The 57,671-nt window shown below is 36.1% G+C and carries 45 protein-coding genes and 4 pseudogenes (2 of these 49 cut by a window edge); 38 read left to right on the forward strand and 11 right to left on the reverse strand.

Annotated features, from left to right (window positions below):
* Window positions 1-280: the final stretch of a chromate transporter gene (locus AB4Y30_RS04355; protein ID WP_368654274.1), read on the forward strand. It extends 908 nt beyond the left edge of the window; 280 of the gene's 1,188 nt are visible here — the last part of the coding sequence; its start codon lies beyond the left edge, outside the window; it ends in the stop codon at window positions 278-280.
* A 146-nt stretch (window positions 281-426) separates the two neighbouring features.
* Window positions 427-1,239, forward strand: coding sequence for a DUF368 domain-containing protein (locus AB4Y30_RS04360; RefSeq protein WP_368654275.1), 813 nt, complete (start codon window positions 427-429; stop codon window positions 1,237-1,239).
* A 103-nt stretch (window positions 1,240-1,342) separates the two neighbouring features.
* On the opposite strand, the pseudogene AB4Y30_RS04365 reads toward AB4Y30_RS04360, so the two are convergent.
* Window positions 1,343-1,546: pseudogene (locus tag AB4Y30_RS04365) on the reverse strand (SDR family NAD(P)-dependent oxidoreductase); the annotation flags it as partial.
* A gap of 688 nt (window positions 1,547-2,234) precedes the next feature.
* Between AB4Y30_RS04365 and AB4Y30_RS04370 the strand changes: the two are divergent.
* The 13 genes from AB4Y30_RS04370 (at window position 2,235) to AB4Y30_RS04430 (ending at window position 13,331) form a co-directional block, all read left to right on the forward strand.
* Entirely contained in the window at window positions 2,235-2,882 is a 648-nt protein-coding gene (locus tag AB4Y30_RS04370; RefSeq protein WP_368654276.1) for a hypothetical protein, read from the forward strand.
* Window positions 2,882-3,640 (forward strand): cytochrome c biogenesis CcdA family protein, encoded by a 759-nt coding sequence (locus tag AB4Y30_RS04375; RefSeq protein WP_368654277.1) that lies wholly within the window; start codon window positions 2,882-2,884, stop codon window positions 3,638-3,640. Before AB4Y30_RS04370 ends, AB4Y30_RS04375 begins: the two co-directional genes overlap by 1 nt.
* A gap of 18 nt (window positions 3,641-3,658) precedes the next feature.
* Entirely contained in the window at window positions 3,659-4,240 is a 582-nt protein-coding gene (locus AB4Y30_RS04380) for a peroxiredoxin family protein (protein WP_368654278.1), read from the forward strand.
* A gap of 14 nt (window positions 4,241-4,254) precedes the next feature.
* Complete coding sequence (locus AB4Y30_RS04385) at window positions 4,255-4,902, forward strand: redoxin domain-containing protein (protein ID WP_368654279.1); 648 nt, start codon at window positions 4,255-4,257, stop codon at window positions 4,900-4,902.
* Between the two features lie 37 nt (window positions 4,903-4,939).
* Complete coding sequence (locus tag AB4Y30_RS04390; RefSeq protein ID WP_368654280.1) at window positions 4,940-5,623, forward strand: response regulator transcription factor; 684 nt, start codon at window positions 4,940-4,942, stop codon at window positions 5,621-5,623.
* The gene (locus AB4Y30_RS04395) at window positions 5,610-6,695 is read left to right on the forward strand and encodes a sensor histidine kinase (RefSeq protein WP_368654281.1); all 1,086 of its coding nucleotides are present in this window, start codon (window positions 5,610-5,612) and stop codon (window positions 6,693-6,695) included. Before AB4Y30_RS04390 ends, AB4Y30_RS04395 begins: the two co-directional genes overlap by 14 nt.
* Before the next feature lie 33 nt (window positions 6,696-6,728).
* Window positions 6,729-7,316: a class D sortase gene (locus tag AB4Y30_RS04400; RefSeq protein ID WP_368654282.1), complete on the forward strand. Its 588-nt coding sequence runs from the start codon at window positions 6,729-6,731 to the stop codon at window positions 7,314-7,316.
* A gap of 134 nt (window positions 7,317-7,450) precedes the next feature.
* Window positions 7,451-8,353: a LysR family transcriptional regulator gene (locus AB4Y30_RS04405; RefSeq protein ID WP_368654283.1), complete on the forward strand. Its 903-nt coding sequence runs from the start codon at window positions 7,451-7,453 to the stop codon at window positions 8,351-8,353.
* Window positions 8,354-8,965: 612 nt separating this feature from the next.
* A complete protein-coding gene (locus AB4Y30_RS04410) occupies window positions 8,966-10,165 on the forward strand; it encodes an FAD/NAD(P)-binding oxidoreductase (RefSeq protein ID WP_368654284.1) in 1,200 nt (399 codons plus the stop codon).
* A 43-nt stretch (window positions 10,166-10,208) separates the two neighbouring features.
* Window positions 10,209-10,769, forward strand: coding sequence for a hypothetical protein (locus AB4Y30_RS04415; protein ID WP_368654285.1), 561 nt, complete (start codon window positions 10,209-10,211; stop codon window positions 10,767-10,769).
* A 16-nt stretch (window positions 10,770-10,785) separates the two neighbouring features.
* Window positions 10,786-12,192 (forward strand): rhodanese-like domain-containing protein, encoded by a 1,407-nt coding sequence (locus tag AB4Y30_RS04420; RefSeq protein WP_368654286.1) that lies wholly within the window; start codon window positions 10,786-10,788, stop codon window positions 12,190-12,192.
* Between the two features lie 88 nt (window positions 12,193-12,280).
* Complete coding sequence (locus tag AB4Y30_RS04425) at window positions 12,281-13,057, forward strand: sulfite exporter TauE/SafE family protein (protein WP_368654287.1); 777 nt, start codon at window positions 12,281-12,283, stop codon at window positions 13,055-13,057.
* 37 nt (window positions 13,058-13,094) lie between these two features.
* Window positions 13,095-13,331, forward strand: a complete 237-nt coding sequence (locus AB4Y30_RS04430) for a glutaredoxin family protein (RefSeq protein WP_368654288.1) — start codon at window positions 13,095-13,097, stop codon at window positions 13,329-13,331.
* A 52-nt stretch (window positions 13,332-13,383) separates the two neighbouring features.
* On the opposite strand, the gene cstR is transcribed toward AB4Y30_RS04430, so the two are convergent.
* A complete protein-coding gene (gene cstR, locus AB4Y30_RS04435) occupies window positions 13,384-13,644 on the reverse strand; it encodes a persulfide-sensing transcriptional repressor CstR (protein WP_368654289.1) in 261 nt (86 codons plus the stop codon).
* 136 nt (window positions 13,645-13,780) lie between these two features.
* Here cstR and AB4Y30_RS04440 point away from each other — a divergent pair, with 136 nt between their 5' ends.
* From AB4Y30_RS04440 to AB4Y30_RS04460, 5 genes and pseudogenes are all read left to right on the forward strand, one after another.
* Window positions 13,781-14,848, forward strand: coding sequence for a DsrE/DsrF/DrsH-like family protein (locus AB4Y30_RS04440; RefSeq protein WP_368655168.1), 1,068 nt, complete (start codon window positions 13,781-13,783; stop codon window positions 14,846-14,848).
* Window positions 14,849-15,399: 551 nt separating this feature from the next.
* Window positions 15,400-15,723 (forward strand): ArsR/SmtB family transcription factor, encoded by a 324-nt coding sequence (locus tag AB4Y30_RS04445; protein ID WP_368654290.1) that lies wholly within the window; start codon window positions 15,400-15,402, stop codon window positions 15,721-15,723.
* 3 nt (window positions 15,724-15,726) lie between these two features.
* Window positions 15,727-16,092 (forward strand): annotated as a pseudogene (locus AB4Y30_RS04450) (SRPBCC domain-containing protein); the annotation flags it as partial.
* A gap of 6 nt (window positions 16,093-16,098) precedes the next feature.
* Window positions 16,099-16,512 carry an iron chaperone gene (locus AB4Y30_RS04455; RefSeq protein ID WP_368655169.1) on the forward strand — a complete coding sequence of 138 codons (414 nt, stop codon included), beginning with the start codon at window positions 16,099-16,101 and terminating at the stop codon, window positions 16,510-16,512.
* Window positions 16,513-16,539: 27 nt separating this feature from the next.
* Window positions 16,540-17,139 carry a class I SAM-dependent methyltransferase gene (locus AB4Y30_RS04460; RefSeq protein ID WP_368654291.1) on the forward strand — a complete coding sequence of 200 codons (600 nt, stop codon included), beginning with the start codon at window positions 16,540-16,542 and terminating at the stop codon, window positions 17,137-17,139.
* A gap of 104 nt (window positions 17,140-17,243) precedes the next feature.
* Here AB4Y30_RS04460 and AB4Y30_RS04465 read toward each other — a convergent pair whose 3' ends face one another.
* Window positions 17,244-17,957 (reverse strand): MerR family transcriptional regulator, encoded by a 714-nt coding sequence (locus tag AB4Y30_RS04465; protein ID WP_368654292.1) that lies wholly within the window; start codon window positions 17,955-17,957, stop codon window positions 17,244-17,246.
* Window positions 17,958-18,121: 164 nt separating this feature from the next.
* On the opposite strand from AB4Y30_RS04465, the gene AB4Y30_RS04470 reads away from it, so the two are divergent.
* The 5 genes from AB4Y30_RS04470 to AB4Y30_RS04490 all read left to right on the forward strand — a co-directional run bounded on the left by AB4Y30_RS04470 (window position 18,122) and on the right by AB4Y30_RS04490 (window position 29,136).
* Window positions 18,122-18,460 (forward strand): VOC family protein, encoded by a 339-nt coding sequence (locus AB4Y30_RS04470; RefSeq protein ID WP_368654293.1) that lies wholly within the window; start codon window positions 18,122-18,124, stop codon window positions 18,458-18,460.
* Between the two features lie 765 nt (window positions 18,461-19,225).
* Window positions 19,226-20,083, forward strand: coding sequence for an SDR family oxidoreductase (locus AB4Y30_RS04475; RefSeq protein ID WP_368655170.1), 858 nt, complete (start codon window positions 19,226-19,228; stop codon window positions 20,081-20,083).
* A 473-nt stretch (window positions 20,084-20,556) separates the two neighbouring features.
* Window positions 20,557-23,127 (forward strand): LuxR C-terminal-related transcriptional regulator, encoded by a 2,571-nt coding sequence (locus AB4Y30_RS04480; RefSeq protein WP_368654294.1) that lies wholly within the window; start codon window positions 20,557-20,559, stop codon window positions 23,125-23,127.
* Between the two features lie 376 nt (window positions 23,128-23,503).
* Window positions 23,504-28,261: a PQQ-binding-like beta-propeller repeat protein gene (locus AB4Y30_RS04485; protein ID WP_368654295.1), complete on the forward strand. Its 4,758-nt coding sequence runs from the start codon at window positions 23,504-23,506 to the stop codon at window positions 28,259-28,261.
* A 251-nt stretch (window positions 28,262-28,512) separates the two neighbouring features.
* On the forward strand, window positions 28,513-29,136 hold the full coding sequence (locus AB4Y30_RS04490; protein WP_368654296.1) for a TetR/AcrR family transcriptional regulator: 624 nt from the start codon (window positions 28,513-28,515) through the stop codon (window positions 29,134-29,136).
* Between the two features lie 67 nt (window positions 29,137-29,203).
* On the opposite strand, the gene AB4Y30_RS04495 is transcribed toward AB4Y30_RS04490, so the two are convergent.
* The 3 genes from AB4Y30_RS04495 to AB4Y30_RS04505 form a co-directional block, all read right to left on the reverse strand.
* Window positions 29,204-30,391, reverse strand: a complete 1,188-nt coding sequence (locus AB4Y30_RS04495; protein WP_368654297.1) for an ABC transporter permease — start codon at window positions 30,389-30,391, stop codon at window positions 29,204-29,206.
* On the reverse strand, window positions 30,369-31,091 hold the full coding sequence (locus AB4Y30_RS04500; protein WP_368654298.1) for an ABC transporter ATP-binding protein: 723 nt from the start codon (window positions 31,089-31,091) through the stop codon (window positions 30,369-30,371). Before AB4Y30_RS04500 ends, AB4Y30_RS04495 begins: the two co-directional genes overlap by 23 nt.
* A gap of 246 nt (window positions 31,092-31,337) precedes the next feature.
* The gene (locus AB4Y30_RS04505; protein ID WP_368654299.1) at window positions 31,338-32,027 is read right to left on the reverse strand and encodes an aspartate/glutamate racemase family protein; all 690 of its coding nucleotides are present in this window, start codon (window positions 32,025-32,027) and stop codon (window positions 31,338-31,340) included.
* Window positions 32,028-32,344: 317 nt separating this feature from the next.
* On the opposite strand from AB4Y30_RS04505, the gene AB4Y30_RS04510 reads away from it, so the two are divergent.
* Window positions 32,345-32,647, forward strand: a complete 303-nt coding sequence (locus AB4Y30_RS04510) for a metal-sensing transcriptional repressor (RefSeq protein ID WP_368654300.1) — start codon at window positions 32,345-32,347, stop codon at window positions 32,645-32,647.
* Window positions 32,648-32,812: 165 nt separating this feature from the next.
* Here AB4Y30_RS04510 and AB4Y30_RS04515 read toward each other — a convergent pair whose 3' ends face one another.
* The gene (locus AB4Y30_RS04515) at window positions 32,813-34,267 is read right to left on the reverse strand and encodes a DASS family sodium-coupled anion symporter (RefSeq protein WP_368654301.1); all 1,455 of its coding nucleotides are present in this window, start codon (window positions 34,265-34,267) and stop codon (window positions 32,813-32,815) included.
* Between the two features lie 225 nt (window positions 34,268-34,492).
* Here AB4Y30_RS04515 and AB4Y30_RS04520 point away from each other — a divergent pair, with 225 nt between their 5' ends.
* The 3 genes from AB4Y30_RS04520 to AB4Y30_RS04530 all read left to right on the forward strand — a co-directional run bounded on the left by AB4Y30_RS04520 (window position 34,493) and on the right by AB4Y30_RS04530 (window position 38,149).
* Entirely contained in the window at window positions 34,493-36,190 is a 1,698-nt protein-coding gene (locus tag AB4Y30_RS04520) for a metal ABC transporter solute-binding protein, Zn/Mn family (RefSeq protein ID WP_368654302.1), read from the forward strand.
* A gap of 106 nt (window positions 36,191-36,296) precedes the next feature.
* The gene (locus AB4Y30_RS04525; protein ID WP_368654303.1) at window positions 36,297-37,496 is read left to right on the forward strand and encodes a GTP-binding protein; all 1,200 of its coding nucleotides are present in this window, start codon (window positions 36,297-36,299) and stop codon (window positions 37,494-37,496) included.
* Between the two features lie 155 nt (window positions 37,497-37,651).
* A complete protein-coding gene (locus AB4Y30_RS04530) occupies window positions 37,652-38,149 on the forward strand; it encodes a DinB family protein (RefSeq protein WP_368654304.1) in 498 nt (165 codons plus the stop codon).
* Between the two features lie 55 nt (window positions 38,150-38,204).
* On the opposite strand, the gene AB4Y30_RS04535 is transcribed toward AB4Y30_RS04530, so the two are convergent.
* Genes AB4Y30_RS04535 through AB4Y30_RS04545 form a run of 3 tightly spaced genes read right to left on the reverse strand, consistent with a single transcriptional unit; the run spans window position 38,205 to window position 40,212 of the window.
* Window positions 38,205-38,972 carry a hypothetical protein gene (locus tag AB4Y30_RS04535; RefSeq protein WP_368654305.1) on the reverse strand — a complete coding sequence of 256 codons (768 nt, stop codon included), beginning with the start codon at window positions 38,970-38,972 and terminating at the stop codon, window positions 38,205-38,207.
* Window positions 38,972-39,838, reverse strand: a complete 867-nt coding sequence (locus tag AB4Y30_RS04540; protein WP_368654306.1) for an ATP-binding cassette domain-containing protein — start codon at window positions 39,836-39,838, stop codon at window positions 38,972-38,974. The genes AB4Y30_RS04535 and AB4Y30_RS04540 overlap by 1 nt, the downstream gene beginning before the upstream one ends.
* A complete protein-coding gene (locus tag AB4Y30_RS04545; protein ID WP_368654307.1) occupies window positions 39,838-40,212 on the reverse strand; it encodes a GntR family transcriptional regulator in 375 nt (124 codons plus the stop codon). Before AB4Y30_RS04545 ends, AB4Y30_RS04540 begins: the two co-directional genes overlap by 1 nt.
* Before the next feature lie 452 nt (window positions 40,213-40,664).
* Between AB4Y30_RS04545 and AB4Y30_RS04550 the strand changes: the two genes are divergently transcribed.
* The 3 genes from AB4Y30_RS04550 (at window position 40,665) to AB4Y30_RS04560 (ending at window position 49,871) form a co-directional block, all read left to right on the forward strand.
* Window positions 40,665-43,205 (forward strand): LuxR C-terminal-related transcriptional regulator, encoded by a 2,541-nt coding sequence (locus AB4Y30_RS04550; RefSeq protein ID WP_368654308.1) that lies wholly within the window; start codon window positions 40,665-40,667, stop codon window positions 43,203-43,205.
* A gap of 468 nt (window positions 43,206-43,673) precedes the next feature.
* On the forward strand, window positions 43,674-44,444 hold the full coding sequence (locus AB4Y30_RS04555) for an RCC1 domain-containing protein (RefSeq protein WP_368654309.1): 771 nt from the start codon (window positions 43,674-43,676) through the stop codon (window positions 44,442-44,444).
* Window positions 44,445-44,453: 9 nt separating this feature from the next.
* Entirely contained in the window at window positions 44,454-49,871 is a 5,418-nt protein-coding gene (locus AB4Y30_RS04560) for a MucBP domain-containing protein (RefSeq protein ID WP_368654310.1), read from the forward strand.
* Between the two features lie 148 nt (window positions 49,872-50,019).
* Here AB4Y30_RS04560 and AB4Y30_RS04565 read toward each other — a convergent pair whose 3' ends face one another.
* Complete coding sequence (locus tag AB4Y30_RS04565) at window positions 50,020-50,388, reverse strand: DUF488 domain-containing protein (protein ID WP_368654311.1); 369 nt, start codon at window positions 50,386-50,388, stop codon at window positions 50,020-50,022.
* A 225-nt stretch (window positions 50,389-50,613) separates the two neighbouring features.
* Between AB4Y30_RS04565 and AB4Y30_RS04570 the strand changes: the two genes are divergently transcribed.
* The 6 genes and pseudogenes from AB4Y30_RS04570 to AB4Y30_RS04595 all read left to right on the forward strand — a co-directional run.
* Complete coding sequence (locus AB4Y30_RS04570) at window positions 50,614-51,222, forward strand: TetR/AcrR family transcriptional regulator (protein WP_368654312.1); 609 nt, start codon at window positions 50,614-50,616, stop codon at window positions 51,220-51,222.
* A 182-nt stretch (window positions 51,223-51,404) separates the two neighbouring features.
* A complete protein-coding gene (locus AB4Y30_RS04575; RefSeq protein ID WP_368654313.1) occupies window positions 51,405-52,340 on the forward strand; it encodes an alpha/beta fold hydrolase in 936 nt (311 codons plus the stop codon).
* Window positions 52,341-52,470: 130 nt separating this feature from the next.
* Window positions 52,471-54,216, forward strand: a complete 1,746-nt coding sequence (locus AB4Y30_RS04580; protein WP_368654314.1) for a histidine kinase N-terminal 7TM domain-containing protein — start codon at window positions 52,471-52,473, stop codon at window positions 54,214-54,216.
* On the forward strand, window positions 54,206-55,315 hold the full coding sequence (locus tag AB4Y30_RS04585; RefSeq protein ID WP_368655171.1) for a response regulator: 1,110 nt from the start codon (window positions 54,206-54,208) through the stop codon (window positions 55,313-55,315). The genes AB4Y30_RS04580 and AB4Y30_RS04585 overlap by 11 nt, the downstream gene beginning before the upstream one ends.
* Before the next feature lie 400 nt (window positions 55,316-55,715).
* A pseudogene (locus AB4Y30_RS04590) lies at window positions 55,716-56,354 on the forward strand (RCC1 domain-containing protein); the annotation flags it as partial.
* A gap of 681 nt (window positions 56,355-57,035) precedes the next feature.
* Window positions 57,036-57,671: pseudogene (locus tag AB4Y30_RS04595) on the forward strand (RCC1 domain-containing protein) (its annotated part continues 183 nt past the right edge of the window); the annotation flags it as partial.

Genomic DNA, 57,671 nt, shown 5'->3' on the forward strand with positions numbered 1-57,671 from the left:
TGCAATTTTTTTGCCAGCGTTTTTATTAATTATAGGTACATTGCCATTTTGGGACCAAATAAGAAAAAATAATAAAATGAAAGCTGCTTTTATGGGAGTCAATGCAGCGGTAGTTGGAATATTAATCGCAGCTTTTTATCATCCAATATGGACCAGTGCTATTTTAGAGCCAATTGATTTTGCATTTGCTGCGATATTATTTAGTTTACTTATGTATTGGAAATTACCAATTTGGCTTATTGTAATCATAGGTGCTTTAGGAGGAATGGTGATTACTTAAGGAAGAAAAATAAGTAGATATTTCTGATTTTATTTGGAAGAAAAATATCTTTTCCACTAATCAAATTAACAATATTATTTATAAAATTTTTTTGATATGATGTAAGATAGATGCTATTTTTGGAGAACTAAGGAGACAAACGAATAATGGAATGGAAAAATACATATCGCGGACTAATAATGGGAGCAGTTGAAGTAATTCCAGGCATTAGTGGAGGTACAATTGCACTTTTATTAGGAATTTATGAAAGATTAATTGCAGCAATTAATGGTTTTTTTAGCAAGGATTGGAAAAAACAACTCGGATTTCTAATTCCACTTGGTATAGGGATGGTAGTATCTATTTTCCTATTAGCAAGGTTAATTGAATGGTTATTTAACCATTATCCTGCACCAACACAATTTTTCTTTATGGGATTAATTCTTGGCGTTTTACCGTTTTTATTACATAAAGTAGATGCAAAAAATACCTTTAAAATGAAACATATTATTTTTATGGTTGTTGGAATCATTGTAGTTACTATTTTAGGTTTTATAAGTACTGGAGAAGGAGAAATTATTTCAAATATAACTACTTCTACATACATCTTATTATTTTTCTCAGGGATGATTGCCAGTAGCGCTTTAATTATTCCGGGAATTAGTGGTTCTTTTATGTTGCTTATTTTAGGAGTGTTTCCAACAGTTATCGCTGCAATTAGTAATTTTCAGCTGAATATTATTGCTGTAACAGGACTTGGAATTGCACTTGGTTTTATTGTGATGAGTAGAATTGTTGGATATTTTTTAAAAAATCATTATACTCTAACCTTTGCAGCAACCATTGGACTAGTGGTTGGTTCTGTTTTTGTCGTTTTCCCAGGTTGGCCAGCTTCTGCAGCATTAGTAATCATTAGTATTTTTACATTTTTAACTGGATTATTCACAGCTTATTTACTTGGAAGATTAGAATATAGATAATTTACATTCAACAGACACCCTTCAGTTGTTATGACTTCAACGAAAGGTGTCTTTACTTTTATTTAGACCAATGCGCTAAGACGAAATAGGTCTAATAAGTATTTTATTTACATTTACGTAATCTGGTTGTGTTATTGCATAGACAACAGCTCGTGCAATATCTTTTGTTTCTGCCCTCATCAAACGGGCTTTTTGAACTTAGAGTGGTTTCAACCATTCCTGGAGAAATATTGGTAACACGTACACCTGTTTTTTCAAGCTCTCTCTCTAATCCTACAGAAATAGCACGGACTGCATGTTTGGTTGCACAATATACAGTAAGTCATTCTGTTACTTCATACCCTGAATCAGAAGCTATATTAACAATATGCCCATTTTGATTTGCTAGCATATCTGTTAGAACAGAGTGAATTCTATAGAGGACACCTTTGACACTTAATATCAATCATTGTGTTCAATTAGAGATATCCCCATCTTTAATTCTACTTGAACCCATTATTCTGGCATTATTCACATAAGTATCTACATATCCAAATGTTTTGCTTGTGCTGCAAGAGTGTTGATTTCTTCTTGATTGGTAATATCTGTTTTCACACATAATATTTCAAATAATTATAGAAGAATGGAACATCTTCTACGGCAGAAAGTATAACATTTTTATGTTTTAAAGTGGTATATTTTATAAAATAAGAAAGCATAAGAGTTTTGTCCAAATGAATTCTTATGCTTAAATAGCGTTGTCTAGCTCCGAGCGCCAAAATCTAAGAGATTTCGCGTCGCGTCCTACAATAAGTCAACATCGGCTCTGTTTTATAAGGAAGCCCGACTACAGCCTAACGTCGGATACCCCTAAAGGGGCATGTTTCCTTTATCTCGGTTGTGCCCCTCCAATCTCTACGTTTTTAAGCAGGAGCTCTACGCTTTTCGTTTTTTTCATCAAACTTTCACATTCGTTTCGTAAAATGATAATAAGTAGAAAAATGGAGGGACTTATCATGATCATCGTGAGTAAAGCCCTAGCAATTGGCATGATAGTTCTCAGCCTAGCTATTGGTTTGATTTTTTTCTATGTATTTAGCGATTTTTCAAAACTGGAAAAGAAAAAATATATGGAAATTTTGACATCACAATTAATTAATTTGGTTATTTTTATATGGGTTGGAAAAATACTGCTTCATCTTCCTTTATTTATTCAGGATCCACTTGCGGTATTAGCTTATCCAGGGAATTCAGGGGCATTTTACTTAGCAGTGTTATTTACGGGTGGCCTCGTTCTTTATCAATGGATAAGGAAAAAATTAGACATCCTGCTATTTGCTGAAGCATGTACACATGTATTCCTAGTGGCATTGTTTTTCTACGAGTTTATGCAATTCATGATAGAGGATAATATGTATTCACTTGGATATTTGATTTTAAGTGTGATCTTGTTGATTCTGCTTTTTTTATTACGTGAGAGAATACCAATTTTTTGGTTGTTAACTAGCATCTTAATAATTTTGTCTCTAGGCATACTGGTATTAAATCTTATCTATCCTTTTGTAGCGATTTTTGGCTATTTAATAGAAATTTGGTTCATTATTGTGTTTTTTATAGGATGTTTGTCTATCCTGATTTTAAATGAGAGGAAGCGAAAATCATAATGGGTGTTATTGAAACAGATACAGTCTTAATTATGGGAATCATTTTATCATTAGGAGCTGGTGCATTATCTTTCTTATCTCCTTGTGTATTGCCTATTTTTCCAGCTTATATGTCTTATATTACAGGTATTAGTGTTAAGGATTTACAAGGAGATCATAATGTGAAAATACGCAAGGACTTATTAAGTCATTCTTTCTTCTTTTTACTAGGAGTTTCCTTAGTATTCATTGGCTTAGGTGCTAGTGCTTCTTTTCTAGGGCAGTGGATACAAGGCTTATTAATTGGAGAGACAGGCTTATTGATTCAGCGTATTGCTGGAATCTTCATTGTGTTTATGGGGTTATTTGTTGCAGGATGGATTACCATTCCAACGCTTATGAAAGAAAGACGTTTTCAGCGAACGAAGCGGCCTGTAGGATTTTTGGGAAGCTTTTTTGTTGGTTTAGGATTTGCTGCTGGATGGACTCCTTGTATTGGACCAATTTTCGGTTCTATTTTATTTCTTGCTGCTACAAATCCAGGGCAAGGTGTATTATATACCGTCTTTTATGTAATCGGTTTTGCTTTACCATTCCTTATTTTAACATTCTTCCTCGGCTCAACAAGATGGATTGTACGTCATAGTGGAGTGATTATGAAAATCGGTGGATTATTGATGGTCATTATGGGGCTTGTTTTATTCTTTGGGTTAATGCCACGAATTTCAGCATTTTTACTTGATTTAATCCAAGACACTTGGCTATCAAGATTAGGTTAGTTATTGGAGGAGTTTCATATGAAGAAAGGAATACCCATTCTTATCATATTAGGAATGCTTGGCTGGGCTATATTTGAATTTGTTGGCTCTAAGCAAGATGAAGTTAATGAAGAAAGCACATTATCAGATAATCGGATTACTGCTATACCAACAGATGATGCGGAAGAATCAGATGAAACAGGACTGGAAAGAGGTCAATTTGCTCCTGATTTTGAGGTGATGACATTAGAGGGAGAGCAAAGAAAATTATCTGATTATCGCGGGAAACGTGTCATGCTTAATTTTTGGGCAACCTGGTGTCCACCATGCCGAGCAGAAATGCCTGATATGCAAAAGCTTCATGAGAACGAAGAGATAACGGTTTTAGCATTGAATATGACTGCAACAGAACAAAATGAAGAGGTAGTCGCTGATTTTGTAGAAGAATATGGATTAACTTTTCCAATTTTAATGGATGAAGAATCAGATGTAATGAATGCTTATAGAATTCAAGCGTATCCTACATCATATATGATTGATTCTAATGGGAGAATTCAATTTATAGCACTTGGAGCAATGAATTATGATCAAATGCTCCAACATTTCAACAGAATGGAATAAATAGGGGTGTTTTGATGAAAAAAGCTTTATTAATTGTATTATTGGTTGGGATGCTTGGTTGGACAATATATGAGTTTGTTTTGTCAGAAAATGATACAAGCAGAGATGAAGTAATGTTAGACGAGAACACTGAGGAAGAAGAACCTGAGATATTGGAAGAAGAAACTAGTGGAGTACCTGGGAAATCAGAAGAGAATGAAGATGTCCTACAAGAATCGGAGGAGCAAGAGGAGTCAGTAGTAGGTCTAAATGTTGGAGATATGGCACCAGATTTTCATTTGACCACATTAGATGGGGAAGAGGTAGCGCTATCAGATTATCGTGGTAGCAGAGTATGGATAAACTTTTGGGCCACCTGGTGTCCACCATGTCGAGCAGAAATGCCTGATATGGAAGAGTTTTATAAACAAAATGATGTAGAAATATTGGCGATTAATTTAACCGAAACTGAGCCAAGTACAAATCAAGTACAACGATTTGTAGATGAGTATGGGCTGACCTTTCCTATTTTATTAGATGAAGTTATTGAAGTAGCAACAGCATATAAGATACAGCCAATTCCAACTTCCTTTATGTTAGATTCAGAAGGTGTTATCCAGTTTAAATCTTTTGGACCATTAACATACGAGCAAATGGAAGAGGTATTTGCAGATATAGAATAGTATGTTGTGGTAGGATAGTGGGTAAGAGGTGAGCAGGATGAAGCAAGCAATACTTGTTGTAGAAGACGATAGAATGATTCGGGAATTAGTTTGTATTTATTTACAAAAGGCAGGTTATGATGTATTTACAGCGGTAGATGGAGAAGATGCAAAGGAAGTTTTCTTAACCAATCATCCTTGTCTTATTATTCTTGATTTAATGCTCCCAAAGCTAAGTGGCGAAGAGTTTTGCATGTGGGTTAGGGAGCAAGAGCGCAATGAAGTATCTATTATTATGCTGTCTGCTAAGTCTCGTACAGAAGATAAGATTCATGGCTTGAAAATTGGGGCAGATGATTATTTGGTAAAACCATTTGAACCAGAAGAGCTTCTTGCACATGTGGAGGCCGTTTTACGTCGAACCGGACAGTATTGCCAAAAAATTGCTCATAATGGTCTCTGTATTAAGCCTAGAAAAGGTGAGACTTTATTATTTGATAAACCATTAGATTTAACGAAGCATGAATTTAATCTGCTTTATTATTTTATGGAAAATCCAAATATCGTTATTTCTAGGGAGCATCTTATACAACAATTATATCCTTATGCAGATAAAATCGTATTGGATCGAACAATAGATGCACATATAAAAAAGCTACGGAAGAAAATTGAAGACAATCCAGCTTCACCAAAGCGTATTATTACCGTTCGAGGAATGGGGTATAAATTTGTTACGGAATAGATGGAAAAGGTTCTTTCTACCAAAGCAATTTTTATTTCGATTAACATTTATTAATATTTTGGTGATTGTAGCTTTTGTAATGCTGAGTAGTTGGGCGATTTATAATACAGCTTGTACACTGGCAGATGGAATGTTATCAACGAATGGACAAAAACAGAGTCAGTTTAGAACAACACTCTATCAGTATTTATGGATATTTAGCATTACAGCCGTTATTATAGGAAGTATTATCCATTATTTTTTAATGAGGAAAATTACGCAACCATTAAGAGAATTAATTGAATCTACCAAAAAGATGAAACAAGGCCAATATCCAAAGCCAATTCCAGCGAAAGAAGATGGGGAAATAGGAGAATTGATTAGACATTTCAATGATTTTTCCCAGCAATTAGAAACAAATGAGCAGCACAGAAAGAAATTGGTATCTGATTTATCTCATGAGTTTCGTACACCGCTGACCAATTTGAATGGATATTTACGTGCATTACAGAATGGAATTATTGAAGGTGACGAACGATTGTATCAAGCACTTTATGAAGAATCATCAAAGTTAACACAGCTAGTAGAACAGATGGAAAAATTAAAGGAATGGGATGATATGCAGTCCCGTACATTTGAAGATAAAGAAGCTGTGGAGCTGCAAGACTTTATTGAAAAATCAATGGAGATATTTTACTTATCATTAGAGCAAAAAAATATTAAAATAGAAATAGATGTAGAATCAGCGATTATTGATATAAATCGAACAAGTATTTCGCAAGTAATCAGTAATTTATTAGATAATGCGATACGTTATTATAGAGGCGAAGGACCGATTGTGGTTCAAGGAGAAAAATTATCTTCAGCATATAAGGTGTCCGTTACAGGGCCTGGGCAAGCTCTTTCTGAATTAGAAAGAGAAAAAATTTTTGAACGTTTTTATCGATCGGAGCCTTCACGTTCACGAGAGTTAGGTGGATCGGGGCTAGGTCTTGCTATTTCTAAAGAGATTATTGAAAGACATTGCGGAGAAATTGGAATATATTCTAAAGAAAATCTTCATACTTTTTGGTTTATTTTGCCGTATAATTAAATATAGAAGTATACATAGAGGAGGAGTAGATAAATGAGACGGATAATTAGTATCTTATTTATCGTTGTTGGACTTGGCTTTGTAGGTGTTGCTGTTTACCAATTATGGGATGGGCATCAAGCTCAAAAGCAGTCGATCGTTCAAGCAAAAGAAAAAATAGATAATGGAATAGAGCTTAAAGGTGACAAGACGCTTGAAGAAGCGATAGAAGAATACACTGCTGAATATGAAGAAGCATTTGCGACGTTAGAAATACCGAAATTAGGAAAAACATTACCTATTGTAGAAGGAACAGATCCAGATGCATTGAATAAAGGTGTTGGACACCTATCTAACTCTATGTATCCAGGGCAAAATGAACAAATTTTACTTTCTGGGCATCGTGATACGGTTTTTAGAAATTTTGGTGAGCTAGAGCTAGGTGATACATTTATTGTAGAGATGCCATACGGGGAATTCACTTATGAAATAAGGGATACGGAAATTGTTCCAGAAGATGATACAACAGTGATTAGAGAAATGGGTGAGGAAGTGCTAGTCGTAACGACTTGCTACCCATTCCACTATGTTGGAAACGCACCAGAACGATTTGTTGCTTACGCTTATCCAGTAGCAGAATAGATTATTTATTATAAGCGGCTACAGATTCTTTATTTAACAAGAATCTGTAGCGGCTTTCATGCTAAATTTGCTATGATAGTAGGAATAGCATGATGGGCGTTTGTTGATAAATCAGATAAAAGGTGGCTTTCCTTATGAATATAGAAAATTTGAAGTTATTTTGCCAAGTAGTTGAACATGGAAATATTAGTCAGGTTGCTCGTACCAGCTATATTACGCAACCAGCGGTCACTAGTAAAATCCGACAACTAGAAACCTATTATGGCGTAGCTTTATTTGATCGGCAAAGTGGTGTGCTTCGTGTTACAGAAGCGGGGGCTATTTTATATCCGTATGCAAAGGAAATTGTAGAATATTTCAATCGATCTCAAGATGTAATGGCTAATATAGCTAGTGAAAAAGAAGAGATATTACATATTGGAGCTAGTTTAACCATTGGAGAATATTTACTTCCAAAAGTGTTAGGCAAGTTACAAAAGAAAAATAAAGCCTTTCAATTTAGTTTAACAATAGGTAGTACTCCTACAATTTTGTCGAAATTGGAAAACTTGGAAATTGATATTGCGTTAGTCGAGGGAATTGTCGTACGTAAGGACTTTCAAATTGAGCGATTTGCAAAAGATGAGCTTATTTTAATCATTCCTCAAAATCATCAGTGGAAAGATCGAAAAGAAATAAGTATCGAAGCATTAGCGGAAGAACGAATTCTTTTACGAGAGAAGGATGCTGGAGCAAGGAAGATTATTGAAAGTGTCTTAGCAGAAAATCAAGTGCTGGAACGAATAAGTTCCTCTATTGAACTTGGAAGCACACAGGCAATTATTAGTGCAGTTGAGGCTGGACTAGGAATTGGAATTGTACCTAAGCTGTCAGTTACCCATGTATTGGAGCTTGGTATTGTACATCATTTACCGATTAGAAATACAAGTATTTCTAGGGATTTATGGATTGTACAAAGACCAACAAGATTTCCTAAAAACAGTATTGGTTTATTTGTACAATTTTTAAAAAAGGAGAATTTTAAGTTTACAGAATAAGATAATATGATGGCAAAGACCAAGCCTTTTGCATTTTTAATGCGAGAGGCTTGGTCTTTTATTTCAGTAATAAAGTATGAAATTTTTACACAAATTAATTTTTATTCGGAGGTTGCCATATCTAGCTCCGAGCGCCAAAACGAAGAGCTAATGCGAGCCCCTACAATAAAGAAGACTTGACGATTAGCAAGCAGTCAGGTGCAGACAGAGTCATAGTCGCAATTTCATCGGCTAAGTTCGGCCACGTCACGAGCACCAACGTTGATACTAGCTCGTCGTGTCTGTCGTGCCCCACGGGTATAAGTCAACATCGGTTTTGTTTTATAAGGAGGCCCAACTAAAACCAGGCTAAAGCTTAACGTTGGATACCCCTAAAGGAGCATGTTTCCTTTATCTCGAGGGTAAAGGAAGTTCGACTAACTTCGAAGCCCCCCAAAGAACGGGGCGCAATCTCTACGTTTTAAAGCAGGCGTTACGCCTTTCTTATTCCTTATACCCTATAACAGATCGCTATGACTCGTTGCTTCTAACCTATAGTAGAATGATATTTAAGTGAAATAGTTAAAAAATTAAACATTTTTGAGTTTCTAAATATATTTAGGAGGTAATGAAATGAGTGAATCAAAATTTTCTAAAGTTGTGATTGTAGGTGCTGGTTCGGCGGGAATTTCAATTGCTTCACGACTTATTCGCAGTGCACCGTATTTAAAAGAAAATGTAATGCTTATTGACCCTTCCGAAGATCATTATTATCAGCCATTATGGACATTGGTTGGTGGTGGACAATCTAAACTGAAAGATACTCACCGTAAGCAAGAAACACTTATTCCAGAAGGTGTTCAATGGCTTAAGGAATCGGTAACAACATTCTTTCCCGATGATAACATGCTAACTACAGATCAGAATACACAGGTTAATTATGATTATTTAGTAGTGGCAGCAGGACTTGAAATCAAATGGGATGCTGTAAAAGGCTTAAAAGAAACGATGGGTAAAAATGGAGTCTGTAGTAATTATTCATCAGAATTTGTAGAAAGCACCTGGGAAAACATTCAAAATTTCAAAGGTGGAACAGCTATATTTACACAACCGAGCACACCTATAAAATGTGGCGGAGCACCACAGAAAATTATGTATCTAGCAGATGATTATTTTAATAAGGTTGATGTTCGTTCTAAAGCAAACATCCACTTTATCTCTGGTATAGAGAGTATTTTCGCAGTGCCAACCTATGCAAGAACGTTAAACCAGGTTATTGATCGAAAAGGTATTGAAACAACTTATATGACAGACCTAGTTGAAATTGATGGAGAAAATAAATTTGCGGTTTTCGAAAATCTAGAAACCAATGAAAGAACAACGATAAATTATGACATGATTCACGTCACACCTCCAATGGGAGCTCCTAGCTTTATTGCAGCTAGTCCGCTTGCAGATGCTGCAGGCTGGGTAGATGTGGATGCTTACACCTTGCAGCACAAGACCTTTGATAATATTTTCAGTGCTGGAGATGTGTCTAATTTACCTACCTCTAAAACTGGTGCAGCTATACGCAAACAAGCACCCGTAGTAGCTGAAAATTTAATTGCTGCCATGCATGGTAGAGAATTGAAAACAAAATATGATGGTTATACTTCCTGTCCATTAGTTACAGGAGTTAATCGCTTAGTAATGGCTGAATTTGATTATGATAAAGCTCCACAAGAATCGTTTCCAATTGATCAATCGAAAGAAAGGGCAAGCATGTACTTTGTTAAAAAAGGCTTGCTCCCTATTATGTATTGGAATGGCATGTTGAAAGGAACGATGTAACTAAAACAGTGGAAACTCTATCAATGAAAAAGGAGGCTTTACATTGGATACAACCCAAAGGCATTCTACAATGGAAGATGTTTTAAAGGAATTAGAAAATGAAAAGCAATTAGATTCACTATATTATTTAGTTCAAAAACTTCCAGATTTTGTATCAAGAGTACAGGCATTGGATGATAAACTAACATTTGTTGAAAATGTGCTAGAAGACAAACAATCATTATCAGCTCTGAGTAATGAGGTAGAGAAGAAAGTAGAAAACCTGCATATCACAGAGGAACACTTTTCAGCTCTTCTTGAAATGGTACATTTAATGCCGAAAATGGTTCCTGTACTGAAAAGAGTGGATGAAATTACGCAATTTCTAAGTGATTTCTTAACAGATACAACATCTGTGGAATATGCGCTAGAAAATATAAATGATATTGTCCCATTGGATAAAGCAATGGACGTGATTAAAGAAACAAACGAACAATATAAAAATAATAAGAACACAAACAATTTATCTTTATATGGTATGTATCGCTTATTAAAGGATCCAACCATTCAAAAAGGATTTAGGTACTTAGAATCTTTCCTTGAGGTTGTCAATAAAGAAAAATAGTACTGGGGGTATATATGTGTTTTTTAGATCATTTTTTGATGAGAATTTAGCACAAATGTCGTATTTAGTTGGGTGTCAAAGAACTGGAGAAGCTATTATAGTTGATCCAGCACGTAAAATAGATCCTTATTTTGAAACAGCTAAAAAAGAAGGATTAAAAATTGTTGCAGCTACAGAAACACATATTCATGCAGATTTTCTTTCTGGAATGAGAGAGCTAGCAGAAAATCATGATGTGAAGCTCTACATTTCTGATGAGGGAGACGAAAATTGGAAGTATGAATACGTAAAGAACCTAGATTATGAGCTTCTAAAGGATGGTAGTGAATTTAAGCTTGGTATGATTGACTTTGAAGTGATGCATACACCAGGTCATACCCCTGAGAGTATTTCTATTGTTTTGACAGATAAGGGGGCTGGATCTCAAGAACCAATGGGAATTTTTACAGGAGACTTTGTTTTTGTTGGTGACATTGGTCGACCAGATTTATTAGAAAAAGCTGCAGGAATTGCTGATACAGCTGAAGCAGGAGCTAAGCAAATGTTTCATTCCTTGCAAAAATTCAAAGCATTGCCTGATTTTATGCAAGTGTGGCCAGGGCATGGAGCTGGTAGTGCTTGTGGAAAAGCACTAGGTGCTGTCCCAATGTCGACAGTTGGTTATGAAAAAGTTAATAATTGGGCATTGAGAACAGAGGATGAAGAGAAATTTGTTCAACTTCTTTTATCTGGTCAACCTGAACCACCTAAATATTTTGCAATGATGAAAAGATTAAATAAAATAGGTCCTGATCTAATTAATCATGAAAAAACAGTTCAGTTAGCAGATGCCATGGAGCTAGAAGAACACCACAAGGAAGCAGTTTTATTAGATACAAGAACTGCTGTTGAATTTGCAAAAGCACATTATCAAGGGGCAATAAATATCCCATTTAATAAATCATTTACAAATTGGGCAGGCTGGATCTTGGATTATGATCAGGATATTGTACTAGTTGCTTCTGAAAAGTATGTAGAGGACATCAAAGAGAGCCTACGCTCCATTGGATTAGATAGAGTTGTTGCAGTAATAGAGCCTTCATGTCTATTAGAAGCACAGGACAAGATAGATAATTATGACGAAGTCTCTATCGAACAGCTACAGGAATATTTAGAGGATAATCAATACCGTCTGATTGATGTTCGAAATAATTCGGAATGGGAAGCAGGAAGAATTGATGGTGCAGAGCATATCATGCTAGGTACGCTTAAGGACCAGCTTGATCAGTTGCCTAAAGATAAAACCTATTTAATGCAATGTCGCTCTGGTGCTCGTTCAGCAATCGCAACAAGTATTATGAAAGCAAATGGGTTTGAAAATGTGTTGAATGTAAAGGGTGGATATTTAGCCTGGTTAAGTGAAAAACTGCCTGTAACAAGCTGATATTGAGATGAACAGCGTTAATCACATATTTTCACAAAAAGAAGTCATCATTGTCATATTTTAGCGCAAATCGGAAACAGGTGATCAGATGGGTATAGACTATATCATTGTACTATTTTTAATCGGTTTTCTTGGTTCGTTTATCTCAGGAATGCTTGGAATTGGTGGTTCTATCATTAAATATCCATTACTATTATACATTCCTGTTATGCTAGGTGTTGGTTCGTTAACACCAGCAGAGGTTGCTGGAATATCAGCAATTCAAGTTTTCTTTGCAAGTATTGGTGGAATGTGGGCTTTTCGAAAAGATGGGTATTTGAATAAAGCGCTAATTCTGTCTATGGGACTTTCTGTTTTAATTGGTAGTTTCATAGGCGGATTTGGTTCTGACTTATTATCGGGGAATAGTATTAATTTTGTGTACGCCATTATGGCGACTATTGCAGCTATTATGATGTTTGTGCCTAAGAAAGAAGTTGATGGTCAGCTTGGTAGTAAATTAGAATTTAATCATTGGATTGCTATTACAGCTGGATTTATCGTTGGTTTAGGTGCAGGAATTGTTGGAGCGGCAGGAGCATTTTTACTTGTACCAATTATGCTTGTTGTTTTAAAAATACCAACAAGGGTTACCATTGCTTCATCTCTAGCGATTACTTTTCTATCCTCTATCGGTTCTACAGTTGGAAAAGTAGTGACAGATCAAATATTGTATGGACCAGCGCTCGTTATGATTATTGCGAGTATCATAGCAGCGCCACTTGGTGCAAATACAGGTAAAAGAATGAATACAAAAATACTTAGAGCTATTTTGGCATTTTTGATATTTGCTACTGCGGTGAAGATATGGATAGATATCATTTAAATATCTGAGTCGGCAGTCATAGGGTAGGGGGATATTCATGAAACAAATGCCAATCGTTTATACATCAAACTTTTGCTCTGTATGTGGAATGGTTAAAGGTTTTCTAGATACTTTAGAAATTCCCTATCAAGAAGTAAATATTGATCTGAATCCTATAAGGATGTTTCAATTGATTGCGAAAACAAAAAGATTATCTGTGCCGCAAACAGTTATAAATGGAAAACTAATTTCAGGTTTTAACCCTGAAAAAATCATGCAAGCGTTAAGAGAATAAAGAAAAAAAGATTTCTCCGTCTAAGGTGGGGAAATCTTTTTTATCTCATCAACTATTTACTTTTCACTAATAATTCAACAGCCTCATTAATTATTTCTTCGGAGATATCTTCATTATCTGCGGATTCTTTAATACATCTAACTAAATTTTCACTAATGATAACTCCCATTAAGCGTTGCAGGGAGCTTTTGGATGCACTAAGCTGTGTAATTACTTCCTTACAATCTTTGCCTTCTTCCATCATTTTCAGCACACCATTTAATTGACCTTGCACACGATGGATGCGATTGAACATTTTCTTATCATATTTCATATAGGGTTCCTCCCAGGTTAGTTTTGCATCATATTTTAGAGAAAACATTATTATTTGTCAAATACCCCATATAGTATTTGACAAAAGAGAGGTGTTTATATAATATACCCATATAGGTATATTGGAGAGGGAGGATATCGTGAATTATCAAACAAAGCATATTAATGATTTTTCAAAAAAGGAATTAGAAGAATTAGGGAGAAAAGGTCAATTGTTAGATGTACGTGAAGCTTCGGAATATGAGCAAGGGCATATTAATAACGCAAGAAATTTTCCATTAACAATGATCGAAGAGGAATACCCTGAAAAGGATAAAAAGTATTATGTTTATTGTAAATCTGGGATAAGAAGTCAACAGGCAAGTCTTCTTTTAGTAAATCAAGGCTTTGATATTGTGAATCTGGAGGGCGGTTATTCAGATTTTATAAAAAAGCAACACACATCACCTGATGATGAAGAGGAAATAGTCATTCAGGATGACCGTAAAATGGTTAATTATAGTGGGATGCAATGCCCTGGACCAATTGTGAGCTTAAGTATGGAAATGCAAAAGATGGATGTAGGAAAACAGATAGAGGTGAAAGTAAGTGATTTCGGGTTTTATAATGATGTAAAAAGCTGGGCTGCTCAAATAGGGCATACCATTGTTGATCGTACAAAGAATCAAAATCATGTTACGGCTATTATTCAAAAGGAATCTCAAAATAATAAAGATATTGAGATAACGGAAAAGGAAAATGGAACAACGATTGTATTATTCAGTGGAGAATTAGATAAAGCACTTGCTGCACTGATCATTGCTAATGGTGCAAAAGCTGCAGGACGAGAGGTAACTATTTTCTTTACATTTTGGGGACTCACAGCTTTAAAACGCATGGATAAACAAAAGGTGAAAAAACGAGGGATGGATAAGCTATTTAGTTTCTTTTTGCCGAGTACTCCTGTTCAGATGCCTTTGTCTAAGATGAATATGTTTGGGCTAGGTAATCGAATGATGCGTTTTATTATGAAGCAAAAAAATGTTGAGAGCTTACCCTCTTTAATCGATAAAGCAATTGATCAAGATATTAAATTAATTGCATGTACAATGAGTATGGATGTGATGGGAATCAAAAAAGAAGAATTACGACCAGAGGTCCAATTTGCAGGAGTAGGAACATATATCGGCGACACTGAAAAAGCAAAACATAATCTATTTATTTAAGTGAAGGAGATTTAATTCAGACGGGGTTTTAACTATCATTTGGAACCTTTGCCAAAGCTTATATTCAATCGGTTATTTATGCTATAATACAAGATAATAAATCGACTTCACATGAGGGGTTAAGTAGCACCTGTTAGCTTGTAAGTAGCCTTTGATAGGAGACTTCCAAGGGAGGAGGTGTTGCCTATGGACTTAGAAAACGTGTTAGCGTTAATGATATCCTTCGGGATGTTAATCGCGTTTATCGTTTCAGATAAAGACCATAAAAAATAATCCCTCATGTGCTTTGACAGGCCAGTGAGGGATTATTCCCGAGCTACCTCGCCCCTCTTGTTGGGGTTCGGTTTATTGGAGACCGCTTCATGTTACCAGCATGGGGCGGTCTTTTTATAATATACGTTTTTCTAATTCCACTATACATGAAAATATAGTAATTTTCAAATTTACTCAGAGATCATTACAAAATAAGTATGCAAATAATATTTGACACGACACTTTTAGGTGTCTTATAATAAGTGTCACCAAAAGGTGGCGTGTTAGGAGAGGATTTTTTGGTAAAAATAGAAGAAAAACGCGATGTTTTTGTTGCAATAGCAGATCCAACAAGGCGTAAAATAATCCGTTTATTAGCAGATAAGGATGAAGTAGCTTTACATGAATTAACTCCTCACTTTCAAATGGGACGTACGGCTGTATCCAAGCATTTGACGATTCTTAGAGAGGCTGATTTAGTAAAGAATCGTAGAGCTGGAAGGGAAACAAGATACCGGCTAAACCCAGTACCTTTGCAGGAAGTAAAGGATTGGCTTTCGTTCTATGAACAATTTTGGAATGACCGAGCAACAATACTTAAATCAATTTTGGAGGAGGAATAGTAAATGGTTGATTTAGCATTAGATTTTCATTTTAAAAGTCCTATTCAGAAAGTGTGGCAAGCATTAACCAATTCTGAGACACTTGCTCAATGGGTAATGGAAAATAATTTCAAACCAATTGTGGGACATAAGTGTCAGTTTTGGAATCAAGAAATTGATTTAGTAGTTGATTGCGAGGTTCTTGTGGTAGATGAACCACATACATTATCTTATACATGGCTAGGTGGACCGATAGATACGATTGTAACATGGACCTTAAAAGAAGCTGGTGAGACAACACATTTACATCTTGACCACACTGGGTTTGAAGAAAAGGGGCAAGCATACAATGGAGCTAAATATGGTTGGGCATATAAAGTAGAAGAATTGCAGAAAATGTTAGATGAAGCGGAGAATTCTAATCAAGAAGAGGTAAATAAACATGTCTTTGCTAGTTTCCTGCAAGGAATAGATAATCAAGAGCATAGGGAAAAAACAGAAACAGTTTTTAACTGGATCACTGAAAAATATCCAAAGCTAACTAATGAAATTAAATGGAAGCAACCGATGTTTATTGATCATGGCACGTTTATTATAGGATTTAGTGTTTCCAAAAAACATCTAGCAGTCGCGCCAGAAGAAGTGACAATTAAACATGTAGAAGAAGACATTCAAAAAGCAGGTTATGATTATACGAAAGGGATTATTCGCATTCCCTGGGAGAGTGAGATAAATTATGAACTATTAGAGAAAATGATTGATTTTAATATTTGGGATAAAGCAAATTGTACAACCTTTTGGAGAAAATAAATTTATTAATGATAAAGGAGCATGTTCATGGAGGATAATGTTTTTAATCAAATGGCAGCAAAATATGATACAGAAGACAGAAAAGAGTTAGCCAATGTTATTGCTAATGAAATAAATAGAATTTTAGATGGGAAGAATTATTATTCTCTATTAGATTATGGCGGGGGGACAGGTCTTGTTACTTTTCAAATTGCAAAACATTTTAACGAGATACTACTGCTTGATTCCTCGCATGAAATGATTAAAGTTGCTCAAAGTAAAATAGATCCAAAACAAGATTATAATTTCGAAGCAAGGCAGCTAAATTTAATGGAAGATAACGATCTAGGATTTAAAGCGGATGTAATTATCTTATCGTTAGTGCTGTTACATATTCCAGATATAGAAACTCTTTTGCAAAAATTGTTTAACGTATTAAATAAAGATGGCATGCTTATCCTTATTGATTTTGACAAAAATGAATCCATCTATCATCCGAAGGTACATAATGGATTTGTACAAAATGAAATCATGGAGCTATTGACCAAGATAGGCTTCCATGACATTGAAATGCATACTTTTTATCATGGGAAAAATATATTTATGAATAAGGATGCTTCTTTATTTAGTTCGATAAGTAAGAAATGAACTCCGTTTTAATGCTAATAAAATTTGATAAAATAACTCTTTAAGCTAAATAGAATGAACGTCCATATTACGATTCTTTTACCTCAGTGTTTAAATTTCATAATTTATGTTTTTCCCAAAAGTCCTGTCACCTCACCTAAGCGATATAGTTCATGAATACTATGTATTTGAGCTCTATTTCGATAATTGAGTGTTTCCAGGGCTTCTTTAGTTATTTTTTTTGCCTGTTCTATACTGTGGTGTTCAACGGCTTTAACAATCTCTTTCATCGATTCTAAAGAATATACGGTATTTCGCATAGCGCGGATTACCATAATCTGACGAAGGTGAGTTCGTGTGTAAAGACGATATCCGTTTTCAGGATGCCGTGCAGGTTCAATAAGTCCTTCGCTCTCCCAGTAACGGAGTGCTGACGGGGCAACATCAGATAGTTCTGCAATCGTTCCAATACTCATTTCATCTTTAATTTTTCCCTGGTCGATCTTTGTAAATAGATTTGGGGAATGGAGCATCTCAAAAGTTTGCTCTGCTAACTTTTTTTCTTGATAAAGCTTTGCCTGTGCCTCATTAACAAGCCATAATGCTTGGCTCATTTCTTCTTTTTGAACAAGAAAAAGCACCTTTGACACAAATTTCATATCAAAGGTTGGAAACATAGCTCGAATGCATCGGAAGTAAGCAAAGTGAACTTCTGTATATTTTCGATATCCATTTGTTTCTCGCTCTGGTTTAGGAACGATTCCCCATGATTCATAATGTCGAAGTGCACTTGTACTAATATTAAGTGCCTTGGCAATTTCCTTTGGTTTGTAATACATCTATTTAATCCTCTCCATAAGATTAAATTTAAACATTAAAGATATGTGACGAGTTTTCCTATTATATATTGTGTTGTAATAGTTTTATTATGTCAAAACCTTATCACTTGCATCAATGTCATATAATGGAGTAGAAAGATTATATTAAGGAAAGGATGTTAATTATGAAACTCAATCACCTTAATCTAACCGTTACAGATGTCCCAGCTGCTCGAGCGTTTTTAGAGAAGTACTTTGGTATGACTGGAGGTACTGAACGTGGGAATGGCTTTGATGCAGTATTTGATGATGATGGATTTGTACTCACGTTGATGAGAGGGCGTGAGGTTCTTTATCCCAAAACCTTCCATATTGGATTCCCTCAGGAAAATGAAGCACAAGTGGACAGAATTAATCAACAACTGAAATATGACGGTTTCGATGTCAGTCCTCCACAACATTCCCATGGCTATACTTTTTATGTCAAAGCCCCAGGAGGGTTTACTGTCGAAGTGATTTGTTAATCAAATGAATATTAAAAAATGGAAATGAGGGATTTGTTTGAGAAAGACCATAACCAAAACACTTCTACTAATAACGAAAAAATACTTGATGCTCGCAAAGGATAAGAATTTGAGTGCCTAATGTGAAGAAACAATCGATTTTTATCAAGGGATTGGTTTTAAAAGCATATGATTATCTCAGATGATGAAAAATTGCTCATGTGTATTTATAGTTTAGCGTTAATGAAGTAGGTATTCTTGAAGGGCCTTCCCTAATCCAGGTACAGAATGTAAAAGACAGTTTAAAAAGAAACTACAGGGATTGGTGTGAAAATTGGGCTTGTTGTTTCGGATTTAGGCTTGAAAATTGACTCACTATGATCTTTTCAGTATACTGATTTGTAATAAATTAAGGAGGGATATAGGATGTTGGTAATTATCCGTGCATTGAACTGCTAAGTGAATAGTTCAGTGGCTCTGGAAGTGACCAGAGTTAAACGGGATAAGTCTGCCCAATATATCTCTTTACGACATATGATAAGAAAGGGAAAGGTAGATTTTCTGCCTTTCTTTTTTTGTGTTTAGGAATTTTAAGCTGTGGTTAAACTGAGCCACACTAGGCTTCAAGGTGCCGTCCGTACGTCACTATACGGGCACTTGCTTCTTAGTTTTTGCATTATATGATTTCTTCCTTTTTCCTTTGGTTATTTACGGAGACACTGTTCTTATTTGAAGAAGTCGGTGATAAATAAAGTTTTAAAAGGAGGAAGCATCATTTTGACAAATATGAATAAGAAGAAACCGAGAGTATGGTTTATAACGGGAGCGAGCAGTGGTTTAGGATATGAATTTACAAGAAAAGCCTTAGAATTAGGAGATAAGGTTGTTGGTGTGGCCAGAAATACTGAAAAACTAAATGAATTTACCCACCAATATGGAGAATCCTTTCTTTCATTAAAATTAGATGTTACGGATAGGGATTCTGTATTTAAAGTAGTAGAAGAAGCAATTACGCATTTTGGTAGACTTGATATTGTCATTAACAATGCAGGGAATATGATAATGGGAATGATTGAAGAGTTCAGTGAAGAAGAAATTAGGCGACAAGTCGATACAAACTTCTACGGCGCAGTCTGGGTGACACAGGCAGTAATGCCACAATTAAGATCACAAGCATCAGGTCATATTATACAAATATCAAGTATTGGTGGGCTAATTACAGGACCTATGACTGGAATCTATAGTGCGAGTAAATTCGCCTTAGAAGGATTTAGCGAATCGTTGGCGCAAGAGGCTGTACATTTTGGTGTTAAGGTTTCCATCGTTGAACCCGGAGGCTACTGGACAAATTTGTATCTAAAGATGGGTCAGACTATACCAAAAGGGGAATACAATTCCTTACGTGAAGAATTAGCAAAACAAAATTTTGAGTCTAATGATAGTGATCCTAAATTAGCTGCAGAAGCATTAATAGAACTAGTTAATAGCAAAAATCCGCCTTTAAGATTGATCCTTGGAAGTGCTGTTTTTGACGCAGCAATAGAGAGTACAAAGAAACGCATAGCCACTTGGGAAGAATGGGAGTCTGTTAGTCGGTCCGCAGAAAACAATATTCCAGCCCCAGAAGGTTATGGAGAAAGTTAGAAAATGTTATAGGAAGATCGATCTTTCAGTTATTGAATCGTATACGCAAAAGGGGTAGCAGTCAAAAAGAACAGTTGGCTGCTGCTTTCTTGGTAGGTAAGGAAGCATAAAGATTATGTTACTGTAGCGCTTGTCAGCTGGTTAATCAGTCTGGTTCTGAAATAGAAATAATGTAAAAGAAACTGACGAAATGAAGCAGTGACTTATATAGATAATTCAAGTAAGAATTTCGATCTATGATCTGTTTTTCATATTGACATGACCGTGCCATGTTGTCTATGGGCGGTCTTTTTATGGAATCTCATCACTTCAGTTGGAATAGTTTTTTATTTATATTAATGCATAGGTATGTATTATTAAGATCTTGCTTTCTATTCAGACAGAAAAAATAATGCTAATTTGGTATAATAGTAAAAAAGTAATAGCGAAATATGGTTTTTATTTTATTTATTATAGATAGGAAGTGATTTCATGTGATTATTGTAGCGACAAAATTGCATATTCCTAGAACACGATTGGTGCTTGTAGAGCGTCCCAATCTTTTTCGTCGTTTAGATGAAGGGATGAATCATGAACTTACCTTAATAACAGCACCTGCTGGATATGGAAAAACAACATTGATTAGTGAGTGGGCTATGACACTTCAACACACTCCGGCCTGGGTTTCATTGGATCAAAGGGATAATGTACTGATCCGATTTTGGGGTCACACCATTGCTGCACTGAAGCGATCAAACTCAGATTTTAATGATCAGGCTGTACTTCGTCATGCTGCAGAGGATACAACGGGAGACTCACTCATCGCTGCACTTATTAATGAATTACATCGTCTTTCGCAGGAACAAATAATTATATGGGATGATTTTCACCTTATCACGGAACAATCTATTCTGGATAGTGTTGTGTACCTGCTCGAACGACTACCTCATCATGTGCATCTTTATATGACAAGTCGACTTCTGCCTGCACTGCCTATTTACAAATTACAAGCAAATCAAGAGTTAATTTGGTTGGAGGCAAAGGATCTACGTTTTGATTCAGATGAAACAGCAGATTTTTTTGAAAAGAGCTGTGGCATACAATTGTCTATGCAAGAAGCAGAAACTGTACAAAAGAGAACAGAAGGCTGGGCAACAGCAATGCGTTTAGCTGTCATGTCATTAGATCAACAGACAGATTCCAAAGGGCTTGTTCAGAAGATGACCGGAAGGAATCGTAGTATTTCGAATTACTTTTGGGAAGAAGCCTTTTCCCTTCAAACTGAGGTAATTCAACAATTTTTAATGCAAACATCAGTTTTAAATCGGATGACAGGAGAGCTTTGTCAGGCTGTAACTGAAATGGTTGAAAGTGAACAGTATTTACACCAATTAGATCAGAGGAGTTTATTTCTTATCCCCTTGGACGAACATCAGGAATGGTACAGGTATCATCATCTCTTCCAAACCTTTTTAATTAAACAGCTAAAAAGCCGTGAGCCACTCAAATGGCGTAAGCTTCATATTGCTGCAGGAAAATGGATGGAGGATAACGGATATCTTGATGAAGCAATCGAACATTATTTGGCAGGAGAGGCATATGAATCTGCACTAGCTTTATTAGAAGTAATGGCTCCGCAGATGATTATTAAAGAATGGGCTACACTTGGCACCTGGCTTGATACTATTCCTGATGCTTTACTGTTAGCTAAACCAATGATGCTTATGACTAAACTGGCATCGCAGTATCTATCGGGGAGAATAGAAACGGCAACACAAGGATATTGGAAGGCAATCCAAATGCTGGAGCAAAATAAGCATACACTCTCCTCTGAACAAAGACGAATATTACAAGCTGGGTTAGCGCTATTAACGGCTTTTCGCACATTTTTAGATCGAGATTTTGAATATGTTGTCGAGTATTCACAGGAATATTTGGAGAAACATCCAGAGGGAAATCTGTTTGTTGGTTTTGGAAATGATCAAGATGGCTACCATCCAGTTTGGGATATATATGTATCTGATAGCGGTCTTCAATTGGCTGAAGAAATTATTGTTCCTTTACTAGCTATTTGGTCTAAAACAGCAGATTTACATTTTACTGCACATCTTCATATTGATTTTGGTAAGTTACAGTATGAACGAAATCATTTAGATGAAGCTGAACAGCATATGAAGCAAGCATATGAAATCGGTATATCATATAAAAATAAGAGTCTAACGATTATAGCTGAGCTTTGGCTTGCTCGTATCACTGCTGTGCGAGGAAAGTGGGAAGTAGCAAATGATAAGCTTCAGTTGTTGAAGCAGCAAATTGTATCAGAAACTAGTCCACATTTGTATAAAAGAATAATATTGTTTGAGGTAATACTTGCAAGAATGCAGAGAGATGAAGTTAGGGTTAGTCAATGGGTTATAACAAGTGGAATAAGAGATACTGATGAAATTCCACCATCTATGGTAGAGGAGTATCATTTATTAGCAAATTTACTTATAGAACGAGGACAAGTTGATCGAGCTGATGCTTTAATAAATAAGATATTTCGTGTTAACAATCGAACAGATCAAAAAAGTAATAAGATTCGTCAGCTTATTTCAAAAAGCAGGATATTTTCTATTCAAGGAGAAATTGTGCAATGTATGAGAACATTAGAAGAAGCGCTTTCTCTAGCGTATCCGGAAAACTATGTCCGTACCTTAATTGAAGAAGGAGCACCACTGGGGAAATTATTAAGTCAATATATTAAGCTACGTCATAATCAACAGTTTCAGTCTGAGAAAAAAATTCCATTAGCTTACTTGAAACGACTGCATCGTCTTATTTTCCCGCTTGAGAACAGAAGAAATAAATCTAATTCCATTCATGGTTATTTTCCCTCTGTAACAGCAAAGGAACAGTCTGTTTTAAGATTAATTGGTGAAGGGTTAACGAATAAAGAAATCGCAGATGAATTGAATGTTTCTCTATCTACAATAAAAACACATATTAATAATATTTATAGCAAGTTACAGGTTAAAAACCGAGTGCAAGCTTTGGAACGTGCTAGAACATATGAATTGTTCTAGTACGTTCTTTTTTTGTTGATAGATTGGAGAACGATAAATGGAACGAGGTTCTGAGTGATATGCTCCCTTTTTTAACATTGATCTCCACCCCCCTTCTCCATCTTTTCTGTTATATGGCTCATAGGGTGGATTACAACGAGTATAAAAATCAGTATAATCAAAAAAATCAAATCTACTAGATAGGGAGGTTTACAGAAAATGAAAGACATATTTTTAGCAGGAAAATGAAGATGTTGTTTTAAACAGTGTACATATTTTCTGATTGAAGAGGTACTTTTTAGATTTGTAGCATTTAAAAATAATAATTTAGCTCTAAATACAAGTTAAAATTCTGTAATATTAACAAAATCCAAGGCAAAGGAGAGAAGCTACGGAAATGCAAAAAAAGAAGTTTCGTCCAACAATGTTATTGCTGGCAATCTGGTTTAGTTGTATGCATACATTCTCTGTTCCAGCTATAACGCTAGCTGCCAATTCACTATTTGAACAAGGAATAGGCTATGAGCAAGGAAATTATGATCTGGATGCAGAGCAACCGACTACTTTTAATTGGACAAGGCAGTCATCGTTTACGGGAAGTGTAGATCATGATGAAAAATGGTCGTTTGCAGCAGAGGATGTTATTTATTCTTCTCCTGCAATTGGGGCAGATGGGGTGCTCTATGTCGGTTCATATGATGGAAACCTGTATGCAATTGATTCGAAGACCGGTGCGTTACAATGGTCATTTGAGACAGGGTTTGCAATCGCTTCATCCCCAGTAATTGGAGCAGATGGAACAATTTATATTGGCTCTGGTGATGGTAAGCTATATGCTCTAGAGCCAAATGCCGAAAATGATGAAGAACGAGAGAAGTGGTCATTTGAAACAGATGATCGAATTTATTCTTCTCCAGCAATTGGAGCGGATGGTACGATTTATATAAGTTCGTATGATGGCTATATCTATGCGTTGAATCCTGACGCAGACAATGAAAGTGAACGAGAGAAATGGTCCTATGAAATAGGAGGAGAGACAGATTCTTCTCCTGCTATCGGAGCCGATGGAACTATCTATGTTGGTTCAGGTGAAGGATTCTTTTATGCGCTGGATCCAGCTGCGGAAAGTAATGAAGAACGAGAGAAATGGTCAATTGAGCTTAATATGGAATGGGATGGCTTATGTTGGGATGAGGAATGCCCAATCTATTCTTCTCCAGCAATTGGAGTGGATGGCACAATTTATGTTGGTTCAAGTGATGGGTATCTCTATGCCTTGGATCCAAATGCACTGGATAATGAGGAACGCATAAAATGGTTATTTGATACATGGGGATCTGTTTATTCCTCTCCAGCGATTGGAGCGGATGGCACAGTTTATGTTGGTTCAATCAGTGGTACTTTATATGCCCTGGATCCAAATGCTGACGATGAAAATCGAGAGAAATGGTCATTTGAGACAGCGACTAATATATGGACTACAATTATTTCTTCACCATTAATTGGAGCAGATGACACAATTTATATTGGTTCTAGTAATGGTAAGTTGTATGCCCTAGATCCAAACGCAGATGATGAAAATCGGGAAAAGTGGTCGTTTTCAACAGAGGGAGAAGTTCATTCTTCTCCAGTGATTGGAGTAGACGGCACATTATATATTGGCTCTTATGATGGAAATCTGTATGCGTTAGGAACAAAGATACCGCAAGTATCATATGATCCAAATGGGGTGGATGCATGGGCAAAACAACATACTACAATAGTGACAGGTTCTAACACTGATGGAATCAACTTACAGTATCAATGGTTAATAAATGATGATTCTCTTTCAGATGATAATTGGAAAGATTTTCTATCGGAAGACGAAATCATGATATCTGATGGTACGGGAGAATATTATCTTCATGTACGCGGTTTGGATGCTGATAATCAAGTTGTTTTATCGGATATGTCTGAAGCATTCAAACTAGATAATACTAGTCCAACAGAACCAACTATTCATGCTCCGACTGAGTGGATGAATGATGATCTAAGTTTATCTATTCATGCTGGAACAGATGAGGAAAGTGGAGTAGAAAAAACAGAATACCGAATAGGGAAGAATGATGAATGGACAAACTGGATTGAACTTGATGGAGATGAGAATCTCCTTATTGAAGATGAAGGAGAAACAACAATCCAGGCAAAAACGATTGATAAAGCAGGTAATGAAAGTGAAATTATCTCAGAAATAGTAAGAATTGATCGTACAGCTCCAACAGAGCCAACAATAGGGCTAAACCCAGATGGGTGGACAAATGTCGAAGAAGTCACTGTTACAATTAAGACGGGAGAAGATGAAGCAAGCGGAGTAGCTAGAGTAGAATATCGGATTGGCATGGAGGGAGAGTGGCAAGTATATGAAGGTTCTTTTTCCATTATAGAGGAAGGAGAAACAGATATTTATGCTCGCACAGTAGATCAAGCTGGTAATATTAGTGAGGAAGCAGAAGCTACCGCACAAATCAAGCGAACATCACCTTCAAATCCGGTAATTAAAGTAGAAACAAATAATTGGACAAATGCTACTAGTATGGAAGTAAAGATTACTTCTGACGGTGATAAGATAGAGTACCAGTTAAATGGTACAGATGGAGATTGGTTAACTTATGTACCAGGTTTGGAGATAACAGATGAGGGAGAAACAACAATTTACGCACAAGCCATCGATCAAGCTGGCAATAAAAGTGATATAGTAGAAGCTACCATCCGAATTGATCACACTGCACCAGAGTTAACTTTATTAGGGGATAATCCAATTTATATTAAACATAGGGAAACATTCGTTGAACCAGGATATAAGGTAGTTGATAATCTGGATGAAGCAATAGCAGACAAGATGAAAGTAAAAGGGACTGTAGACACAGAGACAGTAGGAGTTTACACCATCACATATTCTGCACAAGACCATGCAGGAAATGAAACAACGGAAACAAGGGAGATACATGTTGTAGATGAAGATCAGCCTATCATTATCTTGCAGGGTAATAACCCACTTATCTTAGAAGTTGGAACAGCCTATGAAGAACCAGGAGCGATTGCGAAGGATAATGCAGATGGTGATATTAGTGATCAAATTGAAATTACAACAAATGTTGACACCACTAAACTTGGAATCTACCAAGTAATATATAAGGTCACAGATAGCTCTAATAATTATACTGAAGTAATCCGTGCTGTAGAAGTGGTTGATACAACAATTCCTGAGATAGCATTAGAAGGGGAGTCAGAAATCACTATTGAACTCGGTGATAGTTATAAAGATCCGGGTGCAATCGCAATAGATAACTATGATGGTGAGCTGACAAATCAAATAGAAATCCATGGTAATGTTAATACGGAGCAAATAGGTACCTATGAATTAGTTTATACTGTCGAGGATAGCTCAGGAAATATCGCAAAAACAGTTCGTATAGTCAAAATAGTTGATACAACAGCACCAAATAAATTAGAGCTAGTAGCTACAGAGATAACAGCAACTAGCATTACATTGGACTTTTCCGCTTCTGATTTAGGTGGAATAAAGTCATATATTTTATTCCGTAATGGAGAAGAGATTGTAACGATTGATGGGAATACAACGACATTTACAGATAAAGTATTACAACCAAATGAAGCCTATAATTATTCACTTATAGCAGTAGATTATTCGGATAATCGATCAGAAGAAAAGTTATTGACAGTAACAACACAGAACGCGGAAAAAATAGAAGTGGAAAGGGTAGAGGAGCTTCCAGATCTGACTGTAGCATTTGGCACCGAACGAGCAGAAATTTCATTCCCAGAACAAGTAACAATTGTTTTAACAAATGGAGAATCAATGCAAGTACCAGTCCATTGGAGTCAAAGCGATGCAACCTATGATCCAAATCTAGTAGGAGTTTACACATTTATTGGCGAGATTACTTTATCAGATGAAGTGATAAATCCAGAGAATAAACAAGCAACAATCAAAGTTGTTGTTAATCCACCTGACATCGTAGAAATTATCTTAGATAAACCAGCGAAACATGTCTATCCAGGCGCACTTGTCAAAGTAAAGTATACAAACACCACCTTGCAGTTACCAGAGAACTTACCAGAGGGCACGACACTTCAAGTGAAATCAGTGAAAGATATTGAAACCCTGGGCTTAGTACAAGCAGGGGAAATGTATGACTTTATTTTCAGTTATCCTAAAGGGCAGGAAGATTATACAGGTGAGGTTGTTCTAACAATGGGAGTAGAAGATACTGAAGAGCAGGCAGCACTGTATCATTACAATGAAACAACAAATACATGGGAGTACATTGGTGGGGAACGCAAAGAAGGACAAATTGCAACAACAGTTTCACAGTTTTCTATTTATGGTGTTTTAGCAAAAGAAATAAATGAAGAGCCTCCGCCTATTCTAAGCGAGATTGTGATTCATGGGGTGGAGGAAATTACAATTCCAGCTCATGATGAATTGGTAGTCGTAGAACAATATAAGGCAGATATATTTAATGAAAATGGTGAGCTAACATTAGAAGAAAAGGTACAGTGGTCTGTTACAGGGGCAAAGGGTATCAGTATTGATGAAACAGATGGTTCATTAACAGTCACGAATCAAGCTTCCGCAGGGGAAGTTATTGTGAGAGCTACATCAGTTAGTGATGAGACTATTTTTGCAGAAATAATTATTACATTAGTCGACATGGAAGAAAAACCAACAATAAATGCTCAAGTCATCGTAAAACATGTGGATGAATACGGAAATGAACTTGCTAAGTCTGAAAAGCTCACAGGAGAAATGGGAGAAAGATATGAGAGTAAACCAGCTGATATAGATGGTTATGAATTGATTGACACACCAGCTAATGCAATTGGAGAATTCATGAAAGAAATCCAAACCGTGGAATATGTATATGCGAAAATAAATGACAAGCCATCTACTACACCTCCTACAGAATCTAATGATTCTGATAGAGAAAATGATAATAAAGCAAATGATGATAGAGGAAATGATACAGATACAAATGAAAAATTACCTAGTACAGCAACGAATACTTTTAATTGGCTGATTATAGGAATTACTTTGCTTGTTATTGGTGTAGTGACTTTTCTCATCTACCAGCGTAAATCTAAACTGGATTAAGATTCTAATTTCAAAGTATTGGAGTGGCATCTACCAAAGCAATAGGTAAAGATGCTGCTCTTTTTTGTACTTCTATAATTTTATTTTAAAAATTACTTTCTGCATTCCTCTTCAAAATAATTCTTAGCACTTATAATCTAACTTGATATGGACTTTAAAAAAGACGAAAACCCCTTTAATCATGACAAAATAAAGCCTTATCCTATATAGTATAGGTATGAGATGTTTAACGTGATAAGAGGCGAGATATGATGACAAAGAATGAACCAAAACTTACTAAAAAACAAAAGGCGATTTTAGAGGCTGCAACAGAATTATTTGCGGAACAAGGCTATGCAGGAACTTCAACAAGTGAAATTGCTAATAAAGCTGAAGTAGCAGAAGGAACAATTTTTAAGCATTATAAATCTAAAAAAGGCTTGTTATTGGCAATTGTATCTCCAATGATGGTTAAATTACTTGCACCGATGATAAAAAAAGATTTGGATAAGGTGCTTGATCAGGAGTTTGAATATTTTCAAGACTTTATTCGGGCAATGATCGTAAATCGAAAAGAGTTTATTCAAAAAAACTTACCAATGCTACGGATACTAGTACAGGAAATCCCTTTTCACCCAGATTTGAAGGAACAATTTATTGAACATGTGGGTAAAGATATTTTCGATAAGCTAGAAAGGATTGTTAAGTATTATCAAGATAAAGGTCAAATAGTTGATATGGAACCAAGTACAATTATGCGCACGGTTGCTACTTCCATATTATCGTATATTATAGCAAGATATGTGTTTCTTCCAGAAGCAAACTGGGATGATGAGGAAGTGGAAACAGAGAGGATTATTCAAATTTTGGAAAGCGGAATTATACGAAAGAAATAGAATAACATATTTTCATAAAGCAAGCTCCCTAGTTTTCATCTAGAATCTAGGGAGCTTGTTGTTTAGCTTAAACTTTTCTATATCGGCGCATACCAATGATATTTAACGTAACAAAAATAATGATAAATAGGATTAAAATTAGTAAAGGTATTATTATTTCGCTGAATGTAAATCCCTTCAGTACAACATCAATCATTGTATTTCCAGCATAATAGAGTGGCATAATTGGTGCAATCCATTGTAACCATGGCTCCATTGCATCGACCTTCAACATTCCAGAGAAAAAGATTTGTGGAATAATAACTAATGGAATAAATTGGATCATTTGAAACTCACTGTTAACAAAGGTGGATAGAAGTAATCCAAGCCCTAAAGCAACAAAGCTTAATAAAATATTAATGATAAACATATTTGCCATAGATCCGACGATTTCCATATCTAAAATATATACTGAATATAAAATAATCACTGCGGTTTGTATAACTGCAAAAATTCCATAACCAAATAAATAACCGAATACTATTTCGGACTTTCTAATCGGGGTAGATAGTAATTTTTCTAATGTGCCACTGCTCCTTTCCTTCAGCATGGACATCCCAGCAATTAAAAAGACAAAAAAGAATACAAAAAAGCTTACTAGAATTGGGTTTAAAATCTCAAAAAATGTATAATTCTCATCGCCATAGATATATTCAACAGTTACTAAGTCCTCACCCATATCTATTTCGGCTGAAGCTTCTGCATCCAAATCGATGTCTGTTTCCATATTTATATCTAAACGCTCAGCAATTTCTGGAGGCAGCTGCGCTATCATCGTCTGGATGTTATCCATTAATTCTTCAATCTTATCCGATGTTTCCTCCATATAATCTGAGAGCCCATTCAGATTATATTCCATCACTGCTTGTGCACTACTTTGGATAGCTCGACCTTCATCCATTGGATTATCATTAAGAATGGTTAGTGTCCACTCTTCATCCTTTTCTTCTAATACAGCACTAGCATGTCCTTGCTCCAAATAATTTTTTACATCTAGCTCATTTTCTTCTTTTACATTTATATCATTAGCTTCCAAAATGGCAATTATATCTTCATTCACATGAATGGTAGTGATAGTAATCTCATCATTCGGATCAGGAAAAATATAATTTAATAAAGTAATAACAAAGATGGGAGCTAAAAATAAAAGGGCAAGTGTACGCTTATCACGGAGGACCTGTTTGCAAATTCGTTTAATCAGTTGCAGCATTTTCATTTTCTTTTCCCTCCAGTTTTAAAAAGACTTGATCAATATCGCTAACCGCATAAGCTTCTAAAATTTCTTGAGGTGTACCACTTACTGCAATGCCCTTATTTTTCATTAATAAAAGCTGATCACACTTCATTGCCTCGTCCATAATATGTGTCGTAATTAAAAGTGTACTGTTCTGCTTTAGCTCATGAAGCTGATCCCAGATGCTTAATTTAAGGACAGGATCAATCCCAACAGTTGGTTCATCCAAAATCAAATATTGCGGCTGATTAATCAAGGCGATTGCGAGTGATAATCGACGCTTCATCCCTCCAGAATAATGCTGGACCAATTTCTTTTTATCCTGATCAAGCTGCACTAGATTTAATGTGGATTCAATGACCTCTTTAGAAATGTTACTTCCATACATATGCGCGAAAAATTGCATGTTTTCTAATCCATTTAAATCATGATATAACGAGTCACTTTGAGCCATGTAACCAATTTTATTTAAGAGTTTACGATTTGGAACAGTGGTATGGTCTATGCTAACGGAGCCAGTATCATATTTCTCCATACCCATTAAACATTTAATCAGTGTAGTTTTGCCTGTTCCAGATGGACCAATGAGTCCAGTAATCTGATTAGGTTGGATATCTAAAGATATGTCTTCTAATATCTTTTGTTTTCCAAAGCTTTTAGACATGTTTGATATTTTTATCATTTAAGTAAAACTCCTTTCAGATTAAAAAGTGAGTGATCACTCATTATATTACCAGAATAATTAAAGAAAAGGTAGGGGTTCTATAAAAAATTACTGTTCTGAATCATGATGTATGGTATAGGGCTTTATGAGATGTGTTCTAACAGTGATTTTGCGTAGGAAGGAGGACAATATTCCAGTTAAAACAAAAAATAATCCCTCATATGTTCAAAAAGAATTGTGAGAGATTATATTTTATGTTTTGATTTATTCTAATGCTTTCTTAACCGATTCAATGGCATGTATTTTTGTTGTATCGAATAATGGAACTTTTGAATCTGCTTGCTCTACTAATAACCCAATTTCCGTACAGCCTAGTATAATCCCTTCAGCACCTTTAGCAATCAAATTCTTGATAATTTCTTTATAATAACTTTTAGATGCATGCTGGATATTGCCTAAACAAAGTTCCTCATATATCACTCTATTAATCTCTTCTCGTTCTGTACTTTCTGGCACCAAAACTTTTATACCATTTGATTCAATACGTGATTTGTAAAAATCTTGCTCCATTGTATATTTAGTACCTAACAATCCAATGGTATGAAGGTTTGCTTTTTTAATTTGATTGGCAGTTGCATCAGCAATATGCAAAATAGGAATACTTATTTTCTCTTCAATGTCTTTTATGACTTTATGCATAGTATTAGTACAAATAATAATAAAATCCGCTCCTGCTGTTTCTAAAGAGTGGGCTGCATCTCCTAATAATTCACCTGATTCTTCCCATTTACCTTCTGCTTGAAACTGTTCAATTTCTTCAAAATCAACACTATACAAAATGCATTTTGCGGAATGTAACCCGCCTAATCTGTTTTTTACCTCTTCATTTATAATACGGTAATACTCAATCGAAGATTCCCAGCTCATTCCACCTATTAATCCAATCGTTTTCATAAGCGTTACCTCCATAATTACTTTTTCTTATTATACAATAGTTATAGTAGATGGTTGGATTATTTTGATTTAAAAATAGAGAAAAGGAATAGACATTACATCCAGAATTTAATTATATATTATAAAATAAGGTTAGCTTGTATCTTTTTAGGAATAGTTTTTACAATGAAGCTTAACAATAAAAGGGTATCTATCTTTGCAAGAAGCAATAGCTTCTAGTATTATACGTAGTGCATATCTATTGAGTAATAGAATTAGTTGACGTTTATACCTTATAGGGGTATAATAGAATCATAAAACAAAAGGAAGTGATCCATTTGGATAAATTCTTACATGATCACCCAAGTAAACCGAGAACACAGGATGAAAAACAAAAAGTAATTAATCGTTTGAAGCGTATAGAAGGTCAAGTTCGTGGAATCCAAAAAATGGTAGAGGAAGATCGCTATTGTGTTGATATTTTAGTACAAATCAGTGCGATTCAATCTGCTTTAAAAAATGTAGGGTTTGCTGTGACAGAAAGACATATCAAGCACTGTGTCAGTGATGCAATTAGAGATGGTGAAGGGCAAGAAACGATTGAGGAATTAATGAGTGTCATGAAGCAATTTTCTAAGTGAAATCAAGTGAGTGAAAATAAATACCTAAGGTTAATCTTAACAATAAAAAATCCAAATGTAGTTATGTTGAAGCATAATTGTATTTGGATTTTTTATCATAGGGAAAAGAAGAATGAGTTTGGCAGAAAATCCAAACTCATTCTAGACAAGCTACTTCTATTAAATTTATAACAATCCGACCCATTGCCAATAAGTGGCACTAAACAGAATAATAAGTAGGTAACCAATAACTGTAAGTGGAACTCCAGATTTTATAAATTGTTTTAATGTAAATGTTCCGGTACCATATGCTAGCATATTTTGTGGTGCACTAACTGGTAATAAGAAACCAAAACTAATTACAAACTGCATAATTAATACCAGCCCTGGTCCGTTAAAGGAGGTAGGCTCCATGGAACCTACTAAGGCGATAACAATTGGGATAAATGCGGATGCTAAACTAGTTGCACTAGCAAATCCTAAATGGATAAGGATATTAAATAGAGCGAGTACCGCAATCATTAGTACTAAAGGTAATCCTGCTACACCAAGTATTTCAAATGAGTTGGAAGATAACCAAGTAGCTCCTTCTGTATTTAGTAACACAAGTCCTAATGAAATACCTGTTGCGAAGACGATTAATGTACCCCAAGGCACCTTGGCTTGTACTTCTTTCCATGTGAAAATTCCAATTGCTGGTGTTAGCATAACAGCAACAGCAATAATAGTGACGGTTGTGGAATCAAATGGATGAAGAATACCTTCTATTGCCCAGGATATTAGTAATAGCATAGCGATAGAGATTAACCGCCATTCTTTTGCAGTCATTTTTCCAAGTGCATTTAATTGATCTTGAATACTTATGTTTTCTTGAATATCTTGCATATTTGGTTTAATTAAATTGACCATTACGAAATAAAGTACAACAGACATAATTACTGCCCAAGGAGCGGCATAAAGGAACCATTGTCCCCACGTAACATCTTGATCGAAAGCTTCTTTCATAAATCCTAATGCCACCATATTTTGTGCAGCTGCTGTTTTTATTCCAATATTCCAAATGGAAATAGACTGTACTGCTGTAATCATTAATAATGCTGCTAATTTACTTTGCTTCGCTAATCCAAATGCTGCGATAATTCCTAATAAAATTGGTACAAGGGTTCCGGCACGAGCTGTTGCACTCGGTACGAATAATGCTAGTACAAAGCTAACAATGATTGTTCCAATAACAAGAGCGCCAGGCTTTGTTCCTACTTTAGACATGATAAAAAGTGCTATTCTTTTATGTAATCCGGTGATTTCCATTGCTGTAGATAAAACAAGGGCTCCTCCCACGAGTAATACTGCAGCACTGCTAAATCCAGATACTGCCATACTTAATCCTGTTCCTGTCTTATAGACTATACTTGGGTCGTCAATGGTAGGTGAAATACCAATCAATACAGCTAATAAACTGACAATCATTACAGCACTGACAGGATAGGAGACAGCTTCTGTAACCCATAAGATTACAGCAAATGCTAAAACAGCAAGAGCTCTCTGGCCAACTAAAGGTAATAAATCAGGATTTGGTAATAATAAAATAATGATGAGTACTAAAAAGGCCACAATGAGTGCAATAGCATCTTTTTTCTTCATAATTTTCCTCCTTAATATTTACTTTCATTATCAAATATAATAGCCTGTGTGAGGTGAAAATAAACTGTCAAATAAGCGTTTAACGCTGATTCTATGCGTAAGTTCATGATAATTTCACTCTATTGTAAGATAATTGACAAAAATAAATCGTAATAATTACTATTTACAAAACGTAATGATTACGATATAATCCAAAAGTATAGAAATTGAGAAAGGGAGTAAGGTATGAAATCTATTAAATCAGTTCTTATTTTATTATTTATGGGATTGCTTATCGTAGGTTGTTCATCGAAAGAGGAAGAGAGCTCAAGTTCCGAACAATCATCAGATTTGACAATCTATACAACTGTTTACCCACTTCAATATATTGTTGAAGAAATTGCAGGAGATACAATAACGGTTAATTCTGTTTTTCCACCAGGAGCAGATGGACATACATATGAGCCAACATCAAAAGAAATGACGGAATTTGCGAAAAGTGATGCTTTTATTTATATAGGTGAAGGAATGGAAGCTTTTGCCGAAAGTATTGCCGGTGCACTGGAAACACAGGATGTAAAGTTAATTGAAATTGGAAAACATGAAAAGCTTTTCCAAAAAGGAGCACATTCTCATAATCACGCTCATGGAGATGATGATCATGACCATGATTCTCACGGTCATGAAGAAGATGACCACGATCATGATGGACATGATCACGGAGATGTAGGTTCCGTTGAAATTGATGGATTAGCAGATCATTATCACACAGGTGATGAAATTCATTTAACAGCAACACCAACAGAAGCTACAGACCATGATCATTGGCATTGGTTTACCTTAGATCCTGATGCAGAGGAATGGGAAGTAGTGGAAGGGCAATCTACAGACCATTTTGAAGGGGAAGCAACAGTTTCAGATCAACAGATTAAAGCAGTGCTTTATGGAGATGATCATGATGTAGTAGCAGAATCAGAACCAATTACTATTCATATAGATGATCACGGCCATGACGACCATGCTCATGGAGACGATGACCATGACCATGATTCTCACGGTCATGAAGAAGATGACCACGATCATGATGCACACGGTCATGAAGAAGATGATCACGATCATGGCGCTCACGCACACGGAGATGTAGGTTCCGTTGAAATTGAGGGATTAGCAGGGCATTACCACACAGGTGATGAAATTCATTTAACAGCAACACCAGCAGAAGCAACAGATCACGATCACTGGCACTGGTTTACTTTAGATCCTGATGGAGAAGATTGGGAAGTAGTGGAAGGCCAAGCTACGGATCATTTTGAAGGAGAAGCGACTGTTGCAGATCAACAAATTAAAGCTGTGTTATATGGAGATGATCATGACGTAATAGCAGAGTCAGAACCAGTAACAATTGCTATTGATGATCACAGTGAACATGATCCACATATTTGGACAGATCCATTACGTGTGGTTCAAGTTGCTGAAATAGTGAAAGAAGAATTAATTGCTTTAAATCCAAGTGAAGAAGATCTTTATAATGAAAATTTTGAAGCATTAAAAGAGAAATTAATCGCATTAGATGAGAAGTTTACAAATCTTCTAGAACAGAAAGAAAATAAATATATTATTGTTCCACATGCAGCATTTGGTTATTGGGAAGAACGCTATGGTATCGAGCAAATCGCGATTAGTGGTTTATCTACAGAAGAAGAGCCTTCACAAAAAGCTTTAGTAGAAGTGATGACAGCAGCAGATGAACATGATATCGAATATATTTTATATGAACAAAATAGTGAAAATCGTTTATCCAAAGTTATTCAAGATGAAATTGGTGCTGAAGCGTTAACGATTCACAACTTAGAAGTAAGAACTGAAGAAGATATTGAAAATGAGAAAGATTATATTTCCTTAATGGAGGAAAACTTAGAAATATTAGATAAAGTAACAAAATAATTATTTTACTCTTTCCCCAAAGTGTATTTGCGCTTTGGGGAAAACATTTCACCTGAATGGTAAAAATTTTATGGAACAAATATATGAAAGAGAGAGGAAAATGTATATGACTAAACAAATCCCAGTTACCGTATTAAGTGGCTACTTAGGAGCAGGAAAAACAACATTACTAAATCATATTTTACATAATCGTCAAGGGCTTAAGGTTGCCGTGATTGTAAATGATATGAGTGAGATTAATATTGATAGTGAGCTTGTACAGAAACAAGGCGGATTTTCAAGAACGGAAGAAAAGCTAGTAGAAATGTCAAATGGGTGTATTTGCTGTACATTACGAGAAGATTTGCTGATTGAAGTAGAAAAATTAGCTAAGCAAGGTGATATTGATTATATCTTAATTGAATCTTCTGGAATAAGTGAACCAATTCCAGTTGCACAAACTTTCACCTATCTAGATGATGAGCTAGGTATTGATTTAAGTAGATTCTGTAGATTAGATACAATGGTGACAATCGTTGATGCAAATAGATTCTGGCATGATTTTGAATCAGGAGACTCGCTATTAGATAGAAAGGAAGCAGTTTCTGAATATGATGATCGTGATATAGCAGATTTACTAATTGATCAAATTGAGTTTTGTGATGTGTTAATTTTAAATAAATGTGATCTAGTGGAGCCAGAAAATCTGGATAAGTTAGAAAAGGTTATTAAGACATTACAGCCTACTGCCAAAATTATTCGCACTGTTAATTGTGATATAGATGCAAATGAAGTATTAAATACCAACTTATTTGATTTTGAAAAGGCAAGTAATTCTGCAGGCTGGTTACAAGAGCTAAACATGGGACCTCAAAATCATGTACCTGAAACGGAGGAGTACGGGATTTCCTCTTTTGTATATGAAAGAAGAATTCCTTTTCACACAGAGCGTTTCTACAACTGGTGCTGTCAAATGCCTACACAAATCGTTCGCTCAAAAGGTATTGTCTGGTGTGCAAGTAGAAATGATATAGCTCTATTATTATCTCAAGCAGGACCATCTGTTGGGATTGAGCCTCTTTCTTATTGGGTAGCATCACTAAGTAAAGAGGAACAAGAGAGAATTCTTAAGGAGGAACCAGAAGTACTAGCAGAATGGGATGCAGAATACGGTGATCGTTATACGAAGCTTGTATTTATTGGAACAAATTTAGAAGTAGAATTAATTACGAAAGAATTGGATGAATGTTTACTTACTGATGAAGAAATAAATGATGATTGGGATAAAGTCAGTGATCCTTTTAATTGGCAATTGGAAACAAGATAAACTGATTTCTTTCAAGTCATATTTAGTAAAGAAGATCCTATTAAATGCAGTTTCACTTTACGAATAAACAATCCGTGGGGAATAAAGAGCCTCACGGATTGTGGTTTTTTTGCAGTAATTAGTTTTGAGTCACTAAGGGAAAGAGAGGTATATTTATGGAGGCTTTGCGACTATTTAAGTATTCACGTATTTCTACTTTTATTGTGCTAAATAAGATTGATAAGGTTTTATGGGATGTACAGCCTGAAGGTTATCCAAATACAATCCGCTGGAATGCTGGGCATGTTTATATTACAGCTGAGGATTTTCTCCATGATGCTGATTGTAACTATACGGTTACTAAACCAGAATGGCTAAAATTATTTATTGATGGTACAAGCCCGATGGATTGGAGGAACAAAGAAGTTCCAAGTTCTGAAGAGATTATGCTTGCATTAAAAGAGCAAGAAGAGAGAATTAATATTCATTTTCAAGATAAGTTGAAGCAACAAGCTTCTATTGCTCGAGATGTTAATGGAATGCTATTAGAAACAGTTGATTCTTCTGTACAATTCGTTACTTGGCATGAAGGTATCCACCTTGGCTTCATGAATGGTCTAAATAAACTATTTCAATCAGACTCATCTATCCAAGAGTTGGTTAGAAGTAGATGATTTTATGTGGAAATAGGCTTTAGCAATCCGATTTGGGATTGCTAAAGCCTATTTATTATATCTTAATTGGAGCTCGTTTTATTAATAAATAAATCAATAGCATAATGATAAAGAAAACTAAACAAACAACAGGTAATGCTAATCCTTGTGGTATTTTCTCTAATGCTACAAAGTTATCAAATATTGGTATATCTAGTGTTAATCGGATCATAGTATCTTTTATTATGAAGAGTGCAGCCCCAATGATTATCACGATGATTCCAAGTATGACACCAAGCCGGTAGAACGCTGCGCCAATTAACCAGCCTATGATATAAAACATAAAAATGTTTAAAGCAAATAGCCCTAATGAAAGGAAAAAGCTTGATTCAACACTAACAAATGGTGTGATAATAATACTTTGGACAATATCTCCTATGATATGTCCATCTGTATCAATTTCAATAATTTTAAACGGATTTTCTTCTAGCTCAATATTAGTAAAACGAGTGATGATAAACTGTTCAACTAAGTTGATGAGATAAAATAAAATTGGAATGATAATAGATAAACCTACAGCAGCAAGCATATTACCAAGAAAATAATTTTTCCTTGTAATTCCGTTTCCTACATAATAAGAAAGAAAACTAATAGCAATTATTCCAATTACAAGCATATATATATTTCCAGCAATGTAACCAGCGCTGTAGAATGAATCTGCATTGTTCTTGAAAAAATACCTAATTACATGGACAACTAGGAAAATCCCAATAGCCCAAAATGTCCAATTTAATTGAATCCAGAATTGATGGAATCCTACTTTGGGAAATGAAATAGGTTTCATTATTCTTCCTCCTTCGTTAATTGAATAAATAAGTCATGTAGTGAGGCTGAGGTAATATTAAGTCCCATTTGATCTGCGATATCTTTATCAGAAGGATTTAATTCGCCGTAAATGGTAATAGACTTTGTATCTCCCAACTCTTCTTCATGAAGGATAGTTTTATCTTTCACAAATGCATGTACTGCATCTTTATTTCCAATAATTTTTGCTCCTTGTGATACTAGTTCATCATAAGATTGATGGAGTAATATTTTCTGATCTTTAATGATAATCACGTCATCAAAAAGATAATCCATTTCTGAAACAAGATGTGTAGATAAGATAATGATTCTGGGGTGTAGTTCTTGATCCTTTAAGAGTTCCTTATAAAAGATATCTCGTGCTGGTGCATCCATCCCAAGATATACTTCATCAAATATTGTAATAGGTGATCTACTTGCTAATCCGATAACCACATTAAAAGCAGATTGCTTTCCTTTAGATAGCTTGTTTATCGGTTTTTTCTCATCTAATTTGAATTTCCTTACTAACTCTTTTGCATATACTAAATCAAAATTTGGACGATACCAACTCATTCCTTTGATCATTACTTCAACAGTTTCTGATTCGTCCGAAAAATCCTTGCTGTATAAAAAGGTTATCATTTGCATGATTTTAGCATTTTCAAAAGGTTCTTCTCCATTGACTAGTAATTGTCCAGCTGTTGGCTCACGAAAAGACCCTAGTAAGGAAAGAAGGGATGTTTTTCCTGCCCCATTTCTTCCAAGTAGACCATATATTTTTGGTTCATTCACTTCAAGATTTATATCCTGTAAAGCTGATTCATTCCCATAGGATAGTTGGAGGTTCTTCGCCTTTATATTCATTATTTTTCACTTCCTTTAACACTTTTTAGAAATTCAAAAATTTCTTCGTCCGTTATTTCTAATTTCTTAGCTTCTTGTACAAGCGTGATAATGTAATCTTCTACAAATGATTGACGACGTTTTTCCAGTAACTTTTCCCTTGCTCCCTCGGAAACAAACATACCAATCCCTCGCTTTTTATATAGAATATTTTCTTCTACAAGCTGATTTATTCCTTTAGAAACAGTTGCATGGTTAATTTTGAAAAAATTGACCATTTGATTTGTTGAAGGCGCCTGATCATGTTCCGCTAATTGCTTATTAATAATTTGATCTTCAATTTGTTCTCGTACTTGTATATAGATAGGTTTATCCGCATTAAAAATATTTTTCATTGGAAGGCTCCCTTCTGTATTTGGTTATCTGCAATTACGGTTATATAGTTATGTGTATAACCATATCAGTTGATTTTTTCCTTGTCAATAGATGTGATAAAAAAAGTTCTATATGTTTAAAAAACATCAGTATTATTTAGGTAATATAGACTATGAACGATATTGATGTAGAGGAGGTTCTTGAGTGAAGGTTTTGCTAGAGATTCAATGTTTTTTCATGTTTTAAGTTTAGAAATTATGCAAGCAGAGGAATAAGTGTTTGTTAAAATCAATAAAGATTAGTTTCAATTTGCAGAAGAAGTTAGGGATCTAACACTTCTATGGATTGAAGCTGATCTTTTTTGATACATGTTTAAAAAAAATAACCTCAAAATATGTAGAAAAAAGAAATAATGTTCAGAATTTGTGTATAATATGTATAGATAATAATGCCTAATAAAGGAGGGATAGTGATGCAGGCACAGTCTGTTTGGTTACACTCTAAAATAACAATACCTAAAGTTGCAGACACTATTGTACACAGAGACCGATTAGATTTCCTATTAAACAAATCACGAGCAAGAGTGAAATTAATTCAAGCAGCTGCTGGGTATGGGAAAACAACATTATTAAGTCAATGGGCTAATCAATTAGAAGAGCCAGTGGCTTGGCTATCTATCGATATGATGGATAATGATCCAAGTCGTTTTTGGCAATATATTATGAAAGCAATTTCTGAAGCCACTGGAGAACCAATAGCTAATAAACTGACATATCTGTTTGATTTACAGTACATGCCACCAGTAGAGTTGATCGTTGATTCCTTATTGAATGAATTAACACTTATCCAATCTCCATTACATATTGTGTTGGATGATTATCATTATATTGAAATAAATGCTATTCATAAAATGATGACTCGTTTTATTAATTATTTACCAGATCATGTTTATTTATATATTGCGAGTCGGTATAAATCTCCATTTCCTGTTGCTGCATGGAGGGTGAAGTCTTGGATAGTAGAAATTGGTATTACGGAATTAGCCTTTACATATGAAGAAATAGAAGAATTATATCAAAAGAAACAGATTCTTATGGATCAAGCAGACTTTTGTAAGGAAATTTTAAGAAAGACAGATGGATGGGCGGCAGGTGTGCAATTAAGTGGTATATCAGAAGAAAGAAATATAGGTTCGTTAAACCGTTCTAATACCTTCGTGACTGAATACATTATGCAGGAAGTTTTTTCTACCTTATCATTATCAACACAAGAATTTTTATTAGAAACATCTATGTTAAAAACACTTGATCCAGAGCTGTGTAATTTGATAACTGGGCGAGAGGATAGCTTGGAACAATTATCAGAGTTAGTTGATTTAGGTATTCTTACCATTCGCTTATCTTCTAAAAAGCAAATATTTCGTTACCATCAATTACTAGTAGAAGTATTAGAGCAGGAAAGAAAGCGCTTATACACGACTGAGCAGCATCAGGCACTTATAGATAAAATTGCAAATCTATTATATTCGAGAAAAGATTACCATACAGCAATTGAATTTGCCTTGAAACAGAAACAATTTGATTTAGCAGATCAATGGATTGAGGAACAATTACTCGATATTTTTTACAGTGGACAAATTGGTGTATTAATTCAGTGGGTGGATACTTTATGCGAAGCAGAATATCCTGTAGCACTAGAAACATTAATAATTTATGCTGTTTGCTTGATGACAATGACAAATATAGAGCAGACCAAGCAAATTATTACAAAATTAGATGAACGTGATGAACAAAATAGCTGGAAGAACCAAGAAAAATATGCAGAATTAGATAGTATACTCCGCTCTTTGAAGGCATATATTAAGCTCGCTGAAGGAAAACAAGATGAGTTTATAGAGTTAATTCTAAAGCAAGTAGATAGAGGCCTTGTAAATGAGAAATGGTATCTTGCCCCTGTACGTTACAACCCTTTTCAAGCTAAAATTTCTCGTACACCTTTAGGTTCAAAAGGAAAGTACGCTAATTTAAATGATATACGTGCCTTTTCAACATTTTTCAGGCAGACAGAGTTTAAAGAACAGCATGTAATGGGATATAGCTATGGGATTTTTGCAGAAATAGTTTATGAAGCAAATCTATTAGAAGAGGTTTTATTAGAAGTTGAACAAGGCTTGTCCTATGCACATCGTTTTGCAGAACGTGGTTTATACGTACCGTTATCTATACTTAAGGGCAAGGTTTACATGGTACAAGGTCAGATGACAGCAGCACATACAATATGGAATCAGGCGTTAAGCGAAGTATCAGAGTGGTATTGGCTGCGATCGATTCATGCGATTAAAGCATTTGCTTATCTAAAAGAACATCGAATAAAGGAAGCAGAAGTAGAATTAGAGAAAATAAAGCGTCCAGATCCCCAGCAAATAGAATTAGGACAAGAGTTTTGGATTTTAGTTTATTGTCGATTATTAATGGCAAAGAAAGAATGGGAAAAAGCATTAGCAATTATTATTCAAGTTCATGATTACGCGAATAAGGAAGAACAGGTTGATTTAATCATAGAAGCTTCTATTCTAGAAGCAATTTGTCAAAGACAATTAAATCAAAAAGATATTGCATTTATTACTTTACATACAGCGCTATACTTAGGCTCTTGTTTTGGTTATAAACGAATATTTGTTGATGAAGAGAGTTTTAATAGTTTACTGATCGAATATCAGACATATATAAAAGAGAAGAATCCTTTTCATAATGAAGTTTCAACAATCTATTTAGAAGAATTACTGGATATAAGTAAAGGTACTCATCCAAGTGATAATCGTATCAATCAACTCACATCAAGAGAGAGGGATGTACTACGTTTGCTGATAAGTGGTGCATCTAATCGAGAAATGGCTAATCAACTACATTTATCAGAAGGTACAATACGAGTCTATTTAACTAGAATTTATAGTAAATTAGAAGTGAAATCGAGAGCTCAAGCCATATTATCTGCAAAAGATTGGAAATTATAATTGCTTTATTCAAAAATAGCAGTCAAAAAATGTTGAAGTCTAACATTTTTGACTGTTTTTTTATGTTTTTTGTTCATGTGGAACCTCCAATTATTTACATATTTCCCAGGAAATAAGGAATAGCAGCATTACTTATAAGATTTTTCCAGACAACAATTATTCAGATAAGAGAGTTATTCCAAAAGTAATATTAATTAAATTTTCAGTTGCCATTTGATTATAATCGTTGTATATTACTTTTAAGTAATATAATGCGGAAATAAGGAATAGTACATTCGATTCATGGAGAGAGAGGTGTTTCATGGTTGACTTAAAATGTCTTTATAAGAACTTTAATTCTGTAATCGATGAGCTTTAGCTACATGCTTTTTACATACATAATGATAAGAATTCAGATATAAGGGAGGAAACAGGGTGAATGGGAAGAAAAGAAATTTCTACAGTTCATTGAGGGGAAATCTAAGAAAGATGAGCATGCTTTTACTAGTATCGCTCATGTTAGGAACAGGATTAAATATTATAAATACACCATCAGCCGTGGCAAGTACAAATAAACCTTTAGCAACACATCTTAGTGCTGGTGAAACCCACACAGTGGGATTAAAAAAAGATGGCACAGTCATCGCAACAGGACGGAACTCTTCTAGTCAATTAGCAATAGAAAATTGGACAGATATTACAGAAGTTAGTGCAGGCGGTCTGCATACGGTTGGGCTAAAAAAAGATGGAACCGTTCTTTCGGCAGGTAGTAATAGTGATGGGCAAAGAAATGTGGATAATTGGGAGAATATTATCCAAGTTGCTGCTGGCAGAGCACATACCGTTGGGTTAAAAGAGGATGGGACCGTTGTAGCTACTGGTGGGAATTTTTATAATCAAACCAATGTGGCAGATTGGGAAGATATTGTCTATATTGCTGCTGGGATGCACCATACCATTGGTGTAAAAAAGGATGGAACAGTTATTGCGACAGGTATAAATAATCATGGTCAAGCCAATGTAGACGACTGGAAGGACATTATCCAAGTAGCAGCAAATCTATATCACACAATAGGATTAAAAAGTGACGGAAGCGTTGTAGCAGTGGGGTCGAATAGCAGCGGGCAAATCAATGTAGAGGATTGGCAGGATATTGCCCAAATCACTTCTGGGGCTGTCCATACAGTTGGCGTAAAAAAGGATGGAACAGTTGTGGCTACTGGTTTTAATGTTTTTGGCCAAATAGAGGTAGGGGACTAGGAGGATATTGTGCAAGTCGCAGCTGGAGAATATTATACAGTAGGTCTAAAAAGCGACGGTACGGTTTTAGCAACGAATTATAATGAGGAAGGGCAAACAAATGTGCAAGATTGGAAGTTAAAAGCACTTACAGAGAAAGAGCCGCCATTTCGACTGCCTAATCATCTTGGTTCAGGCGCTCTTCATATTGCTGGTTTGAATATAGATGGTAGTGTAATGGCAACTGGCTCTGATAGTGAAGGACGAGCAAATGTGGGAGATTGGGAGGATATTATAGAACTATCTGGGGGAGATTTTCATACAGTAGGCTTAAAAGCAGATGGTAGTGTGGTAGCAGTAGGGAGGAGTAGCAGCATTTTGAAAATAGGAGATTGGGAGGGTATTGTGCAAGCTGTTGCAGGTGGCTATCATACCATTGGTTTAAAAGAAGATGGAACACTTATTGCGACAGGTTTGAACAATTATGGTCAAACGAATGTAGGAGACTGGGAAAATATCGTTCAAATTTCTGCGGGAGCATATTCTACATTTGGTTTAAGAAGCGATCGAACCGTTATAGCAGTCGGTTTTAATGGTAGTGGGCAACTAAATCTAGGAGATTGGAAAGATATTGTCCAAATTGAAGGTGCTGATTACCATACGGTTGGCTTAAAAGCAGATGGCACGGTGGTAGCAGCAGGTAGCAACGGGTATGGCCAAAGTAATGTGGGAGACTGGAAAAATATTAAACAAGTGGCGGCAGGAACTTATCATACCGTTGGATTAAAGAATGACGGTACGGTCATCGCAGTAGGATTTAATAGCAGGGGTCAACTTGAAGTAGAAGATTGGAAGGATATTATTCAGATTGCAACAGGTGACAATTATACCGCTGGGTTAAAAAGTGACGGTAGTGTGTTGATAGCAGGTTCTCCTAGCAATGTTCAATTAGATGTAGATAATTGGAAGGTGAAAACTTTTGCTCCTCAACCTCCTCAAGAATTATCAGTTGTCAGTACTTCTGGATCTGAGACAGAAGTAGAAGTAAGCTGGGACCCTGCACTAGATTGGGGGATTGGAACAGGATCCTCTCGTAAGTATGAGCTTGAACAATGGAATGGGGAATCATGGGATCTTATAGGAACGTTATCAGAGGATAACACGTTATGGAAAGGAAAATTATCGGAGGCAATTCAGACTATGTTACGTATTCGTGCAGTCACCGACTTTGATAGTTCTCCTTATATTGAATCCAATACATTTCGAGTCGGTCGTCCTGCCCCGCCAGATATCACTGATTTACCACCAAAGATAACAAACCAAGCAACTATTAATATAGCGGGCATAGCAGAAGCAGACAGCGAGGTAAAAGTCAGCTATGGCGAACAAGAAAAAAAGGTGCAGGCAGATGAAAGGACGGGTGCCTTTACCATAGAGGAGATCGTGCTAACTCCTAACGAAATGAATGAATTAAAAGTAGTTGCTATCTCACACGGTTTAACGAGTGAGCCAGTCAACCTCTCTATTCAACATGATGATCGCCCTCCTGCTGCTCCAACGATTACAGTAGAACCAGAAGGCTGGACAAATGCAGAAGAAGTATTTGTCACCATTACCAATGGAGCAGATGAAGGAAGTGGAGTGGCAAGAACAGAATATCGAATTGGAACAGAGGAAATTTGGGTAACCTATGAGGGAATATTAACGGTGACGAAAGAAGGAGAAACGAAGATAGAAGCACGTACTATTGATCAAGCAGGGAATATTAGTACTGTTTCTGATACAACAGTGCAAATTGATCGCATAGCGCCAACCGCACCACAAATTGAAGCAGATACTAGCGCATGGACCAATGCAGATCAAGTAATCGCTCGTATCACGATAGAGGAAGCAGATGCGAATGTTGAATATCAATTAAATGGGGTAGATGGAGAATGGATCTCCTATACTGAAGAAATTGTGGTTACAGAAGAAGGAGAGACCATGATTTATGCCCAGGCAGTGGATCGAGCGGGAAATATCAGTGATGTGGTAGAATCTCTAGTTCGAATCGACCGAACTGCTCCGGAATTAACCTTGCTTGGTGAGAATCCGATGTATGTGTTATACGGGGAACCTTTTGAAGAGCCAGGTTATCAAGTAGCAGATAATATTACGGATAATTTGGAAGTGGATGTAATAGGAGAAGTAGATACGAACGAAATTGGTGTATATACTATCACCTATTCTGTACAGGATGAAGCGGGAAATGAAACCGCTCAGACTCGAACAGTACATGTTGTTGATGAAGTACAGCCAGTCATTATCTTAAAAGGCGATAACCCTTTGATTCTAGAGGTGGGAACTGATTACGAAGAACCAGGGGCAACTGCAGAAGATAATGTAGATGGTGATATCAGTGGCCATATCCAGATTACGGGGGATGTAGATACATCCAAACTAGGAATCTATCAAGTGACGTACCAAGTAGCAGATAGTTCAGAGAATCAAACAGAAGTCACTCGTACCGTGGAAGTGGTGGATACCACTGCACCAGAGATAACGCTAGAAGGGTCAAGAGAAGTTACCATTGAGCTTGGTGATATTTACGAAGAATTAGGAGCTGTAGCAAAAGATAACTATGGTGGAGATATCAGCGATCGTATTGACATCATAGGAAATGTTGACACCAGTAGGATAGGAACGTATCAGATAACCTATACAGTAGCTGATAATTCACAGAATTCTACGAGCAAAATACGTACAGTCCATGTAGTCGATACCACACCGCCAGCTGATGTTATTTTCGAGACAACAAGCGTAACAATAGATCATGTAACATTTACCTTTTCTGCGAAAGACTTAGGAGGAATAAAGGAATATATATTATCTCGGAATGGAGAAGAAATTGCCCGGCTTGATGGAAGTGAAACAACCTATACAGACGAAGAAATGCAAGCTGGAACAACCTATCTTTATGAATTGACAGCAGTTGATTTTTCTAAAAATGCTTCTACTGTGAAAATGGAAGTGACAACGAAAGAAAAGCCAATACTGGGAGCACCAGTAACTGTAAAGCATATGGATGAAGCAGGGAACGAGATTGCCGAAATAGAAGAACTGACCGGGAACATAGGGGAGCCCTACGAAACAGAACCAAAAGCTATTAAAGGTTATACATTAATCCAAGAACCGGAGAACGCAACTGGTACATTTATAGAAGAAGCTCAAACCGTAACGTACGTCTATGCACTAGAAAAAGAAGAACCAAAACCAGGAGAGTCAGTAACAGTAAAGCATGTGAATGAGGAAGGAACGGAACTCCTTCCAGTTGAGGAACTGAATGGGAATATAGGAGACTCCTATCAAACCTATCCAGCTATCATCGAGGGGTATGAAATTGTACAGATACCAAGCAACGCAACTGGTGAGTTTACCAACGAAGTGCAAACTGTGATATATGTTTATGCCCCAGTCCAGGTAGAGATAGAAGGAAGGATTATCATTGAATATGTCGATGAAATTGGTAATCCTGTTTCAGGCAAAGAAATTCGAACAGGATTAGTGGGAGAAACATATGAAACCGAGCCAAAAAACATCGAAGGCTATGAATTGATCCAAACTCCAGACAATGCGACTGGAACATTTACAGAAGAAGCGCAAATCATTACCTATGTTTATTCACCGCTCAAAGAAGAGCCGATAGCGGGAGCCCCAGTTACAGTAAACTATGTAGATGAAGAAGGAAATAACCTGGTTACTCCTGAAACCTTACTTGGGAATATAGGAGAGTCATACGAGACAGAAGCTATCCAAATTGATGGGTATGAAGTTCTTCAGGCGCCAGACAATGCAATTGGTACATTTACTAATGAAGCCCAAATGGTTATCTATATCTATACTCCAGTGGAAGGAAGCCTAGAAGGAACGGTTATCATTGAATATATAGATGAAGCTGGAATTTCGATTAAGCATAGAGAAACCAAAATAGGCTTGATAGGAGAGCCTTATGAAACCAATCCAAAAGAAATTAAAGATTATCGGTTAATTCAAACACCAGATAATGCGAGTGGTATATTTACAGAAGAAATACAGCTGGTAACGTATGTCTACACGCTGAATAAAGAAGAACCAATACCAGGAGCTCCAGTCATGGTAAAACATGTAGATGAGGAAGGAAATGAGCTCTTTCCAGCTGAGGAGTTGATAGGGAATATTGGTGAATCCTATCACACTTATCCAGCTATCATCAAGGGCTATGAAGTCATCCAGACACCAGACAATGCAACTGGTAGCTTCACCAATGAGACGCAATTTGTAACATATGTCTATACTTCTATTGAAGAAAAGCTTGAAGGAACGATTATCATTGAATATGTAGATGAAGCCGGTCATTCGATTGCAGGTAAAGAAATCCGAACAGGGCTGTTAGGAGAAATATATGAAATCGTGCCAAAAGTTATTAAGGGCTATCAGTTAGTTGAAACACCAGAAAATGCAGTTGGTGTATTTAAGGAAGAGACGCAAACCATCACCTATGTCTATGCACCAATTAAGAAGGAGCCAACAGTGGGAGGACCAGTCACGATAATTTATGTGGATGAGGATGGAAAAGAACTTCTCCCTTCCAAAGAATTAACAGGAAATATAGGAGATGCTTATCAAACTAAAGCTAAAGTTATTGAGGGCTTTGCATTAACACAAACACCAGAAAATGCGAGTGGTATATTCACAGAAGTAGTCCAAATCGTTGAATATGTGTATACACTAGAAAAAGCTACAGAACCAATAGAATCGGGAACGATAGAAATTGTGCTGAATCGACCGCCTGTAGAAGTATTTCCAGGAACAATGGTAAGTGTGAAAGGCACGCAGACAACAATACAATTACCGACCGATTTACCAGAAGACACACAATTACAAGTTCTAACCACTCCATTGAAAGAACAGAATGGGCTAAAACAAGCCGGAGAAGTCTATGATTTTACTTTTATCTATCCAAAAGGTCATGAAGATTATCAAGGTGAATTTATCTTGACGATGGGTGTAGATAATGACGGAGAACAAGTGGCAATCTATTACTACCAGGAAGAATTGGGAGAGTGGCAGTTGACTGGAGGAACAAGAAAGAGGCAGAAAATCACAGCGATAGTATCTCATTTCTCTATGTACGGTGTATTTGTGAAAGAAGATGCAGAAGAAGAGTCTTCTTCAAATAAAGAAAACCAAGAAATTACAAAGCCTTCTATGAAGGAGAAAAACAAAAAGGAAGAAGTATCTTTTGCTGATAATAAGGAAGAGCAGTTATCAGGCGAGGAAGCTACTGAATCAAAGAAAGAAGCAGAAGAAGCCTCTTTGCCAAATACAGCAACCAATCAATATAACTGGCTGATTGTAGGTATTCTATTGATTATATTAGGAAGCAGTAGATGGGTTATACGAAGAAATACAACTCATAAAGAAGGATAACCTAATCAGATAGAGGATGTATGGAAGAAGGGTAGAATAATTAAAACCTAAACATTATCTCAATTTTTCGTAAGGAAATATTGAGATAATGTTTAGGTTTTTCTTTTACTTAAAAATTTCCTTCTAAATGTTAACCATCTGATTTTAATTATCTTGAATATGATAAATCACTTTCCAGTACTTCTTTCAGCACCTGAGCATGATTATGTTTTGTGTCCTTAGCGCTATATAATAAAATAAGCTGCTGGTTTTTTTGTAGATTCTGAAGCTGAGATAATTTTTCTAGTTTCTTCGTGTCATGTAATAATTCTTTCTTATATGCTATTTTGAAATCCGCAAATTTTTCTGGATCATGATTAAACCATTTCCTTAAAGTAGTTGTAGGTGCTATTTCCTTTGCCCATTCATCCAGATTTGCCACTTTTTTAGAGATTCCTCTGGGCCAGATTAAATCAACAAGCACTCGATAGCCTGGGACATCTGACTTTTCATAAATACGTTGTAATACAATAGACATCAAGCACACTGCCTTTCCAGTTCAACAAAAATTATCTTCTTTATTATTTTAAATATAGCATTGATGTACTACCATATCTATGAATGTTATTTATAAAAAGGAGTTTTTTTGTTGAAAACCATCTGATATGCTCTCTATCTTGTGGTTTTTAGTATACAAAAAAAGCTTCGTCAACTTATAATTAAAATAAGCTTAATGGAAGTATGAAAATGTGGAGGAATTTTGATGGCGGAAAGAGGAAGACCTAAAGGGGCAAGTGGAGAAGAAAGTCGAGCGTTGCTGTTAGAGATAGCAGCAAAAGAATTTGCACAGCATGGTTATCATGAAACAAAAGTAAGCTCGATTGTCAAAGGTGCATCATTAAGTCAGCCTACCTTTTATTTATATTTTAAAAATAAAGAAGCTATTTTTGAAGAATTAGAGGATTTGTTCCATATACAAATTATTGATTTTACGAAGAAAAGCCGTTTACAGCCTGAGCTAGAACCAAAGATTATAAAAGAACGTATTATTTATAATGTGGGACAATTATTAACGTTTCTTGCAAAAAATCCAGATTTAACAATGATTGGTTTTTATTTGTCAACAAAATCCGACGAAATTAAAGCACGAATGGTTAGAGAAACAAAAGATAACCTAGATTTTGAAGTAGAGGCTGGTTATTTTCGTAAAGATTTAGATACGTATATGATTGCAGAGGCCTTAATCGGTATAGTTGAACGATTAACATTTATTCAATTGCTACCTGGAATAAAACAGCCAGGGGAGATCGCTGAATTCATTGTAGACTTATTATTAAATGGTATGTTGAATGAAGAAAATAACAATCAATGATTAATTTTCTACTAAAAAAATTGTTATAAAATATAGTGGGTTCAAGTATTTTTACTACTAATTTCGTATACTTTCATTTTTCTTTCATTATTAGATGATAAACTTTTGCTACATATGACATAGAGAATCATATTTTCTATGAATAGGCGAGTTTTCATTCTTAATGAAAAAGGAGAAAATATATGTCTTTATTTAGTTGGATTATTGCTTTAATAGCGATTTTCGTAATGCTTGCATGTCTAATTCTTTCTTTTGTAGTTTCTTGGAAATTAACACATAATAATGTTAGAAAACCGGTTAATGATTCCCCTGAGAAATATGGTTTGGATTTTGAAAGGATTACTTTTCCGAGTCTGGATGGTACTTCTTTAAAAGGCTGGTTCATTCCTGCGCCACAACCCAAAAATATGACGATTATTTTTGCTCATGGTTATCGTAGCAATCGTTTGGAAAAGAAACTTCCTGCATTAAGGTTGGCAGAAGATTTAACAAAACAAGGTTTCCATGTATTGATGTTTGACTTCCGGAATTGTGGAGAATCTGGCGGAAGTGTTAGTTCCATTGGTTTATATGAACAGGAAGATATACTTGGTGCGATTCAATGGGTTAAAGAAAATCGTTCTTCTATGATCGGACTTATGGGTTTCTCTATGGGGGCTTCTGCTGCCTTGCTTGCAGCTGCTCGTGCACCCCAGGTGGTAGGCGTAGTTGCAGATAGCCCATTTGATGAGTTACCCACTTATTTGGCAGAGAAGTTTTATGTATGGACAAAGCTCCCAAGCTTTCCATTTACTCCATTGACCTTAGCTTTTATTAGAGTACATGTAGGAAATCCGAAAAATGTAAATCCTAAAAAAGCTCTAGAGAAAATCTTTCCACGCCCAATTTTATTTATTCATGGTGAAGATGATCAGAAGATTCCATGTGAAAATAGTATACGGATGCATGAATTCTACAAGGAGTATTCAACATTTTTAAAAATTTCTCATGCTGATCATATACAGGGTTATAGGTTGGACAGGGAAAAATACACTAAGCAAGTTGTTCAGTTTTTTGATAAAGTTGTTAGACAAGAAAGGACCCAAGATATAGAACAGCAAAAACAAACTAGTTGGTAAATGCTGTAATATTTCAATATTAGAAGTCTGAATTTTGGAATTTTTATTTCATATGAAGTAGTAGAAAACGCAGTTGTAGATATAATAGGAAAACAGATTTGAGTCTGTAAGATAGTGGAGAATAGCAATCATGAATTATATCCTATTTTTAACGTTAATCATATCAGCTATGCTAATGTGTCTTTTACTTATCTATTCATTTCGGCACAGAAGACAGCGTGGAGTTCGGTATTTTGCTTGGGTGATGGTTTGTCGAGTGATTTTTGGCTGTAGTGTCATCCTAGAGTTATACAATAGTGAGTTATCATCGAAATTATTCTTTCGACAAATCGAGCAGACTGCACTGGTGATGAATGTTCCACTAGTAATCCTGTGTGTGCTTGATTTATATGGTCGAGATGAATGGCTAAAATGGCAGCGACAGTCTCTCTTATTCCTTCCGTTTATTGGCTGGTCTGCGCTCATATGGACCAATGATAAAACACAAGCAATCTTTGAATCGGTCACTCTTGTTGATGGTTACTTAGAAGTATCGAGGACCAACTTAGCGTTTAGCTTTAATATTATCTGTTATTTTATTTTATTGATATGTGTTTATTTCTTTATTACTTACCTAAAAAAGGCGCGTCCAGAAATTCGCAAACCAGGTATTTTAATTGTTGTATTGGCATCAATTTCAGCAGTGGTGGAACTGATTAAATTAGTATACCCCAATCTATCTGAGTGGTTGCTTCCTCTTTCAGTGTATTGTGGGGTGTTTGGACTTATCATACTCTGGGTAGTTTATCAAAATAAATTGTTTACTATCGTCCCAATGGCAAGAGATTTTATCATGGACACAGTAAGAGAGGGAATTTTGACCGTAGACCAGAAAGGAAGGGTCATTGATTGTAATCATTTTATAAAGCCGTTATTTGCGAATACGGGTACGACTATTATTGGAAAGGATATTTCTGAGTTATTGCGGAATTGGCCTGAATGGCTAAATGCATGTAAGCAGCGACAAGAGGCAACAGTAGAAATGAAGAGTGAGATAAACGGGGAAGTGAAGTACTTTATCACAAAGGTTTATCCGCTTTACTCCAAGCGAGGCCTTATACTTGGGACAGTCTCTATCTTGTTTGATATCACAGAGAAGCAATATCGGTTAGAAGAAATCGCCCATCTTAATTTTATGAAAGATCAGTTGTTTACTCTTGTTTCTCATGATATTCGTGAACCGATTGCTACACAAGTGAGCTTGATAGAAATGCTGGAGGAAGACAGACAGAACTTTACATCAGAAAATGCTGAACTGGTTGATTTCTTAAGTGCGCAGATTCGTTCCACTTATATGACGGTTAACAATGTGTTGGAATGGTTTCGTGGTCAAAAAAATGATGTGTCACTTCATCCTGAATCGATAGCTTTGCTTGATCTGATTTATGAGGCTTATCGGATTTTGTTTATTAAAAGTAAGGAGAAGCATATTAATATCAATATTCGTGTCGATGAAACTATTTATGTATATGCAGATCGTGAGGCAGTAATTATGATCCTTCGTAACTTATTATCCAACGCTATCAAATTCTCTAATCGAGGGGCAACTGTTGAGGTTCTTGCAAAAAAATATCGAGGAAAAGAAATCATGATTACTGTATATGATGAAGGCATTGGAATGACAGAAGAAATGGTATGCAGCCTCCTAAATGAAGAATCCTTAATTTCAACTCTAGGTACAGAGAAGGAAAAAGGAACAGGACTCGGCTTACAAGTCAGTCGACAATTTGTGAAGATGAATGGTGGTGAATTCTGGGTGGAAAGTGAATTAGGAAAAGGTAGTGCCTTTCATTTTTCATTGAAAGAAGGTGAGAAAGTTGAGAGTTATGATTATTGATGATGAGCCTGCGATGCTTACTATTATGCAACGGTTATTATATAAAATAGATGGTGTAGAAGTGGTGACAAGTTTTCAGCATATAAAGGATGCGCTCCTGTTTACTCAAAAAGAAATGGTAGATATAGCATTTATTGATATTATGATAGCTGATGAAAGTGGGTTGGATCTTGCACGTCAGCTACGTGCTAGACAAGCAGATTTGGAGATTGTGTTCGTAACCTCACATCGGGAATATGCAGTTGATGCATTTGCTACGTATCCCTTAGATTATATGGTAAAGCCTGTATCACCAAAAAGACTGACACAAACGGTGGAAAGAGTTAAAGCCAAAAAAAGAAAAGCTGACAGCGAGAAGCCTGTAAAAATGTCGTCGAATCGACTAATAGTAAAAGCTTTAGGTGGTTTTGAAGTGAGCAGTTTAGAAGCTGGCGAGGTAAAGTTTATTTCAAAGAAGAGCCAGGAATTATTCGCCTTATTACTGCTACAGCGTGGACGAGCAGTATCGAAGGACAGGGTTATCGACGAAATGTTCTATGATATGCCGTTAGAGAATGCAGGAGGATATCTAAATACGATTGTTTACCAACTGCGTAAGGTCTTGCAGCCACATGGATTGAAATCAATTATTCGTTCTTTTGATGAGCAGTATATGGTGGAAATGGATCAAGTAGAGGTAGATTTTATTTCCTTTGAATCTTATATAAAAAGCAAAGAAGAGTGGAATGAAAATACGGTAAAAACGGCAATCGAATGGGATGCAAGATTTGCAGGTGATTTATATGAAAGCAAAGCATATACTTGGGCTGTACTCGAACAAGAGGCACTTGCATTACGATATCATGATTTTGCTGTTCGCCTTGTTCGTTGGCTACTAGAATATAATCAATTAACACAAGCGATTTTAGTTGCTAGGAAGTTAGTTTCCCGTAATGAACTGGATGTAGAAGGAAACACTCTTTTATTGCAGGCCTATCGTTTGGCAAAGGATGATACCTCTTTTCACAAGCATTATCAGCAGTTTTCCAAGCTGTATCATGAGGAGATGGGGAGCTTTCCATTAATAGAACAAGAGGTAATGAAGTTCTATAAAAAATAAATATTTAAAAGAGAGCATATTTTTTGCTCTCTTTTTTGTTGTTTGGAATTACTTATGAATATTTATTGATAATAGTTTTCCAAATGCAATGTGATTTCTATGCTTATACTGTTCGAGATAGCTATTCTTTCATTTTGTTTTCATTACAGAATGATAGATTGTTTCCAAGCATGTAAAAAGCTGGGAAATGCTAAATTATCTGTTCTGCATAGGAAGGTCTATCATTCTAGATCAAAGAAGGGGAGGAACGAGTAAAGTGACGCAAAAAGGAAAGCGCTATCAACAGATGCAGGAGTTTTTTAAGAAAATAAGTGGGGGGCTATTAATCATATTGTTGGTAGGTACAAGCTGGAATATCAACGCACTGCCTACAGTCGCAAGTACCCCTTTATCAATACCGATGGATACAGCGCGGCTTAGCGTAGGTAGTGGCCATACCGCTTTTTTACAAGAAGATGGCACCGTCACCGCTGTCGGACTTGATTCACAAGGTCAGCTAAATGTAGATGATTGGCAGGATATCGTTCAAGTTGCAGCAAACGGTTTCCATACGCTTGGTTTAACAAGTGCAGGCAGGGTTGTTGCTGTAGGTAATAATACGGATGGCCAACTAGATGTAGCAGACTGGAAAAATATTGTGCAAGTGGATGCAGGCAGTTACCATAGCGTTGGGGTAACAAACACAGGAGAGGTTGTTGCTACAGGGAGTAATTCGCATGGTCAGTTGGATGTAGAGCATTGGGAAGATATCATCCAAGTCTCTGCAGGAATACAGCATACCGTTGGGCTAAAGGAGGATGGTACTGTCGTCGCCGTTGGATATAATTCGAATGGTGCACTACATGTAGATGACTGGGAGGATATTGTGCAAATTTCCGCAGGTCCTTGGCATACTGTTGGATTAAAAGCAGATGGCACGGTTGTCTATACTGGAGGCATAATGGATATGTCGGGTGTAGCCGATTGGGAAAATATTGTCCAGGTCGCAGGCGGTAACAGTCATACTGTTGGGTTAAAGGAGGATGGCACCGTCGTAGCTACAGGAACGAATTGGGAAGGTGAAATGAATATAGAAGATTGGGAGGATATTATTCAAGTCTCCACCAAAGGAACGATTACGGTTGGTTTAAAAAGTGATGGCAGTTTGATTGGTGTAGGGTGGCAAGGGTTTGGTCACTTGGATTTCCTTCCTCAAGAGCCACAAGCCATAGAAGTCACAAGTATCGCTGATCCGGAAACAGATGTAGAAGTGACCTGGGAAGCCCCGGAGACTTGGGGGACAGGGATAGCGTCCTCACGTAAGTATGAATTGGAACAACAGGATGGAGAGGAATGGACTTTAGTAGCAGAGGTAGCTGGTGATCAGACATCATGGACAGGAAAACTGGCCGAGACAAAACAAACAACAATGCGTATTCGGGCAATTACTGCTGCTGGTGAATCTGTTTATACAGAATCTAATCCATTTCGAGTCGGTGCACCTGCTCCTCCAGATATAAGTGAATATCCAAAGCGAACCAATCAAACTGCTGTTGATATCTCAGGAACGGCAGAGCCGGGAATCGAAGTGAAATTAACCTATGGTGATGAAGAAAAAAGTGTAACAGCAGATGAAGAGACAGGTGAATTTACACTGGCAGGATTAGAACTGGCTCCAAACCAGATGAATTCATTGGAGGTTACAGCTGTTTCTTACGGACTCAACAGTGCTCCAGTTTCTTTGTCTATCCTACATACGGAGCTGGAATTTCCTGCATATCCTGCGCGAATTACAGCAGGCGATGGGCATACTATTTATTTGAGAGATGATGGTACAGCCGCCTCTGTAGGAAGGAATTCAATAAATGTACTCAGTCTGGATGATTGGGAAAATATGATACAAATTGCGGCAGGTGACTTGCATATTGTGGGTATAACCACTGCTGGCAAGGTAATAGCTGTGGGATGGAATAATCATGGAGAGATGAATGTTACAGATTGGGATCATATCGAGCAAGTTGCAGCAGGTGAAGCGCATACTGTTGGTTTAAAAGCAGATGGTACAGCAGTCGCTGTGGGAAGCAATACATCTGGTCAGCTGAATATAGACGGTTGGGAAAATATCGTCCAAGTTGCAGCATACGGCAATCATACAATCGGTCTAAAAGCAGATGGTACGGTTACTGCTGCTGGAAATAATGCGCAAGGTCAACTAAATGTAGCAGGTTGGGAAGATATGCTGCAAGTTGAAACAGGAGCTTTGCATACGGTCGGTTTAAAATCTGACGGTACGGTTGTCGCTGTCGGGAATAATACGCAAGGTCAATTAAATGTAGAAGAATGGCAGGATATTATTCAAGTTGCGGCAGGTGCTTTG

Origin of the sequence: Ornithinibacillus sp. 4-3 (genome assembly GCF_040958695.1) — a bacterium.
GTDB lineage: Bacteria > Bacillota > Bacilli > Bacillales > Amphibacillaceae > CALAMD01.

Coding starts and splice junctions, on each gene's coding strand:
- AB4Y30_RS04360 (WP_368654275.1), top strand. CDS start 427: ATGGAATGGAAAAATACATATCGCGGACTAATAATGGGAGCAGTTGAA.
- AB4Y30_RS04370 (WP_368654276.1), top strand. CDS start 2,235: ATGATCATCGTGAGTAAAGCCCTAGCAATTGGCATGATAGTTCTCAGC.
- AB4Y30_RS04375 (WP_368654277.1), top strand. CDS start 2,882: ATGGGTGTTATTGAAACAGATACAGTCTTAATTATGGGAATCATTTTA.
- AB4Y30_RS04380 (WP_368654278.1), top strand. CDS start 3,659: ATGAAGAAAGGAATACCCATTCTTATCATATTAGGAATGCTTGGCTGG.
- AB4Y30_RS04385 (WP_368654279.1), top strand. CDS start 4,255: ATGAAAAAAGCTTTATTAATTGTATTATTGGTTGGGATGCTTGGTTGG.
- AB4Y30_RS04390 (WP_368654280.1), top strand. CDS start 4,940: ATGAAGCAAGCAATACTTGTTGTAGAAGACGATAGAATGATTCGGGAA.
- AB4Y30_RS04400 (WP_368654282.1), top strand. CDS start 6,729: ATGAGACGGATAATTAGTATCTTATTTATCGTTGTTGGACTTGGCTTT.
- AB4Y30_RS04405 (WP_368654283.1), top strand. CDS start 7,451: ATGAATATAGAAAATTTGAAGTTATTTTGCCAAGTAGTTGAACATGGA.
- AB4Y30_RS04410 (WP_368654284.1), top strand. CDS start 8,966: ATGAGTGAATCAAAATTTTCTAAAGTTGTGATTGTAGGTGCTGGTTCG.
- AB4Y30_RS04425 (WP_368654287.1), top strand. CDS start 12,281: ATGGGTATAGACTATATCATTGTACTATTTTTAATCGGTTTTCTTGGT.
- AB4Y30_RS04430 (WP_368654288.1), top strand. CDS start 13,095: ATGAAACAAATGCCAATCGTTTATACATCAAACTTTTGCTCTGTATGT.
- cstR (WP_368654289.1), bottom strand. CDS start 13,644: ATGAAATATGATAAGAAAATGTTCAATCGCATCCATCGTGTGCAAGGT.
- AB4Y30_RS04455 (WP_368655169.1), top strand. CDS start 16,099: ATGTTAGATGAAGCGGAGAATTCTAATCAAGAAGAGGTAAATAAACAT.
- AB4Y30_RS04460 (WP_368654291.1), top strand. CDS start 16,540: ATGGAGGATAATGTTTTTAATCAAATGGCAGCAAAATATGATACAGAA.
- AB4Y30_RS04465 (WP_368654292.1), bottom strand. CDS start 17,957: ATGTATTACAAACCAAAGGAAATTGCCAAGGCACTTAATATTAGTACA.
- AB4Y30_RS04470 (WP_368654293.1), top strand. CDS start 18,122: ATGAAACTCAATCACCTTAATCTAACCGTTACAGATGTCCCAGCTGCT.
- AB4Y30_RS04475 (WP_368655170.1), top strand. CDS start 19,226: ATGAATAAGAAGAAACCGAGAGTATGGTTTATAACGGGAGCGAGCAGT.
- AB4Y30_RS04485 (WP_368654295.1), top strand. CDS start 23,504: ATGCAAAAAAAGAAGTTTCGTCCAACAATGTTATTGCTGGCAATCTGG.
- AB4Y30_RS04490 (WP_368654296.1), top strand. CDS start 28,513: ATGACAAAGAATGAACCAAAACTTACTAAAAAACAAAAGGCGATTTTA.
- AB4Y30_RS04495 (WP_368654297.1), bottom strand. CDS start 30,391: ATGAAAATGCTGCAACTGATTAAACGAATTTGCAAACAGGTCCTCCGT.
- AB4Y30_RS04500 (WP_368654298.1), bottom strand. CDS start 31,091: ATGATAAAAATATCAAACATGTCTAAAAGCTTTGGAAAACAAAAGATA.
- AB4Y30_RS04505 (WP_368654299.1), bottom strand. CDS start 32,027: ATGAAAACGATTGGATTAATAGGTGGAATGAGCTGGGAATCTTCGATT.
- AB4Y30_RS04515 (WP_368654301.1), bottom strand. CDS start 34,267: ATGAAGAAAAAAGATGCTATTGCACTCATTGTGGCCTTTTTAGTACTC.
- AB4Y30_RS04520 (WP_368654302.1), top strand. CDS start 34,493: ATGAAATCTATTAAATCAGTTCTTATTTTATTATTTATGGGATTGCTT.
- AB4Y30_RS04525 (WP_368654303.1), top strand. CDS start 36,297: ATGACTAAACAAATCCCAGTTACCGTATTAAGTGGCTACTTAGGAGCA.
- AB4Y30_RS04530 (WP_368654304.1), top strand. CDS start 37,652: ATGGAGGCTTTGCGACTATTTAAGTATTCACGTATTTCTACTTTTATT.
- AB4Y30_RS04535 (WP_368654305.1), bottom strand. CDS start 38,972: ATGAAACCTATTTCATTTCCCAAAGTAGGATTCCATCAATTCTGGATT.
- AB4Y30_RS04540 (WP_368654306.1), bottom strand. CDS start 39,838: ATGAATATAAAGGCGAAGAACCTCCAACTATCCTATGGGAATGAATCA.
- AB4Y30_RS04545 (WP_368654307.1), bottom strand. CDS start 40,212: ATGAAAAATATTTTTAATGCGGATAAACCTATCTATATACAAGTACGA.
- AB4Y30_RS04550 (WP_368654308.1), top strand. CDS start 40,665: ATGCAGGCACAGTCTGTTTGGTTACACTCTAAAATAACAATACCTAAA.
- AB4Y30_RS04555 (WP_368654309.1), top strand. CDS start 43,674: ATGAGCATGCTTTTACTAGTATCGCTCATGTTAGGAACAGGATTAAAT.
- AB4Y30_RS04565 (WP_368654311.1), bottom strand. CDS start 50,388: ATGTCTATTGTATTACAACGTATTTATGAAAAGTCAGATGTCCCAGGC.
- AB4Y30_RS04570 (WP_368654312.1), top strand. CDS start 50,614: ATGGCGGAAAGAGGAAGACCTAAAGGGGCAAGTGGAGAAGAAAGTCGA.
- AB4Y30_RS04575 (WP_368654313.1), top strand. CDS start 51,405: ATGTCTTTATTTAGTTGGATTATTGCTTTAATAGCGATTTTCGTAATG.
- AB4Y30_RS04580 (WP_368654314.1), top strand. CDS start 52,471: ATGAATTATATCCTATTTTTAACGTTAATCATATCAGCTATGCTAATG.
- AB4Y30_RS04585 (WP_368655171.1), top strand. CDS start 54,206: ATGATTATTGATGATGAGCCTGCGATGCTTACTATTATGCAACGGTTA.